The following is a 42,461-nucleotide window of genomic DNA, read 5'->3' as shown; positions in this document are numbered from 1 at the left end:
TGGCTTGCCAGGAGTTCATCACCCAGTTGGGTCGCAACTTCCAGGTGATCTACGAGCAGGCCAACCAGCACGGCTCGAAGGTGCAGTCGGCCGGCAGCAACATGGCCAGCACTGACAGCGCCGTTGGCTCCAGCTGGGCCTAACAACCAACCCCAGGCGCGGCAGCATACCACAGGTGGGTGTGCTGCCGCGTCCTGCGGTGTAAGAACGCATCAACCACTGAGGGACTACTGAGGTACTAATGGATCAACAGAGCACCCGCACCGACATCACCGTGAACGTGGACGGTTTCTGGATGCTCCAGGCACTCCTGGACATTCGACACGTCGCGCCGGAGTTGCGGTGCCGACCATTCGTATCTACCGACAACAACGACTGGCTTAACGAACACCCCGGGATGGCGGTCATGCGCGAGCAGGGCATCGTCGTCGGGGACGAGGTACAAGAGCAGGTCGCCGCGCGGATGCGGGTGCTCGCCGCCCCCGACATCGAGGTCGTCGCCTTGCTATCGCGCGGCAAGCTGCTCTACGGCATTGTCGAAGACGAGAATCAGCCACCCGGTTCACGCGATATCCCCGATAACGAGTTCCGCGTGGTGTTGGCCCGTCGCGCCAACCACTGGGTGTCAGCGGTGCGGGTCGGCAACGACATCACCGTCGACGACGTCGCCATCGCGGACAGCGCCTCCATCGCCTCACTGGTGATGGACGGCCTGGAATCGATTCACCACGCAGAGGCCGCCGCGATCAACGCGGTGAACGTCCCCCTCGAGGAGATGCTGGAAGCGACAAAATCGTGGCAGGAATCGAGCTTTAACGTGTTCTCCGGTGGTGATCTGCGCCGGATGGGTATCAGCGCCGCCACCGTGGCCGCGCTGGGCCAGGCACTGTCAGACCCCGCGGCCGAGGTCGCGGTGTACGCGCGGCAATACCGCGACGACGCCAAGGGCCCCAGCGCCTCGGTGCTCTCGCTCAAAGACGGTTCCGGCGGCCGCATCGCGCTTTATCAACAGGCCCGGACGTCCGGGTCGGGGGAGGCGTGGCTGGCCATCTGCCCCGCGACCCCGCAACTTGTCCAGGTGGGCGTGAAGACGGTATTGGACACGCTGCCATACGGCGAGTGGAAGACGCACAGCCGGGTTTGACGCCAATCGCGAAATGCAAAGTTAACCAGCCTGATTGAACAAAGCCTGCGCTCGGGATGCGAACCGGTCATACTTCTCTAGAATCAGCAGCAACGTTACAAAGCAGTGTCAGCAACCACTATTTAAAACCGAGGCGAGGCAAATGAGTTCGGAAATGGTCGAGCTGCCCCTCCCGGCAGCAGAGCCCCCCGCGCGGCTGGTGCCCCGGGGTCACACATTCACCACGGCAGGGGGTGCAGCACGATGACCGCGATCGCTGAATCGCTACAAGCTGACGTTGAGGGTATCTCGGCGCCCAGGGCAGTAGTGGTTGGCATCATGGCCGGTGACGGTGTCCAGATCGGCGTTTTACTGGATGCCAACGCCCCGGTTTCGGTGATGACCGATCCGCTGCTCAAGGTGGTCAACAGTCGACTCAGGGAGCTCGGCGAGGCCCCGCTCGAGACCGCAGGGCGCGGCAGGTGGGCACTGTGCCTGGTCGACGGCACGCCCTTGCGCGCTACCCAATCGCTGACCGAGCAGGACGTCTACGACGGCGACCGGTTGTGGATCCGCTTCATCGTGGACAGCGAGCGTCGATCGCAGGTCATCGAGCACATCTCCACCGCGGTTGCGTCCGATCTCAGCAAGCGGTTCGCCTCGATCGACCCCGTCCTCGCGGTGCAGGTCGGCGCGTCAATGGTGGCGGCCGGGGTGGTGACCGGTTCGGCGCTGTTGGGCTGGTGGCGCTGGCACCACAACTCGTGGCTGACAACTATCTACGCGGCCGTCATCGCCGTGCTGGCGTTGGCAGTCGCGGTCCTGGTGCTGACGCGAGCCAACACGCGACAGGATCGACGCGCCGGCGACATCATGCTGCTGGGTGGGATCGCGCCGCTGACGGTGGCCGCCGCGGCGGCGCCGCCGGGCCCGGTCGGCTCGCCACAGGCCTTGTTGGGTTTCGCGGTGCTCACTGTCGCCGCGGCGATCGCCCTGAAGTTCACCGGTCGCCGACTGTCGACCTACACGGCGATCATCACCGTCGGCCTGGTGGCGACGATTGCGAGCCTGGCCCGGATGGTCGCGGCGACGAGCGCGGTAACGCTGCTCAGCTGCGTGGTACTGCTTTGCGTGCTGGCTTACCACTTCGCGCCGGCGTTGTCCCGTCGGCTGTCGGGCATCCGGCTGCCGGTGTTCCCGTCGGCCACCAGCCGGTGGGTCTTCGAGGCGCGACCTGATCTGCCGACCACGGTGGTGCGCTCCAGCGGTGGCCCGCCGGTCTTGGAAGGGCCGGCGTCGGTGCGCGACGTGCTGCTGCAGGCCGAGCGTGCCCGTTCGTACCTGTCGGGTCTGCTGCTGGGCCTTGGGGTGTTGATGGTTTTCTCGTTGACCGCCTTGTCCGACCCGCACACCGGGCAGCGCTGGCTGCCGCTCCTGCTGGCCGGCTTCAGCGCGGGCTTCCTGATGCTGCGCGGCCGTTCCTACGTCGACCGCTGGCAAGCGATCACCCTGGCCGGGACGTCGGTGCTCATCGTCGCGGCCGTGGTCGTGCGCTACGTGCTGGTGCTCGAGTCGCCCCTGTCGGTGTCGATCGGGGTAGGGATCATGGTTTTGCTGCCGGCGGCGGGCCTGACAGCCGCGGCGGTAGTGCCCAACACCATTTACAGCCCGTTGTTCCGCAAGTTCGTGGAATGGATTGAATACCTCTGCCTGATGCCGATCTTCCCGCTGGCATTCTGGTTGATGGATATCTATGCAGCGATTCGCTACAGGTAGCAGAGGGCGGTGGTACGGTCGCGCGTCGCGCGCGACCGTCGCCGCGCTCCTGCTTACCTCGGGGGTATTTGTTGGGTTGCCGCCGGCGTCTGCGATTTCGCCGCCGACGATTGATCCGGCGGCGGTACCGCCGGACGGTCCGCCCGGACCGCCGGCGCCGATGAAACAGAACTCCTACTGCACCGAGGTGGGGGTGCTGCCGGGCACTGACTTCCGGTTGCAGCCGAAGTACATGGAAATGCTGAATCTGCAGGAGGCATGGGCGTTCGGCCGGGGCGCCGGCCAGAAGGTCGCCGTCATCGACACCGGCGTGACGCCGCACCCCAGGTTCCCGCACCTGATCGCCGGCGGCGACTATGTGATGGGCGGTGACGGGTTGTCGGACTGCGACGCCCACGGCACCATCGTGGCGTCGATGATCGGCGCGGCACCGGCCAGCGGGGCAGCGGCACCGCCGGCTGCACCGCGCAAGCCCGTGACCATTCCGACCACCGAGCCTCCGCCGAAAGCACCACCGCCACAGACGGTGACGTTGTCACCGTTGCCTCAGACCGTGACCATGGTGCCCCCGCCGCCCCCGTCGGAAGCGCCTCCGCCGGGACCGTTCGGAGCGCCGCCACCACCGCCATCGCCGTCATCGCAAGCGCCGGGGCCTGGTCAGGCTCCGGCGGCCAACCACGGCGGCCCCGGCACGGTGACCATTCCTAACTGGGGTCCCGGCTACTCCGGCGGCGGACGGGTGATCGCCGTCGATAATCCGGCCGGCCCGCGTCCGCTGGATCCGACGCCCAAGCCACCACCGCCGCCGCCGCCCGCGACACCGGCGCCGGGGCCGGCTGACGCCTTCAGCGGCATCGCACCCGACGTCGACATCATCTCGATCCGCCAGTCCAGCAACGCTTTTGCGCTGAAGGACCCGTACACCGGCGACGAAGATCCGCAGACGTCGCAAAAGGTCGACTACATCCAGACGATGGCGCGGGCGATCGTGCACGCCGCCAACATGGGCGCGTCGGTGATCAACATCTCCGACGTCGAGTGCATGAGTGCCCGCAACATCATCGACCAGCGCGCGCTGGGTGCCGCGGTCCGTTATGCGGCGGTCGACAAGAACGCCGTCATCGTGGCCGCCGCCGGGGACAGCAGCAAGAGGGACTGCAAGCAGAACCCTGCCTATGATCCCTTGCAGCCCAACGACCCTCGTAACTGGAACGCGGTCACCACGGTGGTGACGCCGTCCTGGTTCAGCGATTATGTCCTGACGGTCGGCGCGGTGGATACCAATGGCCAGCCGCTGACCCAGGGCGGTGGCGGGCAGGGTTCGACGAGCATCGCCGGACCGTGGGTGTCGATCGCCGCCCCCGGCACCGACGTCATCGGACTCTCGCCCCGTGACGACGGCCTGATCAACGCGATCGACGGCCCGGACAATTCGTTGCTGGTTCCGGCCGGCACCAGCTTTTCGACCGCCATCGTTTCCGGGGTGGCCGCGCTGGTCCGCGCTAAGTTCCCCCAGTTGACGGCATACCAGGTTGTCAATCGTTTGGTCCGGACGGCCAGGCCGCCGGCTCGCGGTGTGGACAATCAGGTCGGCTATGGTGTCGTCGATCCCGTGGCGGCACTGACCTGGGATGTACCCGAAGGTCCGGCGAAACCACCGCAGCAGCTGTCGGCTCCGTTGAACCTGCCCAAGTCAGTTGCCCACCGCGATATGGTGCCGGTGTGGGTGGCCGTCGGAGGGTTCACCGCGGCACTACTGATAGGCGGCGCTGCGTTCGGTGTTGCGATGATGGTCGTGCGAACGCGTAAGCAGAAGGCGGAGCAGTAATGAAGGCTCAGCGCAGATTTGGCTTGGCTTTGCCCTGGCCGCGGGTCACCGCGGTGTTCTTGATCGACATCGTGATCTTGGTGTTGGCCAGTCATTGCCCGGAGTCATGGCAGGCCAATCATCATGTCGCGTGGTGGGTCGGCGTTGGCATCGCAGCGATAGTGACGCTGCTGGCGTTGGTCACCTATCACGGCCTCACGGTGGCATCGGGATGGGGCGCGTGGCTGTGGGACTGGTCTGCCGATCCGGGCTCGGCCCTGGCCGCGGGGTGTACGCCCGCGATCGATCACCAGCGCCGCTTCGGGCGTGACACGGTCGGGGTGCGCGAGCATCGAGGCCAGCTGGTCACGGTGATCGCGGTCGAGGACCGCGAGGACGACCCGTCGGGGCGGCATCGACATCGGTCCGCGGCGGAGGCGATGTTGCCGGTGTCCGCGGTTGCGCAAGGTCTGCGCCAGTTCGACATCCACCTCGACGGCATCGACATCGTCTCGGTGAAGGTCCGGCGTGGAGGCAACGCGGCCGAGTTGACGGCGCTGGAAGACTGGGGGCCCGAAGAGTGGGATATGGTGGGCGATCACCCCGCTTCCTACCAGCGCCACACCTGGCTGGTGTTGCGGATGAATCCGCAGCGCAATGTCGCCGCGGTGGCGGCCCGCGATTCGTTGGCCTCGACGTTGGTGGCGGCCACCGAGCGGCTCGCTCAGGACCTGGACGGGCCGACATGTGTGGCTCGGCCCTTGACCGCTGATGAGCTCGCGGAGGTCGACAGCGCCGTGCTTTCCGACCTGGAACCGACCTGGAGCCGCCCGGGCTGGCGTTACCTCAAGCATTTCAACGGGTTTGTGACCAGCTTCTGGCTTTCGCCGTCAGGCATCGACTCCGAGAGGCTGGATCAGCTGTGGCTTGCCGAGAGCCCCGACATCGGGTCCACGGTGGTCACGGTCCGCCTCGTCAGTCGCGCCGGCCGGCCGCACATGTCGGCGTGGGTGCGCTACCACAGCGACAGCCGGCTGCCCAGAGAGATCTCGGCCGGACTCAACCGGCTCACCGGTCGCCAGTTGGCCGCGGTGCGGGCCAGCATGCCCGCCCCGACGACTCGCCCCCTGCTTACCGTGCCCAGCCGGGAGTTGCATAACGAAGAGGACTTGGTGCTGTCGGTTAGTCAGGTGCAGGAGAACGCAACGAGCGTGCCTGCCGGGCAATGAGCCGCCCGCAATCAACCGCTGAAGACGCCCGCAACGCGATGGTCGCCGGTTTGTTGGCGTCCGGAATTTCGGTCAACGGACTCCAGCCCAGCCACAACCCTCAGGTGGCCGCGCAGATGTTCAACACGGCCACCACGCTTGATCCGGCGATGTGCGATGCCTGGCTGGCCAGGGTGCTGGCCGGTGACCAGAGCCTTGAGGTGCTCTCCGGCGCGTGGGCGGCGGTGCGGACGTTTGGCTGGGAGACTCGCCGCCTCGGGGTCACCGACCTGCAATTCCGCCCGGAAGTTTCCGACGGGTTGTTTCTGCGGCTGGCGGTCACCAGCGTCGAGTCGTTGACGTGCGCTTACGCCGCCGTGCTCGCCGAGGCGAAGCGCTACGAAGAAGCGGCCAAACTGCTCGACGGCGTCGAGCCGCGCCATCCTTTCGACAACGAGCTGGTTGCCTACGTGCGGGGCGTGCTGTACTTCCGCACCCAGCGTTGGCCCGAGGTGCTCGTCCAGTTTCCCGAGGGAACGCAGTGGCGCAACCCCGAGCTGAAGGCGTCGGGTGCGGCGATGGCGACCACGGCGCTGGCATCGCTGGGGGTGTTCGAAGAGGCTTACCGGCGCGGCCAGGAAGCCGTCGAGGGGGACCGGGTGCCGGGCGCGGCCAACATCGCTCTGTACACCCAGGGCATGTGCTTGCGACATGTGGGCCGCGAAGAGGAAGCCGTCGAGCTGCTGCGCCGGGTGTACTCACGAGACCCGAAGTTCACCCCGGCCCGTGAGGCATTGGACAACCCCAACTATCGGCTGGTACTGACCGATCCGGAAACGATCGAGGCCCGCACGGATCCGTGGGATCCGGACAGCGCACCGACCCGCGCACAAACCGAGGCCGCGCGCCACGCGGTGGCGGCCGCGAAGTATCTGGCCGACGGGGACGCCGAGCTCAACGCGATGCTGGGCATGGAGCGTGCCAAGAAGGAAATCAGGCTCATCAAATCGACGACCAAGGTGAACCTGGCACGCCAAAAGATGGGGCTCCCGGTACCGGTGACGTCGCGCCACACCTTGCTGCTCGGGCCGCCCGGTACGGGCAAGACATCGGTGGCGCGCGCCTTCAGCAAGCAGCTGTGCGGGTTGACCGTACTGCGCAAACCGGTGGTGGTGGAGACCAGCCGCACCAAGCTGTTGGGCCGGTACATGGCCGACGCCGAGAAGAACACCGAGGAAATGCTCGAGGGGGCATTGGGCGGGGCCGTCTTCTTCGACGAGATGCACACCTTGCACGAGAGGGGCTACCACCAGGGCGACCCTTACGGCAACGCGATCATCAACACGCTGCTGCTGTACATGGAAAACCACCGCGACGAGCTGGTCGTGTTCGGTGCGGGTTATGCCAAGGCCATGGACAAGATGCTCGAGGTGAATCAGGGTCTGCGGCGACGCTTTTCGACGGTAATCGAATTCTTCAGCTACACCCCGGATGAATTGCTCGCGCTGACGAAATTGATGGCTCGGGAAAACGAGGACGTCATCACCGACGAAGAAGTCCAGACGTTGTTGCCGTCGTACACCAAGTTTTACACCGACGAGAGCTACTCAGAAGACGGGGATCTGATTCGCGGCATCGATACGCTCGGCAACGCCGGCTTCGTGCGCAATGTGGTGGAAAAGGCCCGCGATCACCGGAGTTTCCGCCTGGACGACGAAGACCTGGACGCGGTGCTGGCCAGCGATCTCACCGAGTTCAGCGAGGCCCAACTGCGCCGGTTCAAGGAGTTGACCGGCGAAGACCTGGCCGGAGGCCTCAGCGCGGCGGTGGCCGAGAAGAAGTCGACGTAGGTGCGGGGAGAGCGCTACGGCGCTCGTTGAATGCACTCTCGTCCGTAGCACGCCCACCCGCCGCGGGATAGCCGGGCCTCATCAGCTAACCCTCGCGCCGGCAGCGGTAGTCTTCGGGCAACTCTGGAAGGCTGAAGCTCGCCGCGGTCCGCAGGGACGGGCGGTCGATGCGAGTCGCGAACAGCTCGACACGACTTAGGAGTTGAGCGCAAGTCGCCGCCGCCGCACCTCCATCCGGATACGCTGTGTGATTGCCGCAGCGCTGACGAGCGGGATGCCGCCCCTGGCAAATTCGCTGGGGCACCTCATCCCAATATGCGCAACGACGCGGACACTCCGGTGTGGCCGAGACGGTGGCGGGAGGTGAGGTGGGCTGGTCCAACTGACAGTGGCTGTACGAAATTGATGACCGTTTCTTTCCGATCCGGTCATGGCGCTTTCTGCCGTCTGAATCGGCTGGCGCCGAGTACCTGACAGCACGCTGCGCAGCTAGGGCGCACGCGCTATTGGCAGCACCCCGACACCACCGCAGCGGCCGAGGCCCGTAGCCGGGTCGGACTATTCCTTCAAGGAGGAGTCCGATGTCTTTCGTTATGACACAACCTGATTCGCTGGCGGCGGCGGCCGACGAAGTGTCCGCGTCGATCGCGGCGCAGTTCGCGATGCACCCGCAAATGTCTCAGCAAATGAGCGCCCAAGCCGCGGCTATTCACGAGGTGTTCACCACCACTCTGGCATTCAGTGCCGATACACGCGCGGCCACCGAAGCCGCCAAAGCGATCGCGGCCGGTTCAGGGGGGTGCTGACAATGGATTTCGGAGCATTACCGCCGGAAATCAATTCCGCGCGTATGTATTCCGGGCCGGGCTCGGCACCAATGCTGGGTGTCGCGGCGGCCTGGGACGGGTTGGCCGCGGAGCTGCATTCGACGGCGTCGTCGTACCAATTGGTGATCTCGGGGCTTACCAGCGAAGGCTGGCTGGGGCCGGCGTCGGCATCGATGGCGGCGGCGGTCGCCCCTTACGTGACGTGGATGAGCATCACCGGCGCACAGGCTGAGCAGACTGCCAGTGACGCGGCCGCGGCGGCGAACGCATTTGAGGCCGCGTTCGCCATGACGGTGCCCCCAGCCGAGGTCGCGGCCAACCGTGCCCAGCTGTCGGCGCTGATTGCCACCAACTTCTTGGGCCAAAACACGCCCGCGATCGCGGCCACTGAGGCGCAATACGGCGAAATGTGGGCACAGGATGCCGCGGCGATGTACGGCTATGCCAGCAGCTCAGCTGACGCATCGACGTTGAAACCGTTCACGCAACCGGCCCAGACCACCAACCCTTCCGGGCTGGCCGGCCAGGCCGCAGCGGTCGCCCAAGTCACCGGCACGGCGGTGGGCAGCAGCACGCAGAGCACGCTCTCGCAGCTGATGTCCGCGGTCCCGACTGCTCTGCAATCACTCGCGTCGCCACTGGCGTCGGGGAACCCGATTTGGAACTTCTTGAACTCCAACTTTTTCAACGGATTCTTCTCCGGCGGGTATATCAATCCGGGGATCCTTACTCCGGCGGTCACTGCCGCGATGTCCGACATCAACTCATTGCAGACTCCGGGATTGGCGGCGCCCCCCGGCGGCGGCTTCAGCATCCCCGCGTTTGCGAGCATGGAGACGCCCGCGTTTTCCAGGCTGGTGTCGGCGCACATGGCCGCGGGTTTACCGGGCCTCGGCGGCGTGTCGGCCGCGACGGGACGGGGTGCGTTCATCGGGAAGCTGTCCGTCCCGCAGACCTGGACGGCGGCAACCGAAGTGACAAACCACGCGGGTACCACGCTCCCGGGCGGTGGCTGGACCGGCACCGCCGTCGGCGGCCCGGATGCCGCGGCGGGCATGCCGGGTGTGCCGGGCATACCCGCCGGCGGCAGGTTCGGGTACAACTTCGGCAATGGTCCTCGATATGGCTTCCGGCCGACGATAATGGCGCATCCACCCGCCGCCGGATAACGGGAAAGGACGGATGCTCAGCGGCCCGGAGCCGGCTCCAACTCGGACTTGAAATCACCGTGGTTGGGCACCGAACGGTTTACGCCTGTTGGCGGACTGTTGTTGCAACCTTCTGGCAAGTCGCTTGACGCGCTCCCGCTCCGAGTGCCACCATGGCTTTCGTATGCACCTCGCTAGGTGAGGCGTCTGCATGGATATAGGCCACTGACCTCGAACGTCGAAAGACGCCCAGGGTCAGGACAGCTCCTCCCGGATTAAGGGTTGAGCCCAAGTGGCTTCCGGCTTTATTCGGCCGGATACGCCGTGTGGTGTCGAAGCTCTGTCGAGAGGGGTGCCGGCATCGGTTTTCGCCGAGCCCTCATCCTGTGTGCGAAGTGTTGGCATCCCCGTATGCCCTGGCCGCGAGGAGGTGAGAGCGAAATGAGTCCCGACGATAGTCCGTATCCCAGATCGATGACCATTTCGTTGCGACCCGACCCCGGCACCGTTTCCATGGTCTGAATCGGCTTCTCCGGCAGACGTCTCCGCTTTGCGGCTCTGTGCGAGTGGAGTGGGCCGATGCAGGCATGGAAGTAGCCACGACACCCGGGTTCGGTCTTTCCGGTGAGGAGAAGCCCGATGTCGTTTGTAATTACGCGTCTGGAAGTGCCGGCTACGGCCGCCAGTCACTTGAATGGTGTGGGATCGATGACGGCTGCGCAGAATGCGGCTGCGGCAACTGCCGCGACAGGGCTGCTTCCAGTCGCCGCTGATGAGTTATCAGCTTTGACCGCAACATGTTTCGATGCCCAAGCCGATGCGGTCTACGAGACCGAAGCCATTAATACCGTCGCAGCAAGGCAAGGGGGCGAACGATGACCGCTGCACTGGATTTCGCCACGCTTCCGCCCGAGGTCAACTCGGCTCGGATGTATTCGGGGGAGGGCTCGGGCCCGATGTTGGCCGCGGCGTCGGCCTGGAATGCGCTGGCTGCCGAATTGCGTTCCACCGCACTGTCTTACGGCAAGGTGCTAACGGCGCTGACCGGCGAGGAATGGCACGGCCCGGCATCGGCGGCGATGGCGGCGGCGGCAATGCCGTATGTGGCGTGGATGAGCACCACCGCCGCGCAGGCCGAGCAGACCGCGACGCAGGCCACAGCCGCGGCGGCCGCCTACGAGGCTGCGTTTGCCGCCACGGTGGCCCCGGCTGTCGTCGCGGCCAATCGTGCGCAGTTGTCGTCGCTGGTCGCGACGAACGTCATGGGTCAAAACACCGCCGCGATCGCTGCCAACGAGGCCCAGTACGCCGAGATGTGGGCTCAGGACGCGGCGGCGATGTACGGCTATGCCGGCTCCTCGGCGGCCGCCAGCCAGCTGACTTCGTTTACCCAGCCCGAGCAAGTCGCCAACGCCACCGGCCCGACGGCCCAGGCCGCAGCCGTCACCGAGGCTGCCGCCACCTCGGCCGGCACCGGGCAGAGCACGTTGTCACAGCTGCTCTCGGCGGTGCCCAACGCGCTGCAAAGCCTGGCTTCCCCGGCCTCGTCGGGGTCCGGACTGAGCGGCATCCTCAGCGGATTCAACATCTTCGCATCAGGATCGGGCTCATCGAGCTCCGGTCTTTCCGGCCTGCTCAATTTGGTGTCCGGTTCGAACGGTTCGGCCTTCGGCGAGTTTTTCAATGCCACGATCTGGAACACCATCTTCTCGTCGGGGTTTTACATGCCGAGCAACTTCATGGGCACCGCGGCCGACTTCATGGGCCTGTCCGGGGGACAAGCCGCCCAACAGGCCATCGGAGATATCGCCCAGGGCCCACTCGGCACTGCGCTTGCCGGGCCACTGGGAGCCATGTCAAGTTTCGGCAACTCCATCGATATGGGGTTAGGTCGTGCGGCCCTGGTCGGTCCGCTGTCGGTACCGCCGAGCTGGACGGCGGCCGCACCGCACGGCCCGCTGTCCTCCACGCTGGGAGCAACGCCAATGGTGGCCCCTCCCGCCGTGGCGGCCGGCATGCCGGGAGTGCCGCTGGGCGGCTTTGGGGCACAAGGCTTGGGGCGCAACGTCCCTCAGTACGGCTTCCGCCCCACCTTCGTGGCACGCCCACCCGCGGCGGGATAGCCGACCGGAGGCACGCACCTCACTAAGTCCGACCCACTGAGACCGCTGAGCTCACGGGAGGAGGCTAAACGATGACAGCACCACTGGACTTCGCAATGCTTCCCCCCGAAGTCAACTCGGCTCGGATGTATTCCGGGGCGGGCTCGGGCCCTATGCTGGCCGCCGCATCAGCCTGGCATGGGCTCGCCGCCGAATTGCGTTTGACGGCAACGGGTTACAGCTCAGTGCTTTCGGAGTTGACCGGCCAAGCATGGCATGGTCCGTCGTCGGCGATGATGACGGCTGCGGTCGCCCCCTACGTGGCGTGGCTGAGCACCACTGCGACGCAGGCTGAGGAGACCGCGGCACAGGCCGAGGCGGCTGTGGCGGCCTACGAGGCCGCGTTCGCGGCCACGGTGCCGCCGCCAGTGATCGCGGCGAACCGTGCCCAACTGATGGTCCTTATCGCGACCAACTTCTTTGGTCAAAACACCCCTGCGATCGCAGCCACCGAAGCCCAATACACGGAAATGTGGGCGCAGGACGCCGCCGCGATGTACGGCTATGCCGGCTCCTCGGCGGTCGCCAGCCAGCTGACTTCGTTTACCCAGCCCGAGCAAGTCGCCAATGCCACCGGGCCGACGACCCAGGCCGCGGCCGTCACGCAGGCTGCCGCCACCCAGGCCGGCACCGGGCAGAGCATGTTGTCACAGCTGCTGTCGTCGCTGCCCGGCGCCCTGCAAAGCCTGGCTTCCCCGGCTTCGTCGGGCTCCGGACTGAGCGGCATCCTCGACGGATTCAACATCTTCGCGCCGGGTTCGGGATCATCGACCACCGGCCTGTCCGGGCTGCTCAACGTGATCTCCGGGGCAAATGGCTCCGCTTTCGGCGACCTTTTGAATTCCCAAGTCTTGAACAGCGTCTTTGCCTCGGGCTTCTACATGCCGGCCCGGTACCTGGGCACCACGTCTGATTTCATGGGCCTGGCTGGAAAAGGCGCGGACGCAGCCGCAGACGTGCCCGGCCCAACCGCCGACGCACTGGAAAGCCCGCTGGGCAGCGTCGGGGCGCTGGGTGACTCCGCGGGCTTGGGCCGAGCAGGCCTCGCCGGGCCGCTATCGGTACCACCGAGCTGGGCCACCCCGGCGCCGCTGCACAGCCCGCTGTCCTCGACGTTGGGGTCCGCACCGCTGGAGGCCCCTTCGCCGGCGGTCGCGGCAAGCACGCCGCCGGTGCCGCTGGCCAATATGGCCGCACGGGGTGAGGGTCGCGCTGTGCCTCAATACGGCTTTCGCCCCAGCTTTGTAGCGCGCCCACCCGCGGCCGGATAACAGGGTTCCGCCGAGGGCGACCTCACACCCGCCGTGCTAGCGGTGTGAGCTTGTGGCAACCTCGGAAATACGTGGCATGACGCCCTTCTATGGATTTGTCAGCGCGCTGAGCTGCGAAAATAGTAAATCCAGGGCTCCCAGGAAACCTGCAGCAGCAAATCAGCCTGGTGCCAGCTGCGTATGGGTATTCTTAATGAAATTTAGGGGAGTACTAGATGACCGCTAGCTATCCAGTCGGTGACGCCTGCGCTGATGTCGTTGCCTACGGCGCGACGCTCCGCGCTCGGACCGCGTCTTGGGAAACCGTGCACGAGGCCGTCTCCCGGGCACACAAGCCGTCCAACGCGGCCGGCGCAGATTGCGCCGTCGGCTCGAGCTGGAGCTGACACCGACCGATGGCATCCTGTCCCAGCGTCTTCACCGGCCTGCTGCCGACCGCCGGTGTAGACGCGCCAGCCATCGAACGTTCCGGCCACCTGCGATCACACCGCGGGAGCGGTGTCCCGCGCCGATTATCTCGGGCCAATTTGCGTGAAGCAGCCGCAAATCCGCTACGGCCCTGGGCCGTTGCGGCGTTACGGCATGTTTCGAATTCCAACCGTTTGCACCTAGGACAATAGGGGGTTCTCAGAGTTCGCGATCGACATGGGTAATAAATAGCTTCGAACCACAGTTAACGCATCTGTGATAATACTGATGTGCGGGATAGTTTTGCGCTAGAACGCAAGCATGAGGAACCATTATAGGTTCATTTTCTGCTGGTTGCTGTCTATGGCCGTGAAATGGATGTTCAGCGGTTGTGCTGTTAGCTGTAACCAATCTCCACACCGGAGGGGCACGACATTTATTTTTTACATTATGTTACCCGGCGGGAACGTATCCAAACGCGTTTTTTTCACGATGATCGCTATATTTAGCACGGCACCTGGACCGGGGGTCTTCACCAAATTTTCAAACGGGGGAGAACGCAGATCTGTTGACGAAACACACGGGATCAATGGTGGATCCGACGTACGGATCGCCCGAGACGCCGGCCACCGAGGTTCCTAACTGCAAGTTCAAAGGAGGAGATCTATGTCTTTTGTGACCGCACAACCGGAGGCGCTGGCGGCAGCGGCCAGCAGCCTGGCCGGCATCGGTTCGGCGATGAGTTCCGGAAACGCCGCCGCGGCCGCCCCGACGACCGGAGTGGTTCCCGCCGCGGCCGACGAGGTGTCGGCGCTGACCGCCGCGCAGTTCGCCGCCCACGCGCAGATGTATCAGGCGATGGCCGCGCAGGCCGCCGCTATTCACGAGCAGTTTGTGGCCACGCTGGGCGCGAGCTCAGGTTCTTATGCGGCCACCGAGGCGGCCAACGCGGCTGCGGCTACCTAAGGGAGGAAGGTAGTAGATGTTGGATTTCGGGGCGCTACCGCCGGAAATCAACTCCGGCCGAATGTATGTCGGTGCCGGGTCGGGGCCGATGTTGGCCGCCGCGGCGGCCTGGGATTCGTTGGCTGCGGAGTTGCAGTCCGCAGCGTCGTCGTACGGGTCGACGGTCGAGGGTCTGGTCGTCGGGCAGTGGACAGGTCCGTCCTCTATAGCGATGGCGGCGGCGGCCGCGCCCTTTGTGACGTGGGTCAGCACTGCGGCCACGCAGGCCGAGGAGGCCGCCGCGCAGGCCAAGCTGGCCGCCGGCGCCTACGAAACCGCCTTCGCGGCCACGGTGCCCCCGCCGATCATCGCGGCCAATCGCGCACTGTTGGCGGCGTTGGTCGCCACCAACATCTTGGGCCAGAACACCCCCGCCATCGCGGCCACCGAGGCCCACTACACGGAGATGTGGGCGCAGGACGCTGCCGCGATGTACGCCTATGCCGGCTCATCGTCGACCGCGTCGCAGCTGACGCCGTTCACCGAGCCGCCCCAGACCACCAACGCCTCCGCGACGGCCGCTCAATCGGCAGCGGTCAGCCAGGTCACCAGCGCCTCGGCTGCCTCCAACATCGTCACGGAGCTGACCCAGTTCATCGACTCGATACCAACGTGGCCGCACACCCTGGCAACAACCATCACGTCGTTGCCGACGACAGGGGAGACGTCGTTTTTGAAGGGACTCTACATACCAAATTTAATCAAACTGCCAGCATTGCCGGCCGGACTCCAGACCGACCTGAACAACTGGAACACCATCATGTCCACGATTGCCTCCGGGTCGTACTCCCTGCAGGGGCTGGCTTCCATACCCGGTGGCCCGTTCCTGTCGTTCGGGCAGACATACGCCTGGGCCCAAAACGGTCAGGCTTTCCAGGCCTTTGGCGCTCCCGCAAAAGCCATCTCCGGGGCGTTGGCGCCGCTGGCAAGCGAGCCGGCGGCACATCTGAGCTCCGCGGTAGGTGGGGGGCCCGTATCGGGGTCTATGGGCCGCGCGGCGCTGGTGGGAAGTATGTCGGTGCCACAGGGCTGGACCGAAGCCGTGCCGGGGATCAAGACACTGGCCTCGGTGCTGCCGACCAACTTGGCAGCCGATCCGGAGGCCTCACTCGCCGGCGAGGGCGGCGTGTTCAGCCAGATGGGCCTGTCGAGCCTGGCAGGACGCGCCCTGGGCGCTTCGGCGACCTACTCCGGAAGCGGCGCTGCGGCGAGCTCACTCGGAGGCGTCATCGAGGCCGACCCCGCCGCGGCCACGATCATCGTGATACCGGCCCTCGAGGACTAACTGCGATGACCGCGATGACCGCGATGACTGTCGTGACGACCGACAGCAGCCCAGCATGGGCCACCCAGGCCACCAGGTAAGGGGTAATAGACATGTTTTATGCAGCGTTTCCGCCGGAGATCAACTCGGGCAGGATCTACGCCGGTCCGGGATCGGGGTCGTTGCGGGCCGCCGCGGCGGCGTGGGACGGGCTGGCCGCCGAGATTCAGTCCACCGTGGGCGCCTATTCGTCGGTGGTCGAGAGCCTGATCAGCGGGTCGTGGGCGGGTCCGTCATCGATGGCCATGTTGGCCGCGGTCACACCCTATTTGAGCTGGATGCAGGCCGCCTCCGGAACAGCCGGCGAAGCCGCAGCCCAGGCCACCGCGGCGGCAACGGCTTATGAGACGGCGTTCGCCGCGCACGTGCCGCCGGCGGAGATCGCGGCCAACCGCAGCCAACTGGCACAGCTGGTGGCGACCAACATCTTCGGGCAGAACACCCCGGCCATCGCGTCGACCGAGATCCAATACGCCGAAATGTGGGCCCAAGACGCCCTGGCGATGGACAGCTACGCCGGCTCGTCGGCGGCCGCCACTAAGGTGACGCCGTTCACCGCGGCGCCGCAGATCACCAACGCGGGCGGGCTGGCCAGCCAGGCCGCCGCGGTAGGCCAAGCCGCCAGCACCGCGGCCGGCAGTGCGCAGTCGATCCTGTCGTCACTCCCCAACCCGGTGTCGTGGCTGTTGGAAGTAGGCGCGAACCTCAGCACCAACTACACAGCAACCATCAACCAACTCCTGAACTCCCTGTTCGGGACCGGCACGGCAGCGTTATATACCGACCTCTACAGTGCCATAAAGGTTCCACTTAGCTTCACGACCGGGTATAACGACATCGGCCTGCTGATCAACTTCCCCGCGTCGCAGTTCCTCAAGTTCGCCCCTAAACCGTCTGCGCTCGGCGCGATCCCGAGAGACGCCCTGGGGGGCGGGCTTATGCCACACTGGGGCCGGGGCACGCTGTTCGGCTCGGTCACGCCGGAGGCGAATTTCGGCCGTGGCACCTTGGTCGGAAACTTGCGGGTTCCGCCGAGCTGGGCCACGGCCACCCCGGCCATCAGGACGGTCGCCGCCGCATTGTCGGCCGCCGGACCGGACGCAGTGCCAGCGGCGGCGCTGGGCGAGGGAGGACTGCTCAGTTCGATGTCCCTGGCGGGCATGCTCGGCGCCGCCGCGGGCGCCGGGGCTCCCGACGTTGCCAAGGCCGGCGTCCGAGGCCGTCTCACCCCGCTCAAGGACCTCAAGGACAGCACCTCGCCGGAGAAGTTGAAGCGTCTGGTCGCACAGATATCGGAGAAACCCGAAAGCGTGCAACACCATCGTGTCGATCAAGAAGGCCTTGACAGCCTGCTGGAGCAGCTGGCGAAGAAACCCGGCATCCACGCGGTGCACCTGTCCAAAGGCGACAAGGCCAAAGTCGTGCCGTCGGATGCGCAGTTGGGCTAGGGGGCAACCTAATTCAGTGCACGAGCTGCTTGCTGTTGGACCCTGATGCCGCCTGCTGTAGTGATCTCGGCGACCGTGACCCAGCGTGGTTGCGGCGTTGAGATCCGCAGCGGCCGCGGCGATTCCGGCGCGGATCAGCGGCCCAGATGGCGGTGCAGTCCCGGATCTGCAACTGCGACTGACCGATCTGAGCAGTTGGCATTGACCCGTCAATACCATTGGTGCAGAACGTCTTTGCAATACAGCGCACACGTCGCAGCGACAACCGCAATCCAAACACATTTGAATCGTAAGATTTTGGGCCAAAGGAACTTTGGCCACTATACGAAAGCTGCAATGATCGCCTCGGCATGAAAGAATGGTGAGTTATGAGACTGCTAATTGCGATACTCGGCGTTTCCGCCATGATCGGTTTCGCCGCGCCTGCGTATGGCGACGGGGATGACATCAGCGGTGACGACGCAGGCTTCCTCGCTGCTCTGCAACAAGCCGACCTGGGCTACAGCAACCCAGCTCAAGCCATCGCGTCCGGCAAAGCGGTGTGCGCGTGCTTGAATAACGGCGAATCGGGCTTGGAGCTAGTCCACGACGTGAAGACCCACAATCCCGGACTCGATATGGAGCGCGCATCCCAGTTCGCCTTGATTGCAGCGAAATACTACTGCCCCCAACACCTCTCCAAGGCTTGACAGAAGAGCAAAAGTCGCGCTTGTCAAGTCACAGCCAAGCTTGTGGGGTCAACGTGGGAGTTATGAGACTGCTAGTAGCGCTACTCGGCGTTTCCACCATGATCGGCCTCGCCGCGCCCGCGTATGGCAATCCGGACGACGGCTTCGATGACGCGGGCTTCCTGGCGACTGTGCGCGATGCGGGCCTCAACTACACCAGTTCAGATAAAGCCATAGCATTTGCCAAAGGGGTGTGCGGGTCGATGGGTAGCGGCAAATCGGGCCCGGAGCTAATCCACGACTTGCAGAACAGCAATCCCGGATTGACCATGGACCACGCGGCCCTGTTCGTGGCGATCTCAGCGAAGTATTACTGTCCGCAACTCGCCAAACAGTCATAGTGCGGCCCCCAGCGCAATAACTCGCGCAGGCTAGTTCAGTAGGTCTGGAGCCCAGCCGTCAGATTGCGCGAGGCGTTCGCGGGGGTAACGGCAATGCAGCCAGTTTGGCCGCGGGCTACCTGTCGTTTACCTAGACGTGGTTAGCTGCCGCCGGCCAGCACCGCGCGGGGGGCGGTATCAAAATCGTCCGGATTGATGCAGAAAGTCCTGCGGTCGGAAGGGAGTGCGGCGTCATGCAAACGCTGAGCGTCGCCGATTTCGCGATCCGACTCGCCGTCGGGGTCGGCTGCGGCGCCCTGATCGGCCTGGAGCGGCAGTGGCGAGCACGCAGGGCCGGTCTGCGCACCAACGCATTAGTGGCCGCCGGCGCGACCTTGTTCGTGCTGTACGCGGCCGCGACCACGGACAGCAGCCCCACCAGGGTTGCGTCCTATGTCGTGTCCGGTATCGGCTTCCTCGGCGGTGGGGTGATCCTGCGCGAAGGGGTCAACGTCCGGGGCCTCAACACGGCGGCCACCTTGTGGTGCTCCGCGGCGATAGGTGTGCTGGCCGCTTCGGGGAACCTGCTTTTCGCGTTGATCGGCACCGGCACCGTCATCGGCATCCACGTGTTCGGGCGCCCGCTGGGTCGGCTGATCGACCGCGACAACACGGGCGACGACGACGAAAGCCTGCAGCCGTACTTGCTGCAGGTAGTCTGCCGCCCGAAACACGAACAATACGCACGCGCCCAGATCATCCAGCACGCCGGCGGCAACGACATCACGCTGCGCGGAATCCACACCGGGCGCGCCGGCGACGACGAGATCACTTTGACCGCACACCTACTCATGAACGGCGATGCTCCAGCCAGGCTTGAGCGGTTGGTAGCCGAGCTGTCGCTGCAGCCGGGAGTTCGCGCGGTGCAGTGGTATGCCGGCGACGAAGCGCAGTCAGACGGACGCCGCTAGGGACGGGGCTGCAGCTCCGGCGCGGCGGCGGCCAGCAGGTCGGCGCGGTTGCCGGTCAACGGTGGATAGATCCGCCGGGTATTGATCGTTTGCTTGGTCGCCTTGGCCCTCGCCCCGTCCGCCACCACCACCCGGTCCCACCCCTCGGTGTAGACCGCGCCGGCCGGGCCGAGATCGAGAACCGTGACATACCAAGGGATCCGAAGGGTCAGTATCGGCTCGCCGAACAGGTCGCTGATGACGTTGTAGCCGGCGTAGCGGCCCATCGGGCGGCCGTGCTGACACGACATCACCGACAGGTGTTCGTCGTCCATGCGGGCGGCGGCCACGTCTCCCGCTGCGAATATCGACGGCACCCCGATCACCCGCAGATGGTCGTCGACCGGCACCCGGCCCAGCCGGTCGTGCGCCACCGGGAGCTGCTCGGTCAGCGGACTGGCCCGCATGCCGGCACACCACACCACCGTGGCCGCCCGCAGCCGCTCGCCCGACGACAGCGACACGCCATCCCCGCTGACCGCATCGACGCTGACTGAAGTCCTGATCTCAACACAGTTGTCCGCCAACGCCCGTTCGATCACCGGCCGTGCGGACACGCCCATATCGGAGCCCACAAAAGGGTTGCGGTCGACCAATACAACTCGGCCGTCGCGGCCGAACAACGTCCGCAACCTCGTCGGCAGCTCGCAAGCCGTCTCGATGCCGGTCAGCCCGGCACCGGCCACGACGACCGTGGCGGCCGACGGCTGCGATGTCCCGGGCGACCCGCCCGCAAGCTCCCGCAGATGGTCCTGCAGCGTAACGGCGCCGTCATGGGTGTCGACATCAAAACCGAACTCCCGCAGGCCCGGAACCGCGGGCATAACTACCTGACTGCCGGACGCGAGCACCAGTCGGTCATAGCCGTACGTCGCACCGCTTGACGTCGTGAGGGTGCGCGCACCGGTGTCGATCGCGGTCACCTCGGTGGCGACGTGCGCGACTCCGACGGGGTCGAGCAGATCGGCGAGCGGGATGCGGCCGGCGCTCAAATCGGCCTCGTAGTTGCGGACCCGGATGTCATGAAAAGGCTTGGCGCTCAACACGGTGATGTCGACGGCGCCCGCCGGCACACCGAGCTCGTCGAGTCGCCGGGCTGCGCCGAGCGCCGCCCACAGGCCCGCGAATCCGGAGCCGATCACCACCACGGAGGTCAACCGCTCAACACCTCGGTGATCTGTTCCAGCGCGTCGGCCGCGTCCCGACCGGGCAGCAGCATCCACGCGTGCACACCCCCTTCGAGTTCGTACCAGCCGATGTCGAGGCCTTCGGCCGCCGCTCGCTTGCGGAACGCGCGGGCATCGGGGTTGAGCACGTCGTGGGTCCCGGTGAAAACGGTCAGCCGCGGCAGACCGGTCAGCGGTCCCACGCTAGGGCTGAGCAGGGGAGTATCCAGTGAATCGCCGCCGGCGTAACGGATGCCCGCGGCGCGCAGGTCCTCCGGGTTGAGAAACGGGTCGATCTTGGCGACGACCGGCACGTCCGGGTCCGGCAGCGCGAGGTGCATCCACGGAGAGAGCAGCACGGCGTCGGTCGGCGCCGCCAGGCCGGCGTCTCGCACCGCGTGACACAGCGCACAGGCCATCCCGCCCCCGGCCGAATCACCCATGAAGGCAATCGAATTCGGATCGCGGGTTTCCGGCTCGCGGCGGTACACCTGCAGCAGGAACGGGAACACCTCGCGGTAGGTGTGCTCGGGGACGATGGGGTAGATCGGCACGCTCACGGTCCGCCGAAGAGCGATCGCCAGCTTCGCGATGGCCGGCCAGTGGAAATACGGCAGCAGGTCCAGCACGTAGGCCCCGCCGTGCAGATAGAGCAGGTGGCCGGTGATCTCGCCGCCAACCAGTCGCGGGCTGACCTGATAGACCGGACGGCCGTTGAGGTCCGCCCGGGTGACGTCGATCCTCTTCAACACGCGCTTCGGCGGCCGGCCGGTGTAAGGCGGACGCGGGTGGGCCGCCCAGCGGTCCAGCTTCGTAACCGGAAAGAGCCGATTCCGGACACCGGTGGCACGCAGCAGCCGCTGCGTGGCACTGAGCTTGAGCATCCCTCGATTTGTTGCTGGCATCGCTTCATAGTCTGTACCCAAGGGTCGGCCCGCTGGTGAGGGCCGCGTCGTAGTCTGTTTTGTGTGAACGCGGTGACAGGTTTCTGGTTCGGGCTGCCCGAGCAGATACGCGACCCGGTCCTGTTCGCCATCCCGTTTTTCCTCTTGCTCCTGATCCTGGAGTGGACGGCGGCCCGCAAGCTGGAACGCATCGAGGCCGAGGAGTCAGGTACGGCGCGGGCACCTTCGGGCGCGTATCTCACCCGCGATGCCTGGGCGAGCATCTCGATGGGACTGGTCTCGATAGCCACCAGTGCCGGCTGGAAGGCACTGGCCCTGCTGGGTTACACCGCGATCTACGCGTACGTGGCGCCCTGGCACCTTTCGCCCACCAAGTGGTACACCTGGGTGATCGCGCTTCTCGGCGTCGACCTGCTGTACTACGGCTATCACCGCATGGCTCACCGGGTCCGGCTAATCTGGGCGACGCATCAGGCCCACCACTCCAGCGAGTACTACAACTTCGCCACCGCGGTGCGCCAGAAATGGAACAACAGCGGCGAGATCTTGATGTGGGCTCCGTTGCCGCTGTTGGGGCTTCCCCCCTGGATGGTGTATTTCAGCTGGTCGCTGAACCTGATCTACCAGTTCTGGGTGCACACCGAGCGGGTCGACAAACTGCCGCGGCCCTTCGAATTCGTCCTCAACACGCCGTCGCACCACCGGGTGCACCACGGGATGGACCAGCTGTACCTGGACAAAAATTACGGCGGCATTCTCATCCTCTGGGACCGGCTGTTCGGCAGCTTTCAGCCCGAGCTGTTCCGCCCGCATTACGGCCTGACCAAGAAGGTCGACACCTTCAACATCTGGAAGCTGCAGACCCGCGAGTACGTGGCGATGGCCCGCGACTGGCGATCGGCGACGCGCCTGCGCGACCGGTTGGGCTACGTCTTCGGACCCCCGGGGTGGCAGCCGCGCGGGGCCGGGCAGGCCGACGGCGCCGTCCCGGTGGTAACGGCGCGGTAACGCCGGCACCAGACCGCGCGAAAGACTCAACAGGGGATGTTCAGGCCGTAACCTAAAGCTGCGGCCGGTGCTTGCGCCGGCCTCGACGGATCGGAGTCCATGATGCGTCGCCTGACGGTGCGCGCCTTTGCCGCGTCGGCTTCGGCTGCCGCGCTCGCGGCAGGGCTGTCGCCCGTCTCCGCCAGCGCGGATCCCACGCTGGTCTTTCCGGGCATGGAAATCCACCAGGACAACCGCGTCTGCACCTTGGGCTACGTGGACCCGGCGACCAGGATCGCGTTCACGGCGGGGCATTGCCGAGGCGGCGGGCCCGTCGTCACCGACAGGGACCACCACTTGATCGGTCGCCTGGCGACGTTTCGGGACAACACACCCAGCGGCACGACGGTGGCCACCGATCAGTTGATCTCCGACTACGAGGCGATCGTGCTGGACGATCACGTCGCAGTGAGCGACGTTCTGCCGGGCGGGCGCCGACTGGAATCAAACCCGGCCGTGGCGATTGCGCCCGGCCAAGCAATTTGCCACTTCGGCGTCATCACCGGTGAGACCTGCGGAACCGTGGAGAGCGTCAACAATGGGTGGTTCACCATGTCCCACGGCGTGCAGAGCCAAAAAGGCGACTCGGGCGGACCGGTGTACCTGGCGCCCAATGGCGGCCCCGGGCAGCTCGTGGGGATTTTCAACAGCGTGTGGGGGGAATTTCCGGCCGCGGTGTCGTGGCGGGCCACCACCGACGAGGTTCGCCAGGATCTCGGCGGGGCGGCGACGAACCCTCGTTAGGACCCGCCGATCAGCGGGACGGTGCGAGCTCGAACACCGGGATCGATGGCGCCGCGGCGAGCAGTTGCTCATCGGTTGATTCCGGCGTCAACCCTGCGACGTAATCCTTGACCTGCCAGTACCACCTGGCCAGATAGCGCCTCAGGAGTTCGGGCTTGGCGGCATCGCTCACCTCGGTAATGCCGCTACTGTGGCTTCTGAATTTGGGCCAGCGTGGACCGATCTCAACGACGCCGGCGGCCCTGACGTTGCGCGCCCACTGGGTGTTCCCGCGCGGTGAGACGACGTAGTCCACGCCGTCGACGGTGAGCAGGTTGATCACCACGCCGCGCTGCTTGCCGGTCTTGCGGCCGCGGACGCGCAGCGCCCGTGTCCCGGCGATGCTGATGCCCAGTTCGGCCAGCCACCGGATCACCCGGTTAGCGGCCTGCGCGGCCCGCCCGGGTTCGTCGTATCGCGTGGACATGCTGCATCCTCTCGGCCGGTACTTACGAGAGCGGCGCTCTCTATGTTGACCACCGTGCCACAGCCCTGAGCAAAAAGCAAGAGCGGTGATCTCGGTTGTGCCAGACTGGCCGCGTGGGCAAACGCCAGGAGTCGCGGGCGCAGATCGAGGCCAAGATCGTCGAACTGGGCCGCCGCCAGCTGGTGGGTCACGGCGCAGCCGGATTGTCGCTGCGCGCGATAGCCCGCGACCTGGGCATGGTGTCTTCGGCCGTGTACCGGTATGTCTCCAGCCGCGACGAGCTGCTGACCTTGCTGCTGGTCGACGCCTATTCGGAGCTGGCCGACACCGTGGACCGGGCCCGCGACACCGTAACCGACCTATGGAGCGATGACGTCATCGCGATCGCGCGCGCGGCGCGGGGATGGGCCGTCGCGCACCCCGCCGGCTGGGCCCTGCTGTACGGCAGCCCGGTGCCCGGGTACCACGCACCGCCGGAACGCACCGTCGGAGTCGGCACCCGCGTGGTGGGAGCGCTCTTCGACGCGATCGCGGCCGGAATCGCCACCGGAGACATCAGACTGACCAATGATGTTGCCCCGCAACCCATGTCATCGGACTTCGAACGGATTCGCCAGGAGTTCGGCTTCCCCGGCGACGATCGCGTCGTCGCCAAGTGCTTCCTGCTGTGGGCCGGTGTCGTGGGTGCGATCAGCCTGGAGGTGTTCGGACAGTACGGTGCCGACACACTCACCGATCCGAACACGGTGTTCGACACCCAGGTGCGGCTGCTCATAGACGTGCTGACCCAGGATCGAGGGCCGAATTAGAACGTGTTCACTCGGCTTCTCCCGACCCGATCCGGCTGATCACGGCAAAGTTTATTTTGGCTTCCGCTCCGTCTTTCTGCCAGCCGGCAGCCTGGGCTATCCTGCGAAACGATGAACCTGACCGTTCAGTCGCCGATACAGATTGCCTGGGTCACCCCGGACCTGGATGCCACCGAAACGGCCCTCACCGGCCTCTTAGGTGTCCGAAAGTGGGTGCGGATACCCGACGTGCACTTTGCTCCGGGCGCCTGCAGCTATCACGGAAAGCCGGCCGATTTCCTGGCGAGCATCTCGCTGAGCTATCTCGGGGACATGCAGCTGGAGCTGATCCAGCCGGTCAGCGGGGAGAATGTCTATAGTGACTTTCTGGCCGACGCCGGGCCAGGTTTGCATCACATCTGCATGGAGGCCGAAAGTCCGGAGCAGTTCGACGCGGCACTGGCCGACGCCGCCGATCGTGGCGCCCCGGTTGTGCAGCAGGGCGTCATGCCCGGCGGAATCCAATTCGCCTACGTGTCGGCACCGCAGGCCGGGGTGCCGTTCATCGAGATCGCATACATCCCGCCGGAGATGCGGGCTTTCTACGACTACATCAAACAGGAGCAGCGGTGAACACCGACATACCGGAGACGGTCGGCGCGGACACAGTGACGTCCTGGTCGGATGACGTCGACGTAGTGGTGATCGGTTTCGGCATCGGCGGTGGTTGCGCGGCGGTCAGCGCCGCCCAGGAAATAGGGGCGGGCGCGCGGGTGCTGGTGCTCGAGCGCGCTGCCGCGGCGGGCGGCACCACGTCGCTTGCCGGAGGGCACTTTTACCTGGGCGGCGGGACCGCGGTGCAGCAGGCGACGGGTCACCCCGACTCGCCCGAGGAGATGTACAAGTACCTGGTCGCGGTTTCGCAGCAGCCTGACCATGCCAAGATTCGCGCCTATTGCGAGGGCAGTGTCGAGCATTTCGATTGGCTGGAAGATCTGGGCTTCCAATTCGAGCGCAGCTACTTCCCCGGGAAGGCGGTGATCCAGCCCAACACCGAGGGGTTGATGTTCACCGGCAACGAGAAAGTGTGGCCGTTCCTCGAGATGGCGGTGCCGGCGCCGCGGGGGCACAAGGTGCCGGTACCCGGGGACACCGGCGGGGCCAGCATGGTGATCGACCTGCTGCTCAAGCGAGCCGCGAGCCTGGGCGTGCAAGTGCGTTACGAGACCGGGGCCACCGAGCTCATCTTGGAAGATGGGGGCGCCGGTTCGGGTGCGGTGAGCGGCGTGCTGTGGAAGCGGTTCGCCGAAGTCGGGGCGATCAAAGCAAAGTCGGTGATCATTGCCGCCGGGGGATTCGTGATGAACCCGGAGATGGTGGCCAAGTACACCCCGAAGCTGGCCGAGAAGCCGTTCGTGCTCGGCAACACGTATGACGACGGCCTGGGCATCCGGCTGGGGGTCTCGGCCGGCGGCGCCACCCAGCACATGGATCAGGCCTTCATCACGGCGCCGCCGTACCCGCCGTCGATCCTGCTCACCGGGATCATCGTCAACAAGCTCGGCAAGCGGTTCGTCGCCGAAGACTCCTACCATTCCCGGACCGCGGGTTTCATCATGGATCAGCCTGACAGCGCGGCGTTCTTGATCGTCGACGAGGCGCACCTGGAACATCCCACGATGCCACTGGTCCCGCTGATCGACGGCTGGGAAACGGTCGCCGAAATGGAAGCCGCGCTTGGCATCCCGGAGGGCAACCTGGCCGCGACGCTGGACCGCTACAACACGCACGCCGCGCTCGGCGAGGACCCTGACTTCCACAAGCAGCCGGAATTCCTTGCGTCGCAAGACAAAGGGCCATGGGGCGCGTTCGACATGTCACTGGGCAAGGCGATGTATGCCGGATTCACCCTGGGCGGACTGGCCACGTCGGTCGATGGTCAGGTGCTCCGCGAGGACGACACGGTGGTGCCCGGCCTGTACGCGGTCGGGGCGTGTGCGTCCAATATCGCCGAGGACGGCAAGGGATACGCCAGCGGCACCCAGTTGGGCGAAGGGTCGTTCTTCGGGCGCCGCGCCGGAGCGCACGCGGCAGCGAACGCGAGAGGCTAGACCCGCGCCGGCGCCGCTTCCACCCGGCCCAACCGCCACTGGCCTTCGCCGAGCAATTCCAGAATGTGCTCGTGGTGCTGTTCGACCGTCGGCCGGTGGCTGACGCTGACCACGACGCAGTCGGGCAGTTCGGTGCGCACCAGCTGGTAGAGCGCGTATTCCAGCCCGGGGTCCAGCGCGGAGGTGGCCTCGTCGAGGAAGACCGCCCGCGGTTTGGTCAGCAGAATGCGGGCAAAGGCGATGCGCTGCTGTTCACCCGGGGAGAGCACCTTGGCCCAGTCCTCTTCCTCGTCGAGCCGGTCGCCCAACGGGGCCAGCGCCACCTTGGTCAGGGTCTCGCGCAGGGTGTCATCGGAAATATCGCCGGGTTCGTTCGGGTAGGAGACGACGCCGCGCAGATCACCCAGCGGCACGTAGGGCAGCTGCGACAGGAACATCGTCTGGTTGTCGCCGTCGGGCCTGCGCAGTGTGCCCGACGCGAACGGCCACAATTCCGCCAGGCTGCGCAGCAGCGTTGTCTTGCCAACGCCCGACGGGCCGACGACCACCAGCGAGTCACCGCTGTTCAACTGCAGGTCGAGTGGATGGATCAACTGCTCACCTGTCGGTGTGCGCACCTCGATGCCGTCGAGTCGCACCGAGCCGTCATCGGTGGGCGCGGTTGCCACCTTCGGCAATTGGCGGCCCTGCTCGTTGGCGTCCACCAGCCCGTGTAACCGGATGATCGCCGCACGGAACGCCGCGAACGCGTCGTAGTTGTTGCGGAAGAACGACAGCGATTCGTGGATGTTGCCGAAGGCGGTCACCGACTGGCCCACGTCACCGAACTGGACCTCCCCGGCGAACAACCGTGGTGCCTGAACGATCCAGGGCAGTGGGACGATGATCTGAGTCATCGTCCAGTTCCATCCGTTGAACACGATGGTGCGTCGCACAAAGCGGCGGTAGTTGTCGATGATCGGGGTGAAGCGCTGCCACAGTTGCAGCCGCTCCACTCTTTCACCGCGGTAGAAGCCCACCGCCTCCGCGGCGTCGCGCAACCGCACCAGGGCATAACGAAATGCGGCATTGAGCTTCTCGTTGCTAAAGCTGAGCCAGATCAGCGGGCGCCCCAGCCAGAACGCGACGACCGTCGCGACCAGCACGTAGAGCAGGACGATCCAGAACAACGCGCGCGGCAACTGGAAGCCGAGGATGTTCAGGTGCCCCGAGAGCTTCCACAGGATCGCGGTGAAGGAGATCACCGACACCACGGCATGGACCGCGCCTAACAACAACGTGGACGTCGTACCGTTGGACGGGATGTTCGGGGTGGCGCCCGCGCCGGTGGTGAAGATGTCGACGTCTTGTTGAATGCGCTGGTCGGGGTTGTCGATGGTGTTGTCGATGAAAAGATCCCGGTAGTAGGCCCTGCCGTCCAGCCAGTCGTCGGTGAGGTGTCCGGTGAGCCACACCCGCCACGCGATGATGAAGCGCTGGGTCAGATAGATGTCGAGCACCACTCGGCCGATGAACAAGCTCGCCAAGAAGCAGAAGATCGCGAGCGACATCCAAAAGCCATGGATCCCTGAGTTTTTGACCTCGTCGTTGCCCACGGCGATGCCTTCGAACGCCGTCTGCAGCGCCGTGTACAGGTCGTTGCTCTGGTAGCTGAACAACACGTTGAGCCGCACCGCGACGATGACCGAGAACAGCAACACGCCGAACATCAGCCACACCGGCACGGCTCGCCGCCCAGTGAAGTAGGCACCGGTGATCCGCCAGTACTGCCGGCCCCAGACGGTGAAGTACCGAATCAGCACCAGCACGACGAGGACGACCACGGCGCTGATCGCCCACGCTTTTGCCGACCACAGCACGGAATCGTGGAAGGCCGCCGACCATTTGATGGACGGTTTGAACGGCTTCGGCTCCACTTTCACGTCTCCTTGCCCTCGAGGCGCCCCGCCGGCGCCTCATCAGAAATCCCTGTCGGCGAAGGTACCCGAAGGTGGTGGATAGGCTCCGGATATGAGTCTCGAAGCTCCCTCCACCCAGACCGTGCATGCCGGCCAGTTGATCGCGCGGCGACTGCGGGCCAGCGGCATCGACACGGTGTTCACCCTGTCCGGCGGCCACTTGTTCTCCATCTACGACGGCTGCCGCAGCGAGGGCATCCGGCTGATCGACACCCGCCACGAGCAGACCGCCACCTTCGCCGCCGAAGGCTGGTCGAAGGTGACCCGGGTGCCGGGGGTGGCCGCGCTGACGGCAGGTCCAGGCGTCACCAACGGGATGAGCGCGATGGCCGCCGCGCAGCAGAACTCCTCTCCGCTGCTCGTTCTCGGCGGCCGGGCCCCGGCGCTGCGCTGGGGCATGGGGTCGCTACAGGAGATCGACCACGTGCCGTTCGTGGCACCGCTGGCCCGCTTCGCGGCGACCGCGCAGTCGGCCGAGGCCGCGGGTCGGCTTGTCGACGAAGCATTGCGGGCGACGGTGGGCGCCCCCTCGGGCGTCGGTTTCGTCGACTTCCCGATGGACCACGTGTTTTCCCACGTCTTTTCCACGTCGGACGATGACGGCCGACCCGGCGCCCTGGACGACCTGCCGCCCTCGCCGGGCGCCGACCCCGACGCCTTGGACCGGGCTTGCGAGCTGCTGTCCGCGGCGCAGCGCCCGGTGATCATGGCGGGAACCAACGTGTGGTGGGGACGCGGGGAGGGCGCGTTGCTGCGCCTGGCCGAGCAACGGCGGATCCCGGTGCTGATGAACGGGATGGCTCGCGGTGCGGTGCCCGCCGACCACCCGCTGGCCTTCTCTCGCGCGCGCTCAAAAGCGTTGGGCGAGGCCGACGTTGCCGTGGTGATCGGGGTGCCGATGGATTTCCGGCTGGGCTTCGGCAAGGTGTTCGGGTCGCAGACCCAGCTCATCGTGGCCGACCGTGTCATCCCGGATCGCGAGCATCCGCGGCCCGTCGCGGCCGGACTCTACGGGGACCTGACGGCGACCCTCTCGGCGCTGGCAGGAACGGGTGGGACCGACCATCAAGACTGGATCGAGGAGCTGCGGACGGCCGAGACCGCGGCACGCGACCTCGAGAGAGCCGAGCTGGCCGACGACCGGACCCCGCTGCATCCGATGCGGGTATATGCGGAACTGGCGCCGATGCTGGACCGCGACGCCATCGTCGTCATCGACGGCGGGGATTTCGGTTCCTACGCCGGCCGGGTGATCGACAGTTATCTGCCGGGCTGCTGGCTGGATAGCGGGCCGTTCGGCTGCCTCGGTTCGGGGCCCGGCTACGCGTTGGCCGCCAAACTCGCCCGGCCCGACCGTCAGGTCGTCCTGCTGCAGGGCGACGGCGCATTCGGCTTCAGCGGCATGGAATGGGACACCCTGGTCCGGCACAACGTGCCGGTCGTCTCGGTGATCGGCAACAACGGAATCTGGGCGCTGGAAAAGCACCCCATGGAGGCCCTGTACGGCTATTCGGTGGTCGCCGAGCTGCGCCCGGGCACCCGCTACGACGAGGTCGTGCGCGCCCTGGGAGGCCATGGCGAGCTGGTATCCACCCCGGCCGAGCTGCGCCCCGCACTCGGGCGTGCCTTCGCCAGTGGGCTACCCGCCGTCGTCAACGTGCTCACCGACCCGAACGTCGTCTACCCACGCCGGTCGAACCTGGCCTGACGAGCCGCGAACGTGCGCATTTGCACGCCCGTGCCCGGCGTGTCACGCACAAACACGCACGCTCGCGCCGGGTACGCGGTCGCGTACCGTTGACCTGTGCCCAAGACCACCCGTGCGCAACCCGGCCGTCTGAGCGGCCGATTTTGGCGATTGCTCGGCGCCAGCACCGAGAAGAACCAGAGCCGTTCCCTCACCCAGGTCACCGCCTCGGAGGAGTACAACGAGGAAGCCGCCGACCTCAACGACGAGAAGCTGCGCAAGGCGGCCGGACTGCTCAAGCTCGAAGACCTCGCCGAGTCCGAAGACATCCCGCAGTTCCTTGCGATTGCCCGGGAGGCGGGCGAAAGAGCGACCGCGCTCCGTCCATTTGACGTGCAGCTGCTCGGGGCCCTGCGCATGCTTGCCGGTGACGTTATCGAGATGGCGACCGGTGAGGGCAAGACTCTCGCCGGGGCCATCGCGGCCGCCGGCTACGCGCTGGCCGGTCGGCACGTGCACGTCGTGACCATCAACGACTACCTGGCCCACCGCGACGCGGAGTGGATGGGGCCGCTGATCGAGTCGCTGGGCCTGACGGTCGGCTGGATCACCGCGGAGTCGACGAGCGAGGAACGCCGGGCCGCCTACGGCTGCGACGTCACCTACGCCTCGGTCAACGAGATCGGCTTCGACGTGCTGCGCGATCAGCTGGTCACCGACGTCGCCGACCTGGTGTCGCCCAATCCCGATGTGGCCCTTATCGATGAGGCTGACTCCGTGCTGGTCGACGAGGCGCTGGTCCCGCTGGTGCTGGCGGGGACCACCCACCGCGAGACGCCTCGGCTGGAGATCATCACCCTGGTCGGTGAGCTGGTCGCCGGCAGCGATTACGACACCGACTCCGACAGCCGCAACGTGCATTTGACCGAGGTCGGCGCGCGCAAGGTGGAAAAGGCGCTCGGCGGCATCGACCTGTACTCCGAAGAACACGTCGGCACCACACTGACCGAGGTCAACGTCGCGCTGCACGCGCATGTCCTGTTGCAGCGCGACGTGCACTACATCGTCCGCGACGACGCGGTGCACCTGATCAACGCCTCGCGTGGCCGCATCGCGCAACTGCAGCGCTGGCCGGACGGCCTGCAGGCCGCCGTCGAGGCCAAGGAGGGCATCGAGACCACCGAGACCGGTGAGGTGCTCGACACCATCACGGTGCAGGCGCTGATCAACCGCTACGCCACCGTGTGCGGAATGACGGGCACCGCGCTGGCCGCCGGTGAGCAGCTGCGCCAGTTCTACAAGCTCGGTGTGTCACCGATACCGCCGAACACCCCCAACATTCGCGAGGACGAATCCGACCGGGTCTACATCACCGCCGCCGCCAAGAACGACGCGATCGTCGATCACATCGCCGAGGTGCACAAGACCGGCCAGCCGGTGCTCGTCGGCACGCGAGACGTCGCCGAGTCCGAGGAGCTACACGAGCGACTAGTGCGCCGCGGCGTACCCGCAGTTGTGCTCAACGCGAAGAACGACGCCGAGGAGGCGCAGGTGATCGCCGAGGCCGGCACTCATGGCACGGTCACGGTGTCCACTCAGATGGCCGGGCGCGGCACCGACATCCGGCTCGGCGGGTCCGACGAGTCCGATCACGACAGGGTCGCCGAACTGGGCGGCCTGCACGTGGTCGGCACGGGCCGCCATCACACCCAGCGCCTGGACAACCAACTGCGCGGCCGGGCGGGTCGCCAGGGCGATCCGGGGTCGTCGGTGTTCTTCTCGAGTTGGGAGGACGACGTCGTCGCGGCCAACCTCGAGCGCAACAAACTGCCCATGGAAACCGACGAGGACGGCCGGATCGTCAGCCCCAAGACCAGCGGCCTGCTCGACCACGCGCAGCGCGTCGCCGAGGGCCGGCTGTTGGATGTGCACGCGAACACGTGGCGCTACAACCAGCTGATCGCTCAGCAACGCGCCATCATCGTCGACCGGCGAAACACGTTGCTGCGCACCGCAACCGCGCGCGAGGAACTGGCCGAACTGGCGCCGGACCGCTACGACGAGTTGGCTCAGGCAATGTCCAAGGACGCCTCCGAGGATCGCCTCGAGACGATCTGCCGGCAGATCATGCTGTACCACCTCGATCGGGGCTGGGCCGATCATCTGGCCTATCTGGCCGACATCCGCGAGAGCATCCATTTGCGGGCGCTGGGTCGGCAAAACCCACTCGACGAGTTTCACCGGTTGGCCGTCGACGCGTTCGCGTCGCTGGCGGCGGATGCGATCGAGGCGGCCCAGCAGACGTTCGAAACCGCGAACGTCCTCGAAGAGGAGCAGGGGCTGGATCTGTCCAAACTGGCGCGGCCGACGTCGACGTGGACCTACATGGTCAACGACAACCCGCTTTCCGATGACACGCTGTCCACCCTGAGCCTGCCCGGGGTGTTCCGCTGAGCCGTGGTCCGCTTGGTCCCCCTTGGTCCCAAGTGCGGACCACATCCTTCCCGCGTTAAGGTCACGGCTCATGGAGGCCGAGCTTCCACCAGATCGGGTGCTGACCGTACCCAACTTGCTCAGCGCCGTCCGCTTGGCGCTCATCCCGGTCTTTATCTACGTGCTGCTGGTCGCGCACGCCGAGGGCTGGGCGGTGGCGATCCTGATGTTCAGCGGCGCCTCCGACTGGGCCGACGGCAAGATCGCCCGGTCGTTGAACCAGTCCTCGCGGTTAGGGGTCCTGCTGGACCCGGCCGTCGATCGCCTCTACATGGTTGCGGTTCCCGTCGCGATGGCGGTGCGCGGGATCGTGCCGTGGTGGTTCGTCATCACCCTGCTGGCGCGCGACGCGCTGCTGGCTGCGACGCTGCCGCTGCTGCGCAGTCGCGGACTGTCGGCGCTGCCGGTGACCTACGTCGGCAAGGCCGCGACGTTCGCGTTGATGTCAGGCTTTCCGCTGGTGCTGCTGGGACAGTGGCCCGCGCTGTGGAGCCGGGTGGTGGGGGACTTCGGGTGGGGGTTTTTGATCTGGGGTATGTACATGTACCTGTGGGCGTTCGTGCTCTACGCGGTGCAGATAACGCTGGTGGTGCGCCAAATGCCCAAGCTCAGCAAGGCCGATCAGCGGCTCGCCCCCAAAGCAGGTAAACATGGCTGAACCCGACCGGCCGCTCGGCGGCTATGACCCCAACGCCGGATACAGCGCCCACGCGACGCGGCCCAAGCACATCCCGGTGCCCTCATTGCTGCGCGCGCTGCTGTCGGAACACCTGGACCCCGGTTACGCCGCGGCAGCCGCCGCACGCTCGACCACACCGCCGAGCACGGGGGCCCGCGTTTTCGGCTGGTTCTGGCAGGCCCTGGCCGCGACGCTGGTCGCCGCGGTGTTCGCCGCCGCGGTCGCGCAGGCCCGCTCGGTTGCGCCCGGGGTGCGCACCGCCCAGCAGCTGCTGGCAACCAGCGTGCGGTCAACCGAAGCCTCTGCCACCAAGTTGGCCCAACGGCGCAGCGTGCTCACCAGGCAACTCGACGACGTCCAACGGCGCGCACTCGCCAGCGACGCCGAAGGGCAGCGCCTGCTGACCCGCCTCGACGCGCTCAGCCTCGCGGCGGCTAGCACCGCCGTCATCGGGCCGGGCCTGACGGTGACCATCACCGATCCCGGCGTTAGCCCGAATCTGTCCGACGTGTCCAAGCAGCGGGTCAACGGCAGCCGGCAAATCATTCTGGACCGCGACCTGCAGCTCGTCGTCAACTCATTGTGGGCCAGTGGCGCCGAGGCCATCTCGGTCGGCGGCGCCCGGATCGGGCCGAACGTGACCATCCGGCAGGCCGGCGGCGCGATCCTGGTCGACAACAACCCCACCGGCAGCCCCTACACGATCCTGGCCGTCGGGCCGCCGCACGCGATGCGAGACGTCTTCGACCACAGCCCCGGTCTGCAGCGTCTACGGCTGCTGGAGGTCTCCTACGGTGTCGGCGTCACCGTCAACGTTTCCGACGGCCTTTCACTGCCGGCCGGCGCAGTCCGGGATGTCAAGTTCGCCAAACAGATTGGGCCCTAGTGAAAGAAGTCCCCGCGGCATGATCGGTATCGCGGCGCTTGCCATCGGCATCGTGCTGGGTTTGGTTTTCCACCCCAGCGTGCCCGAGGCCATCCAGCCCTACCTGCCGATCGCGGTGGTCGCCGCCCTCGACGCGGTGTTCGGCGGGCTGCGCGCCTACCTCGAGCGGATCTTCGACCCGAAGGTCTTCGTCGTGTCGTTCGTGTTCAACGTGCTGGTGGCCTCCCTCATCGTCTACGTCGGCGACCAGCTGGGGGTTGGCACGCAGTTGTCCACCGCGATCATCGTCGTCCTGGGTATCCGCATCTTCGGCAATGCGGCCGCACTACGGCGCCGGCTGTTCGGGGCATGACGGAGACGAGATGAGCGAGAGCCAAGACCTCCCAGAGCACGGCCGTCACGAGCTGCCCGCCGACCTTCCGCGGCCGGAGGTCGGGCCGGTACACGCGGGCAGGCTGTCCGGACTGCTGCGGGGCGGGCGATCCCGGTTGGCGTTCGGAGCGCTGGCGATCGTGTTGTGCCTGGTCCTGGGGATCGCCATCGTCACCCAGGCCCGCCAGACGAGGTCCGGTGATTCGCTGGAAACCGCCCGTCCGGCGGATCTGTTGGTGCTGCTGGATTCGCTGCGGCAGCGCGAAGCCACGCTGAACAGCGAGGTGACCGACCTGCAGAACACGCTGAACTCCCTGCAAGCCTCGGGCAACACCGATCAGGCCGCCATCCAGAGCGCTCAGGCCAGGTTGGCTGCGCTGTCCATCCTCGTCGGTGCGGTGGGCGCCACCGGGCGTGGTGTCACGTTGACGATCGACGATCCCGGACCCGGGGTGGCACCGGAAGCGATGCTCGACGTGATCAACGAGTTGCGTGCCGCGGGTGCCGAGGCGATCGAGATCAACGATGCGCGCGATTCTGTGCGCGTCGGCGTCGATACCTGGGTGGTCGGCGTCCCCGGCTCACTGACCATCGACAACCAGACACTGTCGCCGCCGTATTCGATTCTGGCGATTGGTGATCCGCCGACCCTGTCCGCCGCAATGAACATTCCCGGCGGCGCGGAGGACAGCGTCAAACGCGTGGGTGCGCGCATGAACGTGCAACAGGCCGACAGGGTGGACGTGACCACCTTGCGGCAACCGAAACAGCACCAATACGCTCAGCCCGTCAAGTGAACCAGCCCGACCACAACACCAGAACAGGATCATCGTGAGCGACATCCCCGCCGATCTGCACTACACCGCCGAACACGAGTGGGTTCGCCGCAGCGGGGAGACCACCGTGCGCATCGGGATCACCGATTTCGCGCAGTCGGCGCTGGGTGACGTCGTCTTTGTTCAGCTGCCCGACGTCGGCAGCGAGGTGGCCGCGGGCGAGTCCTTCGGCGAGGTGGAATCGACGAAGTCGGTGTCGGACCTCTACGCGCCGGTCTCGGGCAAGGTCTTGGCCGTCAACAGCGATCTGGACGGCAGCCCGCAGCTGGTGAACTCCGACCCGTACGGTGCGGGCTGGCTGGTGGATGTCCAGGCCTCCGACGTGGCCGCTTTGGAGTCGACGGTTGCGGAGTTGCTCGACGCTGAGGCCTACCGCGGCACTCTGACCGAATGACGGTTGCTAAGGTGCCTGCCAGCGCCGCGCCGATGCGGGCCATGGACCATCCCGGCTCATCCTGCGGTGGGGGCACAATGCGGGCCGGTGCGCGGTACGGTCAACACACCGGCTTGGGAGGCTTTAGGAGGCTTTAGGAGGCTTTAGGAGGCTTTGTTGGGCTTCAGAGAGCATTGGGAAGGTTGAGACGGTAGTAATCGGTAAAACAAGGCGGAGAATCTAGTATGAAGCCGGCCGAGCGGCCCGGTTAGACAACGCCACAGCGGCCAGAAGGAGCAGCGGGTGACGGACATGGACTCAGGAAGTTCGCAAGACCAGACTTCTGATGAAGTCACGGTGGAGACGACCTCGGTCTTTCGCGCCGACTTCCTCAACGAACTGGATGCCCCGGCACAAGCGGGCACCGAGAGCACGGTATCCGGGGTCGAAGGACTCCCGACCGGCTCGGCGTTGCTAGTCGTCAAAAGGGGACCCAACGCGGGGTCGCGCTTCCTGCTCGACCAGGCCATTACGTCCGCCGGCCGGCACCCCGACAGCGACATCTTCCTCGATGACGTCACCGTGAGTCGTCGCCACGCCGAATTCCGGTTGGAAGGCAACGAGTTCCACGTCGTCGACGTCGGCAGCCTCAACGGCACCTACGTCAACCGCGAGCCGGTGGATTCAGCTGTGTTGGCAAACGGTGACGAAGTGCAGATCGGCAAGTTCCGCTTGGTGTTTTTGACCGGACCCAAGCAAGGCGACGACGACGGGGGAACCGGAGGCTAGTGAGCGCACCCGATAGCTCGGCACTGGCCGGGATGTCGATCGGGGGGGTCCTCGAGCTGTTGAGGCCGGATTTCCCCGATGTCACCATCTCCAAGATTCGCTTCCTAGAGGCGGAGGGGCTGGTGACGCCGCAGCGCGCCGCGTCGGGCTATCGGAGATTCACTGCGTACGACTGCGCGCGGCTGCGTTTCATCCTCACCGCCCAGCGCGATCACTACCTGCCGCTGAAGGTCATCCGCGCGCAGCTGGACGCGCAGCCCGACGGTGAGCTACCGCCGTTCGGATCGCCTTATGGCGTACCGCGATTGGTGTCAGTGGCGGACACCGGGGATGAGTACCAGGCCGGATCCGACGCGGGATCCGATTTCAAGGCGGTGTCGCCCGCCCCCGTCCGGCTGAGCCGGGACGACGTCCTGGAGCGCTCGGGAGTGGACGACAACCTGCTGACGGCGCTGCTCAGGGCGGGAGTCATCACCACGGGGCCGGGGGGTTTCTTTGACGAACACGCGGTCGTGATTCTCCAATGTGCGCGGGCGCTGTCCGAGTACGGCGTCGAACCGCGCCATCTGAGGGCGTTCCGCTCGGCGGCCGACCGACAGTCCGACCTGATCGCCCAGATCGCCGGGCCGTTGGTCAAAGCCGGTAGGGCCGGTGCCCGCGACCGCGCCGACGACTTGGCGCGGGAAGTCGCCGCCCTGGCCATCACTTTGCACACCTCGTTGATCAAGTCTGCGGTGCGCGACGTTCTGCACCGCTGAGGATTAGACTTCGTTGGACAGCTTGGTGTTCGGCAGCATGGCGGAGGGCAAACACAGATGGGTGAAGTTCGTGTTGTCGGCATTCGTGTCGAGCAGCCGCAGAACCAGCCGGTGCTGTTACTGCGCGAAGCCAACGGTGACCGGTACCTGCCGATCTGGATCGGCCAGTCGGAGGCCGCCGCGATCGCGCTGGAGCAGCAAGGCGTCGAGCCACCCCGCCCGCTGACGCATGATTTGATCAGGGATCTCATTGCCGCGCTTGGACATTCGCTCAAAGAGGTTAGGATCGTGGATCTGCAGGAGGGCACTTTCTACGCCGATCTGATCTTTGACCGTGATATCAAAGTGTCGGCGCGTCCCTCGGACTCCGTGGCGATCGCCCTGCGGGTCGGCGTCCCGATCTACGTCGAGGAGGCGGTGCTGGCCCAGGCCGGCCTGCTGATCCCCGACGAAGGCGACGAAGAGGCCGGCACCGCCGTCCGCGAGGACGAGGTGGAGAAGTTCAAGGAGTTCCTCGACAGCGTCTCACCCGACGATTTCAAAGCCACCTAGCCCGACCGAGGATTCTGCCGATGCAGCCCGCGAAGCGGGGTGGGGAGGAGCTGGGCAATTTAGCCCTAGCCCGGCGAGAGGTTTAGGTGTTACGGGGGAGGTCAATATCACGGATGCATCTCATATAGCACCGGAATGCGACACGCCTGGCGGTTAGCCCCATACCGAACCGGGCGGCGGCCATACTTTGATGACGACTTAGGGCACGGCGGCTATCGAACAGCAGTAAGCTTTTCACACTCGGGCCTGACCAAGGGTGGCTGTCCAGGCAGCCAGAGACGCAGCTAGCGACCACAGCGCGATCGGCGAGAGGAACCACCGTGAGCGAGCAGCCACGTCAAGGTCAACTGGACCTTGGTGACCACGCGGACGGCGCGACCAGTGGTGACAGGGGTGATAGTGGCCTCAGTGGCCCCACCGCGGCGACCGCACCCGTGCAACCGGGTCTGTTTCCCGACGATTCCGTGCCCGACGAGTTGGTCGGTTACCGCGGGCCCAGTGCCTGCCAAATCGCCGGAATCACGTATCGCCAGCTGGACTACTGGGCACGCACCTCGCTGGTCGTGCCCTCCATCCGCAGCGCGGCGGGCTCCGGCAGCCAGCGGCTCTACTCGTTCAAGGACATCCTGGTTCTCAAGATCGTCAAGCGGTTGCTCGACACCGGTATCTCACTGCACAACATCCGCGTTGCCGTTGACCATCTGCGCCAGCGCGGCGTCCAGGACCTGGCCAACATCACCCTGTTCTCCGACGGCACCACGGTGTACGAGTGCACGTCGGCCGAAGAGGTCGTCGACCTGCTGCAGGGCGGGCAGGGCGTGTTCGGCATCGCCGTGTCCGGCGCGATGCGCGAGCTGACCGGCGTCATCGCCGACTTCGCCGGTGAGCGCGCCGACGGCGGCGAGTCGATTGCCGCCCCGGAAGACGAGCTGGCTTCCCGTCGCAAGCATCGCGACCGCAAGATCGGCTAACACGGCACGCCATCCCTGGCGTTCGCCCCGGACCGGGGTGCGCGGGTAAAGTCGGGTATGCATCGCCCTCGCGTGGGAGAGTTCTGTGGCGGCCAGCTACAGACGCCGAAGGAGCAACACCTCTCCGTCAACCTCTCAGGCACCCGGACCGCGTGAGATAACGATGCCTCTGGAAAGCGGTGGCGACCGGTAACGGTCCACGCCCGCCGATGGGGAAAGGCGACCGGGGCAGTACGGGCGCTGAATCTCTCAGGCGCCCGGCGAATGGGTGAAGACAGAGGGAGAGGGCCAGTAGTCCTCTGCCCCTGTAATAGTCCGTCAGGAGTTCGCCAGTGCCCGACCAATCAAACTTCGCAGACCGTCACATCGGCCCGGATAGCCAGGCCGTCGCCACCATGCTTGGCGTCATCGGAGTCGACTCGCTCGACGCACTGGCGGATAAGGCGGTCCCGACCGGCATCCTCGACAAGCTCTCCGACACCGGTGAAGCGCCGGGCCTGGACCGGCTCCCGCCGGCCGCCGGCGAGGCCGAGGCGCTGGCCGAGCTGCGGGCGCTGGCCGACTCCAACACCGCTGCGGTCTCGATGATCGGGCAGGGCTACTACGACACGCTCACACCCCCGGTGCTGCTGCGCAACATCATGGAGAACCCGGCCTGGTACACCGCCTACACGCCTTATCAGCCCGAGATCAGTCAGGGCCGGCTGGAAGCGCTGCTCAACTTCCAGACCATGGTCACCGACCTCACCGGCCTCGAGATCGCGAACGCGTCCATGCTCGACGAGGGCACCGCGGCCGCCGAGGCCATGACGTTGATGCACCGCGCGGCGTCACGCCGCGCGGCCGAAAGCAGTGCCAACCGCCTGGCCGTCGACGCCGATGTCTTCGCCCAGACGGCGGCGGTGCTGGCCACCCGCGCCAAGCCGTTCGGCATCGAAATCGTTACCGCCGACCTGCGTGACGGCCTGCCCGACGGTGAATTCTTCGGCGTCATCACCCAGCTGCCCGGCGCCAGCGGCCGGATCACGGACTGGTCGGCTTTGGTGTCCCAGGCGCATGACCGCGGCGCACTGGTCGCCGTCGGCGCCGACCTGTTGGCGCTGACGCTGATCACACCGCCGGGCGAGATCGGCGCGGACGTCACGTTCGGTACCACCCAAAGATTCGGTGTGCCAATGGGATTCGGCGGCCCACACGCCGGGTACCTGGCGGTGCGCACCAAGCATGCCCGTCAGCTGCCGGGCCGGCTGGTCGGCGTGTCCGTGGATGCCGACGGGTCCCCGGCCTACCGGCTCGCGCTGCAAACTCGCGAGCAGCACATCCGCCGCGACAAGGCGACCAGCAACATCTGCACCGCGCAGGTGTTGCTGGCGGTGATGGCCGCGATGTACGCCAGCTACCACGGCGCCGACGGGCTGAGCGCGATCGCCCGCCGCGTGCACTCCCATGCCGAGACCATCGCCGCCGCACTGGGCGACGCGCTGGTGCACGACACGTACTTCGACAGCGTGCTGGCCCACGTGCCGGGACGTGCCGACGAGGTGCTGGCCAAGGCCAAGGCACAGGGCATCAACTTATGGCGCGTCGACGCCGATCATGTGTCGGTGGCCTGCGACGAAGCCACCACCGACGCCCATGTGGCGGCAGTTCTGGACGCCTTCGGGGTCTCGCCCGCCGACCCGGCCGGCACCGATATCACGATGCGCACCTCGGAGTTCCTCACCCACCCCGCATTCACCCAATACCGCACCGAGACGTCGATGATGCGGTACCTGCGGGCGCTGGCGGACAAGGACATCGCCTTGGACCGCAGCATGATTCCGCTCGGCTCGTGCACCATGAAACTCAACGCCGCGGCCGAGATGGAACCGATCGCCTGGCCCGAATTCGCGCGTCAGCATCCGTTCGCCCCGATCGCCGACACCCCGGGGCTGCGTCGGCTCATCGCCGACCTGGAGGGCTGGCTGGTGGACATCACGGGCTACGACGCCGTCTCGCTGCAACCCAACGCCGGCTCGCAAGGCGAGTATGCCGGCCTGCTGGCGATCCACGACTACCACGAAAGCCGGGGCGAGCCGCACCGCGACATCTGCCTAATCCCGTCCAGCGCACACGGCACCAACGCGGCCTCGGCGGCGCTGGCCGGGCTGCGGGTGGCCGTGGTGGCCTGCCGCGCCAACGGCGACGTCGACCTCGACGACCTGCGGGCCAAGGTCGCCGAGCATGCGGACCGGCTGGCGGCCCTGATGATCACCTACCCGTCCACGCACGGCGTCTACGAGCACGACATCGCCGACATCTGCGCGGCCGTGCACGACGCCGGCGGTCAGGTCTACATCGACGGCGCCAACCTTAACGCGCTGGTCGGTCTGGCCCGGCCGGGGAAGTTCGGCGGCGACATCAGCCACTTGAACCTGCACAAGACGTTCTGCATTCCGCACGGCGGCGGCGGCCCGGGCGTCGGTCCGGTGGCGGCGCGCTCGCATCTGGCTCCGTTCCTGCCCGGTCACCCATACGCGCCGGAGCTGCCCGACGGCCGGCCGGTCTCGTCGGCGCCGTACGGGTCGGCGTCGATCCTGCCGATCACCTGGGCCTACATCCGGATGATGGGCGCCGACGGTCTGCGGGCGGCGTCGCTGACCGCGATCGCCTCGGCCAACTACATCGCCCGTCGGCTCGACGAGTACTTTCCGGTGCTCTACACCGGCGAGAACGGCATGGTCGCCCACGAATGCATCCTTGATCTGCGGCCGATTACCAAGTCCACCGGCGTGACCGTCGACGATGTCGCAAAACGCCTGGCGGACTACGGCTTCCACGCACCGACCATGAGCTTCCCGGTGGCCGGCACACTGATGGTGGAGCCCACCGAGAGCGAGAGCCTGGCCGAAATCGACGCGTTCTGTGACGCCATGATCGCCATCCGCGGCGAGATCGACCGGGTCGGCGCAGGGGAGTGGCCTGTTGAAGACAACCCGCTGCGGGGCGCACCGCACACCGCCGAGTGCCTGCTGGTTTCCGACTGGGATCACCCGTACACCCGCGAAGAGGCCGCCTATCCGCTCGGGAAGGGGTTCCGGCCCAAGGTGTGGCCGCCGGTGCGTCGCATCGACGGGGCGTATGGCGACCGCAACCTGGTCTGCTCGTGCCCGCCGGTGGAGGCGTTCGTCTAGGCAGTGTCTGTTTGGGCCGGGAATGTCGTGTCCGGTATGGCTTAGTTGCCGGCCGATGCCACCGGTCGACGCAACTCGGGCTAGGCGGCGTGTCGCGCGAGCGCGATGCCGACTCGGACCTCGACATCACTGATCGTGATCGCCGGCGCGCGCGGCGGGGCGCCCGACCGGTATCGCCTACCCGTCGGTGTAGTGAATTGCGCTGTGTGCGTGTGATTTTCGTCCATGCCGGTGCTGACCCGCCAGCCGTCGGCTTCTTTGGCGTAGTTGCAGCGCTCGCATGACCCGAGCC

At 66.3% G+C, this 42,461-nt stretch carries 38 protein-coding genes, 2 pseudogenes and 3 riboswitches; of the genes and pseudogenes, 35 read left to right on the top strand and 5 right to left on the bottom strand.

Annotated elements, in window-relative coordinates; translation table 11 throughout:
• The 18 genes and pseudogenes from ACLP9N_RS02450 to ACLP9N_RS02365 all read left to right on the top strand — a co-directional run.
• Window positions 1-143: pseudogene (locus ACLP9N_RS02450) on the top strand (type VII secretion protein EsxI); the annotation flags it as partial.
• A 98-nt stretch (window positions 144-241) separates the two neighbouring features.
• The gene (locus ACLP9N_RS02445) at window positions 242-1,144 is read left to right on the top strand and encodes an ESX secretion-associated protein EspG (protein ID WP_442405903.1); all 903 of its coding nucleotides are present in this window, start codon (window positions 242-244) and stop codon (window positions 1,142-1,144) included.
• Between the two features lie 243 nt (window positions 1,145-1,387).
• Window positions 1,388-2,899, top strand: coding sequence for a type VII secretion integral membrane protein EccD (eccD, locus tag ACLP9N_RS02440; protein WP_442405902.1), 1,512 nt, complete (start codon window positions 1,388-1,390; stop codon window positions 2,897-2,899).
• Window positions 2,877-4,727, top strand: a complete 1,851-nt coding sequence (locus tag ACLP9N_RS02435; RefSeq protein ID WP_442405901.1) for a type VII secretion-associated serine protease mycosin — start codon at window positions 2,877-2,879, stop codon at window positions 4,725-4,727. Before eccD ends, ACLP9N_RS02435 begins: the two co-directional genes overlap by 23 nt.
• Window positions 4,727-5,935: a type VII secretion protein EccE gene (eccE, locus tag ACLP9N_RS02430; protein WP_442405900.1), complete on the top strand. Its 1,209-nt coding sequence runs from the start codon at window positions 4,727-4,729 to the stop codon at window positions 5,933-5,935. Before ACLP9N_RS02435 ends, eccE begins: the two co-directional genes overlap by 1 nt.
• A complete protein-coding gene (gene eccA / locus ACLP9N_RS02425) occupies window positions 5,932-7,764 on the top strand; it encodes a type VII secretion AAA-ATPase EccA (protein ID WP_442405899.1) in 1,833 nt (610 codons plus the stop codon). The genes eccE and eccA overlap by 4 nt, the downstream gene beginning before the upstream one ends.
• Before the next feature lie 581 nt (window positions 7,765-8,345).
• Window positions 8,346-8,570, top strand: coding sequence for a PE family protein (locus ACLP9N_RS02420; protein ID WP_442405898.1), 225 nt, complete (start codon window positions 8,346-8,348; stop codon window positions 8,568-8,570).
• A 2-nt stretch (window positions 8,571-8,572) separates the two neighbouring features.
• A complete protein-coding gene (locus tag ACLP9N_RS02415) occupies window positions 8,573-9,760 on the top strand; it encodes a PPE family protein (RefSeq protein ID WP_442405897.1) in 1,188 nt (395 codons plus the stop codon).
• 162 nt (window positions 9,761-9,922) lie between these two features.
• A riboswitch (M-box (ykoK) riboswitch) is annotated at window positions 9,923-10,098 on the top strand.
• A gap of 280 nt (window positions 10,099-10,378) precedes the next feature.
• Window positions 10,379-10,618 (top strand): PE domain-containing protein, encoded by a 240-nt coding sequence (locus ACLP9N_RS02410; RefSeq protein ID WP_442405896.1) that lies wholly within the window; start codon window positions 10,379-10,381, stop codon window positions 10,616-10,618.
• Window positions 10,615-11,862 (top strand): PPE family protein, encoded by a 1,248-nt coding sequence (locus ACLP9N_RS02405; RefSeq protein WP_442405895.1) that lies wholly within the window; start codon window positions 10,615-10,617, stop codon window positions 11,860-11,862. The genes ACLP9N_RS02410 and ACLP9N_RS02405 overlap by 4 nt, the downstream gene beginning before the upstream one ends.
• A gap of 71 nt (window positions 11,863-11,933) precedes the next feature.
• The gene (locus ACLP9N_RS02400; RefSeq protein WP_442405894.1) at window positions 11,934-13,172 is read left to right on the top strand and encodes a PPE family protein; all 1,239 of its coding nucleotides are present in this window, start codon (window positions 11,934-11,936) and stop codon (window positions 13,170-13,172) included.
• 215 nt (window positions 13,173-13,387) lie between these two features.
• Window positions 13,388-13,558, top strand: coding sequence for a hypothetical protein (locus tag ACLP9N_RS02395; RefSeq protein ID WP_442405893.1), 171 nt, complete (start codon window positions 13,388-13,390; stop codon window positions 13,556-13,558).
• 688 nt (window positions 13,559-14,246) lie between these two features.
• Entirely contained in the window at window positions 14,247-14,546 is a 300-nt protein-coding gene (locus ACLP9N_RS02390) for a PE family protein (RefSeq protein WP_424069464.1), read from the top strand.
• 16 nt (window positions 14,547-14,562) lie between these two features.
• Window positions 14,563-15,870, top strand: a complete 1,308-nt coding sequence (locus ACLP9N_RS02385; protein WP_442405892.1) for a PPE family protein, SVP subgroup — start codon at window positions 14,563-14,565, stop codon at window positions 15,868-15,870.
• A gap of 92 nt (window positions 15,871-15,962) precedes the next feature.
• The gene (locus tag ACLP9N_RS02380) at window positions 15,963-17,357 is read left to right on the top strand and encodes a PPE family protein (protein ID WP_442405891.1); all 1,395 of its coding nucleotides are present in this window, start codon (window positions 15,963-15,965) and stop codon (window positions 17,355-17,357) included.
• Between the two features lie 368 nt (window positions 17,358-17,725).
• Entirely contained in the window at window positions 17,726-18,046 is a 321-nt protein-coding gene (locus ACLP9N_RS02375) for a DUF732 domain-containing protein (RefSeq protein WP_442405890.1), read from the top strand.
• Window positions 18,047-18,108: 62 nt separating this feature from the next.
• Entirely contained in the window at window positions 18,109-18,426 is a 318-nt protein-coding gene (locus ACLP9N_RS02370; protein WP_442405889.1) for a DUF732 domain-containing protein, read from the top strand.
• 233 nt (window positions 18,427-18,659) lie between these two features.
• Window positions 18,660-19,376, top strand: a complete 717-nt coding sequence (locus ACLP9N_RS02365) for an MgtC/SapB family protein (protein ID WP_442405888.1) — start codon at window positions 18,660-18,662, stop codon at window positions 19,374-19,376.
• Here the strand turns inward: ACLP9N_RS02365 and ACLP9N_RS02360 are convergent.
• Both ACLP9N_RS02360 and ACLP9N_RS02355 read right to left on the bottom strand, forming a co-directional pair.
• Window positions 19,373-20,572 (bottom strand): NAD(P)/FAD-dependent oxidoreductase, encoded by a 1,200-nt coding sequence (locus tag ACLP9N_RS02360; RefSeq protein WP_442405887.1) that lies wholly within the window; start codon window positions 20,570-20,572, stop codon window positions 19,373-19,375. The two genes, ACLP9N_RS02365 and ACLP9N_RS02360, sit on opposite strands and share 4 nt — an antisense overlap.
• Window positions 20,569-21,486 carry an alpha/beta hydrolase fold domain-containing protein gene (locus tag ACLP9N_RS02355; protein ID WP_442405886.1) on the bottom strand — a complete coding sequence of 306 codons (918 nt, stop codon included), beginning with the start codon at window positions 21,484-21,486 and terminating at the stop codon, window positions 20,569-20,571. The genes ACLP9N_RS02360 and ACLP9N_RS02355 overlap by 4 nt, the downstream gene beginning before the upstream one ends.
• Before the next feature lie 63 nt (window positions 21,487-21,549).
• On the opposite strand from ACLP9N_RS02355, the gene ACLP9N_RS02350 reads away from it, so the two are divergent.
• On the top strand, window positions 21,550-22,494 hold the full coding sequence (locus ACLP9N_RS02350; protein WP_442405885.1) for a sterol desaturase family protein: 945 nt from the start codon (window positions 21,550-21,552) through the stop codon (window positions 22,492-22,494).
• A 99-nt stretch (window positions 22,495-22,593) separates the two neighbouring features.
• Window positions 22,594-23,277: an Rv1815 family serine proteinase gene (locus ACLP9N_RS02345; RefSeq protein ID WP_442405884.1), complete on the top strand. Its 684-nt coding sequence runs from the start codon at window positions 22,594-22,596 to the stop codon at window positions 23,275-23,277.
• A 10-nt stretch (window positions 23,278-23,287) separates the two neighbouring features.
• On the opposite strand, the gene ACLP9N_RS02340 is transcribed toward ACLP9N_RS02345, so the two are convergent.
• Complete coding sequence (locus ACLP9N_RS02340) at window positions 23,288-23,743, bottom strand: nitroreductase/quinone reductase family protein (protein WP_442405883.1); 456 nt, start codon at window positions 23,741-23,743, stop codon at window positions 23,288-23,290.
• A gap of 113 nt (window positions 23,744-23,856) precedes the next feature.
• Here ACLP9N_RS02340 and ACLP9N_RS02335 point away from each other — a divergent pair, with 113 nt between their 5' ends.
• The 3 genes from ACLP9N_RS02335 to ACLP9N_RS02325 all read left to right on the top strand — a co-directional run bounded on the left by ACLP9N_RS02335 (window position 23,857) and on the right by ACLP9N_RS02325 (window position 26,642).
• A complete protein-coding gene (locus ACLP9N_RS02335; RefSeq protein ID WP_442405882.1) occupies window positions 23,857-24,552 on the top strand; it encodes a TetR/AcrR family transcriptional regulator in 696 nt (231 codons plus the stop codon).
• Between the two features lie 111 nt (window positions 24,553-24,663).
• Complete coding sequence (locus ACLP9N_RS02330) at window positions 24,664-25,164, top strand: VOC family protein (protein ID WP_442405881.1); 501 nt, start codon at window positions 24,664-24,666, stop codon at window positions 25,162-25,164.
• Entirely contained in the window at window positions 25,161-26,642 is a 1,482-nt protein-coding gene (locus ACLP9N_RS02325; RefSeq protein WP_442405880.1) for an FAD-binding protein, read from the top strand. The genes ACLP9N_RS02330 and ACLP9N_RS02325 overlap by 4 nt, the downstream gene beginning before the upstream one ends.
• On the opposite strand, the gene ACLP9N_RS02320 is transcribed toward ACLP9N_RS02325, so the two are convergent.
• Entirely contained in the window at window positions 26,639-28,558 is a 1,920-nt protein-coding gene (locus ACLP9N_RS02320) for an ABC transporter ATP-binding protein/permease (RefSeq protein WP_442405879.1), read from the bottom strand. The two genes, ACLP9N_RS02325 and ACLP9N_RS02320, sit on opposite strands and share 4 nt — an antisense overlap.
• A 94-nt stretch (window positions 28,559-28,652) precedes the next feature.
• Between ACLP9N_RS02320 and ACLP9N_RS02315 the strand changes: the two genes are divergently transcribed.
• The 12 genes from ACLP9N_RS02315 (at window position 28,653) to gcvP (ending at window position 42,169) form a co-directional block, all read left to right on the top strand.
• On the top strand, window positions 28,653-30,308 hold the full coding sequence (locus ACLP9N_RS02315; RefSeq protein WP_442405878.1) for an acetolactate synthase: 1,656 nt from the start codon (window positions 28,653-28,655) through the stop codon (window positions 30,306-30,308).
• A gap of 96 nt (window positions 30,309-30,404) precedes the next feature.
• Window positions 30,405-32,741 (top strand): accessory Sec system translocase SecA2, encoded by a 2,337-nt coding sequence (secA2, locus tag ACLP9N_RS02310; RefSeq protein ID WP_442405877.1) that lies wholly within the window; start codon window positions 30,405-30,407, stop codon window positions 32,739-32,741.
• Between the two features lie 70 nt (window positions 32,742-32,811).
• Window positions 32,812-33,438 (top strand): CDP-alcohol phosphatidyltransferase family protein, encoded by a 627-nt coding sequence (locus ACLP9N_RS02305; RefSeq protein ID WP_442405876.1) that lies wholly within the window; start codon window positions 32,812-32,814, stop codon window positions 33,436-33,438.
• Window positions 33,431-34,345 (top strand): DUF881 domain-containing protein, encoded by a 915-nt coding sequence (locus tag ACLP9N_RS02300; protein WP_442405875.1) that lies wholly within the window; start codon window positions 33,431-33,433, stop codon window positions 34,343-34,345. The genes ACLP9N_RS02305 and ACLP9N_RS02300 overlap by 8 nt, the downstream gene beginning before the upstream one ends.
• Before the next feature lie 19 nt (window positions 34,346-34,364).
• Window positions 34,365-34,697 (top strand): small basic family protein, encoded by a 333-nt coding sequence (locus ACLP9N_RS02295; RefSeq protein ID WP_442405874.1) that lies wholly within the window; start codon window positions 34,365-34,367, stop codon window positions 34,695-34,697.
• 10 nt (window positions 34,698-34,707) lie between these two features.
• Entirely contained in the window at window positions 34,708-35,514 is an 807-nt protein-coding gene (locus ACLP9N_RS02290) for a DUF881 domain-containing protein (protein WP_442405873.1), read from the top strand.
• Window positions 35,515-35,548: 34 nt separating this feature from the next.
• Window positions 35,549-35,947, top strand: a complete 399-nt coding sequence (gene gcvH, locus ACLP9N_RS02285; protein ID WP_442405872.1) for a glycine cleavage system protein GcvH — start codon at window positions 35,549-35,551, stop codon at window positions 35,945-35,947.
• Window positions 35,948-36,238: 291 nt separating this feature from the next.
• Window positions 36,239-36,715, top strand: coding sequence for a glycogen accumulation regulator GarA (gene garA, locus ACLP9N_RS02280; RefSeq protein WP_442405904.1), 477 nt, complete (start codon window positions 36,239-36,241; stop codon window positions 36,713-36,715).
• A complete protein-coding gene (gene ftsR, locus ACLP9N_RS02275; protein ID WP_442405871.1) occupies window positions 36,715-37,473 on the top strand; it encodes a transcriptional regulator FtsR in 759 nt (252 codons plus the stop codon). Before garA ends, ftsR begins: the two co-directional genes overlap by 1 nt.
• Window positions 37,474-37,530: 57 nt before the next feature.
• Window positions 37,531-38,025, top strand: coding sequence for a bifunctional nuclease family protein (locus ACLP9N_RS02270; RefSeq protein WP_442405870.1), 495 nt, complete (start codon window positions 37,531-37,533; stop codon window positions 38,023-38,025).
• A gap of 320 nt (window positions 38,026-38,345) precedes the next feature.
• Window positions 38,346-38,996 carry a MerR family transcriptional regulator gene (locus ACLP9N_RS02265; RefSeq protein ID WP_442405869.1) on the top strand — a complete coding sequence of 217 codons (651 nt, stop codon included), beginning with the start codon at window positions 38,346-38,348 and terminating at the stop codon, window positions 38,994-38,996.
• Between the two features lie 63 nt (window positions 38,997-39,059).
• Window positions 39,060-39,157, top strand: a riboswitch (glycine riboswitch).
• A 2-nt stretch (window positions 39,158-39,159) separates the two neighbouring features.
• Window positions 39,160-39,284: riboswitch (glycine riboswitch) on the top strand.
• A 44-nt stretch (window positions 39,285-39,328) separates the two neighbouring features.
• Window positions 39,329-42,169 (top strand): aminomethyl-transferring glycine dehydrogenase, encoded by a 2,841-nt coding sequence (gene gcvP, locus ACLP9N_RS02260; RefSeq protein ID WP_442405868.1) that lies wholly within the window; start codon window positions 39,329-39,331, stop codon window positions 42,167-42,169.
• Between the two features lie 80 nt (window positions 42,170-42,249).
• Here gcvP and ACLP9N_RS02255 read toward each other — a convergent pair.
• Window positions 42,250-42,461 (bottom strand): annotated as a pseudogene (locus ACLP9N_RS02255) (HNH endonuclease); the annotation flags it as partial.

It is taken from the genome of Mycobacterium sp. (assembly GCF_052144515.1).
Classification (GTDB): domain Bacteria; phylum Actinomycetota; class Actinomycetes; order Mycobacteriales; family Mycobacteriaceae; genus Mycobacterium.
The sequence above is the reverse complement of the archived record's forward strand: the minus strand, read 5'-3'. Positions and strand labels throughout refer to the sequence as shown.

Bases quoted from the DNA above. Each gene is read 5' to 3' on its own strand.
- ACLP9N_RS02400 (WP_442405894.1), top strand. From the start codon at position 11,934: ATGACAGCACCACTGGACTTCGCAATGCTTCCCCCCGAAGTCAACTCG.
- garA (WP_442405904.1), top strand. From the start codon at position 36,239: ATGGACTCAGGAAGTTCGCAAGACCAGACTTCTGATGAAGTCACGGTG.
- ACLP9N_RS02345 (WP_442405884.1), top strand. From the start codon at position 22,594: ATGATGCGTCGCCTGACGGTGCGCGCCTTTGCCGCGTCGGCTTCGGCT.
- ACLP9N_RS02395 (WP_442405893.1), top strand. From the start codon at position 13,388: ATGACCGCTAGCTATCCAGTCGGTGACGCCTGCGCTGATGTCGTTGCC.
- ACLP9N_RS02290 (WP_442405873.1), top strand. From the start codon at position 34,708: ATGAGCGAGAGCCAAGACCTCCCAGAGCACGGCCGTCACGAGCTGCCC.
- eccE (WP_442405900.1), top strand. From the start codon at position 4,727: ATGAAGGCTCAGCGCAGATTTGGCTTGGCTTTGCCCTGGCCGCGGGTC.
- ACLP9N_RS02300 (WP_442405875.1), top strand. From the start codon at position 33,431: ATGGCTGAACCCGACCGGCCGCTCGGCGGCTATGACCCCAACGCCGGA.
- ACLP9N_RS02315 (WP_442405878.1), top strand. From the start codon at position 28,653: ATGAGTCTCGAAGCTCCCTCCACCCAGACCGTGCATGCCGGCCAGTTG.
- ACLP9N_RS02445 (WP_442405903.1), top strand. From the start codon at position 242: ATGGATCAACAGAGCACCCGCACCGACATCACCGTGAACGTGGACGGT.
- ACLP9N_RS02295 (WP_442405874.1), top strand. From the start codon at position 34,365: ATGATCGGTATCGCGGCGCTTGCCATCGGCATCGTGCTGGGTTTGGTT.
- eccD (WP_442405902.1), top strand. From the start codon at position 1,388: ATGACCGCGATCGCTGAATCGCTACAAGCTGACGTTGAGGGTATCTCG.
- ACLP9N_RS02405 (WP_442405895.1), top strand. From the start codon at position 10,615: ATGACCGCTGCACTGGATTTCGCCACGCTTCCGCCCGAGGTCAACTCG.
- ACLP9N_RS02340 (WP_442405883.1), bottom strand. From the start codon at position 23,743: ATGTCCACGCGATACGACGAACCCGGGCGGGCCGCGCAGGCCGCTAAC.
- ACLP9N_RS02415 (WP_442405897.1), top strand. From the start codon at position 8,573: ATGGATTTCGGAGCATTACCGCCGGAAATCAATTCCGCGCGTATGTAT.
- ACLP9N_RS02370 (WP_442405889.1), top strand. From the start codon at position 18,109: ATGAGACTGCTAGTAGCGCTACTCGGCGTTTCCACCATGATCGGCCTC.
- ACLP9N_RS02365 (WP_442405888.1), top strand. From the start codon at position 18,660: ATGCAAACGCTGAGCGTCGCCGATTTCGCGATCCGACTCGCCGTCGGG.
- ACLP9N_RS02410 (WP_442405896.1), top strand. From the start codon at position 10,379: ATGTCGTTTGTAATTACGCGTCTGGAAGTGCCGGCTACGGCCGCCAGT.
- eccA (WP_442405899.1), top strand. From the start codon at position 5,932: ATGAGCCGCCCGCAATCAACCGCTGAAGACGCCCGCAACGCGATGGTC.
- ACLP9N_RS02355 (WP_442405886.1), bottom strand. From the start codon at position 21,486: ATGCCAGCAACAAATCGAGGGATGCTCAAGCTCAGTGCCACGCAGCGG.
- ACLP9N_RS02380 (WP_442405891.1), top strand. From the start codon at position 15,963: ATGTTTTATGCAGCGTTTCCGCCGGAGATCAACTCGGGCAGGATCTAC.
- ACLP9N_RS02385 (WP_442405892.1), top strand. From the start codon at position 14,563: ATGTTGGATTTCGGGGCGCTACCGCCGGAAATCAACTCCGGCCGAATG.
- ACLP9N_RS02435 (WP_442405901.1), top strand. From the start codon at position 2,877: ATGCAGCGATTCGCTACAGGTAGCAGAGGGCGGTGGTACGGTCGCGCG.
- ACLP9N_RS02305 (WP_442405876.1), top strand. From the start codon at position 32,812: ATGGAGGCCGAGCTTCCACCAGATCGGGTGCTGACCGTACCCAACTTG.
- ACLP9N_RS02270 (WP_442405870.1), top strand. From the start codon at position 37,531: ATGGGTGAAGTTCGTGTTGTCGGCATTCGTGTCGAGCAGCCGCAGAAC.
- ACLP9N_RS02390 (WP_424069464.1), top strand. From the start codon at position 14,247: ATGTCTTTTGTGACCGCACAACCGGAGGCGCTGGCGGCAGCGGCCAGC.
- ACLP9N_RS02420 (WP_442405898.1), top strand. From the start codon at position 8,346: ATGTCTTTCGTTATGACACAACCTGATTCGCTGGCGGCGGCGGCCGAC.
- ACLP9N_RS02330 (WP_442405881.1), top strand. From the start codon at position 24,664: ATGAACCTGACCGTTCAGTCGCCGATACAGATTGCCTGGGTCACCCCG.
- ACLP9N_RS02375 (WP_442405890.1), top strand. From the start codon at position 17,726: ATGAGACTGCTAATTGCGATACTCGGCGTTTCCGCCATGATCGGTTTC.